Here is a 57,671-nt window from a genome sequence, read left to right as displayed (position 1 = left end):
ACGGTCCCGGTGGAGCGTAGCGATGAAATTCCTGATCATGGCGGCATGGATGGCGCTGGCTTGCGGTTCGGCGCTGGCCCGTGACGGGATGCCTGCCGTGCCGGCCCCGCCGCAATCAGCGCGTACCTTGCCGGACACCTGTCTGGGCACGTCGTGTCCGCGTGCAGTCAGTCCGGGCCGGACCGGTCAAAATTGTCTGGGAACGTCGTGCCCAAGCTCGGGCTACAACCCGCCCGCTGCGCCTGGGCGAGGTGATCCACCGCCATGGGCCGGCCCAAGCCAGCCGAAGTTGCCGCCGATGCTGCCGCGTTCTGGCCCGCCTTTGGGGCCGCTGACACCAGCGCCCGCATTGCCGCGATAGCGGCGCCGATGTGACCGCTTGTGTGTGATGGCTACGATGAATGCGCGTACTTGTTGCGAAGCAGCATAGCCTGTTATCTTCCGTCCCATAGCGCGCTTGTTGCGACTTGGAAGCGATTCACATGCCTGTACTTCAACGAATTCCCCCCACGCCTGCGCCATCGAAAGACGCGCTGGGCTGCGCCGCCAGCAAGCTGGACGTGAATCAGGAGTTCGAAGGCGGAGGCCTGACCTTTTATCGCAAAAGTACCGGCAACGAGCAGTTTGGCAATGTGTCCACGCCTGCATCGGACAGGGGTTTTTTGGTCGGCGTGGCATTGCGCGGAGGACACCGGCGCCGCATCCTGCACGGCAACCACGCGTCGACGCACGATTTTGACAACGGATCGATCTACATCCGCGATTTCACCGAAGACTACCGGGCTGATCTGCAAGGCGGTTTTGATTTTTTGCTGGTTGAGATGTCGCGCGCGTTCATCGAACGCGTGAACGATGAAAAAGGCGGCCCGCGGGTCAGCAGCCTGCTTCCAATGAACGGACAAAGCGATCCCGTGCTTGGGGCTTTGGCGCAGGTGATGACCCAGGTGCTGGACCGGCCCGCAGAAACCAGCAGTTTGTTCGTGGACCATGTCAGCCTGGCCATAGGCACGCATCTGTTGTCGGAGTACGGCGCAGGCGCCACGGCTGGCTGGGGCGATACCGGCGGCGGGCGCGTGTTGTCGCGCAAGCTGGAGGTGCGGGCCAAGGATATGCTGCTGGCCGCCATGCGCGATGACAGCTCCATTGCCGATATTGCCGAGGCCTGCAATCTGTCGCGCAGCTATTTCATCAAGGCTTTCCGGCAGACCGTGGGTACGACGCCTCATCGCTGGCTGCTGGAACAGCGGGTGCAAAAAGCCAAAGAGCATTTGCGGGTGCCGGGCAGGTCCATCACGGAGATCGCGCTGCAATGCGGGTTTGCCGATCAGGCCCATATGACGCGGGTGTTCGCCAGTGTGGTCGGCGTGTCGCCAGGCGCATGGCGCCGCGAACACGGCATTTGATCTGCGGGCAACTGGCAGGCGCCTTTGGACGCTGCGGCGGGGCGATCTTGAATAGTGCGATGATTGCACTTTCAGACAAATCAGGACGCAAGTGCGCAAGACTGGCCGGTTCGTCCGGCGCTACCTTGCCTCTATTCGCGCATGACACACGAGTGAAATGATGAATCGCCTTCTTGGCGGCGCTGCCGCATCAACCTGTCCGGCGGGCGGCCTCCCGACCCTGCATGCCCAGGCATTTCCGATGCTGGCGCCCGCCATGATCAGCCAGGCCGCTCCCTATGGCGAGGAGATTTCGGTGCCGGCTGGCCATGTGCTGCTCAATAGCGGAGATCTCGAAGCGGCGTTCTACGTGGTGCTGGATGGCTACGTCGAAGTCTTTGAGAGCGATGCTGCTGGCGCGATGCATAGTTTGCTGATGCATCGTGACAGCGAATTTACAGGCAGCCTGGATTTGTTCACCGACCGGCCCAACGCCGTTACCGTCCGGGCCGACTCCACCACACGCTTGCTGCGGGTCAGCCGCGCATCGTTGGCGCGGCTGGTGTTGGACGAACGCGCGGTGGCCGAGATATTGCTGCGCGCTTTCATCCTGCGCCGCGTCGGTTACTTGCGGCATAGGCCGTATGGCGGCGCAATCCTGCGCTCCACGAGCCCGTCAGGGCAGCCCGATTCTGTGCTGGACCTGGCTGTCATTGGCGGCGGGCCGGCGGGGCTGGCGGCGGCAAGTTATGCAGCGTCTGAAGGCTTGCACACCGTACTGGTGGGCGGCGCCTTGTCCTGCACAAAATCGCCGGTAACTGAAGCGCTGCCCGGGTTTCCGGGCACCATTACTGGCTTGTGCGGCGGCGGTTTATTGCGCCGGGCCGAAGACCAGACCCGACGGTTTGGCTCTCAGGTGCTTCCGGTACGGACGGCCAGCGCATTCGACAGCACTTGCTATCCGTACCGCGTGTGGCTGGACGATGGCAGTGTGATCGAAGCGCGCAGCTTGATTGTGGCCACGGGCATGCAAGAGGACGGCTCGGCCGTTGCGGGCGCCAACACGGCTTGGCTGGATGGCTGCCTGGATACCGATGACTGGGGCTTTATCCATACCGGCCGCGAGGCGGCAGGTTCCATGCAGGCGCGCGCCTACGAAAGTTCGCAACCGGGTGTGTTTGCCGTGGGCGCGGTGCGCGCGGGCTCGGTCAAGCATGTGTTGGCTGGCATTGCGGAAGGCTCGGCGGCCGTGCGTGTCGTACACCGCTTTCTGGACGCTTCGGCGCACTAGGCGAGTAAGCGGGGATTCAATGCAGCGGGTATGCAATGAAGCGGGCCATTGCTGGCCCGCTTCATTTTGCTTAGGCAGGACCGGGCTTAGACTCTCGCAGGTCCAGCGCCAGAAAGTGATGCACCACCGGTTTTTCCGGGCCGATGTGAAAGCGTTGGGCTTCGCCTTGCAGGTCGGCGTCGGCATGGGACACGCGCTGGTGCTGCCGCAGATGTTCCGCCCAGGACTCCACCAGGAACCACTCCTGCACCCGCTCGGGGTCACTCGAGTGTTCGGCTATACCCCAAGCGTAGGCGCCGTCGCGGCGCCGTTCCTGTGCCACGGCTTTCAGCGCTTGCAGGAAAGCCGGGCGATCCTGCACGCGAATGCGATATTCGATCTGCACCATGACTGGTCCGCGATCGTGGGCCACCGGCGCGTCCAGCAGTGGCTCGGGCCAGTGATTGGAGGGGTCCAGATCCGCCTCGCCTTGGGGCAGGCGCATCCGGTGCAGCAGGATGCCCGCAATCAATAGCCCCGCCGCGCCAGCCAGCAAGGTGGCGGGTATGCCGATCTCCTGCGCCAGCAAGCCCCAGCCCAAACTGCCTGCGGCCATCGCGCCGTTGAACACCATCAGGTAGATGGCCAGGCCGCGGCCGCGCACCCAGTTCGGCAGAATGGCCTGGGCCACACCATTGAACGTGGTCAGCGCCACGATCCAGCCCATGCCCAGCAGCAGCAACAGCAATACGGCAGCCCACTGCGGCGGCGCGAAGGACAGCGCGGCCATCACTGCCGCGGCGACTATAGCGGCGGTCATGACCAGGCCGTCGGTGCTCAGACGCTGGCGCAGCTTGGGCAGGACCACTGCGCCCAGTATCGCGCCCACGCCAACGGCGCCCAGCAAAATGCCGTAGAACCCGGCGCTGCCGCCCAGCATCTTGCGCGCCACCAGCGGCAGCAAGGCCCACACGGAACTGGCGAACAGGAAGAATACGGCCGCACGCAGCAACACCACATGCAGTTCATGGCTGGCGCGCGCAAAACGCAGACCCGCGCGGAAGGCGCCGAAGAACTGTTCGGACAGACCATCGTCCACGCGCTTGGGGCGTTTCCACCAGATCAGCGCGCCGATCACAAACACGTAGCTAAGTACGTCCGCGCCATAGGCCGCTGCCGCGCCAAAGGCGGCGAGCAGCAGGCCACCTATTGCGGGGCCGAGCGCGCGGGCAATATTGATGCCCAACGAATTCAGGCCAACTGCCGTTTTGAGTTCAGCCTTGGGAACCAGTTCCGGCACGATAGCCTGCCAGGTCGGCCCCATCAGCGCCGTGCCCACGCCACCCAGGAAGGTCAAGGCGATCAGGTATTCCACGGTCAGCGTATTGGTCTTGGCCATCATCAGCAGCGTGAAGCTGACGCAGGCCAGCAGCACCTGGATGATGATCAGGAACCGGCGCCGATCCAGGATGTCGGACAGCACGCCTGCGGGGATCGCCAGCAGGAAGACGGGCAGGGTAGCGGCCGTCTGCATCATGGCGACTGCGGCGGGGTTGGTGGACAGGTCGGTGACCAGCCAGGCGCTGGCCACGTCGCGCATGAAGCTGCCGATATTGCCCAGGATGGTCGCGCCCCATAGGACCGCGAACAGCGTATGTTTCAGCGGCGCCATGCCGCCGACGGCGGCAGGGGCCGGTTTTTGTGGTTCAGTTCCGGCCATGCGGGCGCTCCGTCAGGTCATGCCAGGCGACCAGGACCCATGCCCCGGCCAGCCCCAAGTGTTCATAGAACGCATTCATCGCCATGAAACGCGTATCGGCAGGGGCTTCCCAATAGCGATTGGCCATGAGCGCTGCGGCAGCGGTGAACGCGGCCAGCGCCAGTGCGCCCAGCCAGCGCAGGCGCCCGGCCAGGATCAGCGCGCTGGCGCCCAGTTCCAGAACAATAACGGCGGCAGCCGCCAGTGCGGCGGGGTGCAGTCCGAAGTGATCCATTTCGGCCTGCGCGCCGCCAAAATCCATCAACTTGACGAGTCCGCCCTGGATGTATGCGCCGCACAGCGCCAGCAATGCCAGCCAACGCACAGCCGGCACGGTGATAAAGCGGCGCATTGTCATACCGCCCAGCACGCGCAGCCCAGCGCGCCCCAGAACCCTTGCAGATCCGAGACAGGCAATTTGCTGGCCCAGGCGCCCGCGTGCTGGTGACCGTGAATATTGCAGTCGGCCAGGCAGGCGCAGTTGGCTGCGGCTTCGCGCAGCGTGGTTTGCAGAGGCTTGCCCTCGTTGTCGCCCCATGCGCCGTAGCCGCCAAACAGGCGAGTGGGCGACCAGTCCGGCATGGCGGGTGGCGGCGTGGCTTCGTCATGCGCAGAAAACTCGCCCGCGCCCCACACCACTTTTCCGCCTACCAGTGTCAACAAGCTGCTGGTGTCGGCAATATCGGATTCAGGGCAGGCAAAAAAGTCGCGATCAGGCACCACCAGATCGGCCAGCTGGCCAATGGCAATGCGGCCCTTCTTGCCTTGTTCGTTGGAGAACCATGTGACGTTTTCGGTCCACATACGCAGCGCGGTTTCGCGGTCCAGGCAATTGCGTTGCGGCGTCAGCCGCAGGCCGCCAACGGTTTTGCCGGTGATCAGCCACGACAGCGATACCCACGGGTTGTAGGACGCGACGCGCGTGGCATCCGTGCCGGCCGACACATTCACGCCTTTTTCCAGCATGCGCTTGACGGGCGGCGTGGCTTCGGCCGCGCCTGCGCCGTAGCGCTCTACGAAGTATTCGCCCTGGTAGGCCATGCGATGCTGTACCGCAACACCGCCGCCCAGCGCGGCAATGCGATCGATCGAGCGTTCAGAGATGGTCTCGGCGTGGTCAAAGAACCAGTTCAGGCCAGCCAGCGGCACGTCTTGGTTGACGCGTTCAAACACGTCCAGGGCGCGTGAAATGGTTTCGTCATACGTCGCGTGCAGACGCCAGGGCCAGCGGTTTTGCGCCAGGATGCGCACCACTTCTTCCAGCTCGCCTTCCATCTCTGGGCCCATTTCCGGGCGCGGCTGGCGAAAGTCTTCAAAGTCCGCCGCCGAGAACACCAGCATTTCGCCGGCGCCGTTGTGGCGGAAGTAGTCGGTGCCCTGTTTGTACTGCGACGTGGCGGTCCAATTCAGGAAATCTTCTTTTTCCTGTTTGGGTTTCTGCGTGAACAGGTTGTAGGCCAGGCGGATGGTGAGCTGGCCCGCATCGGCCAGTTGCTGAATGACTTGATAGTCTTCGGGGTAGTTCTGGAAACCGCCGCCCGCGTCGATCGCGCCTGTCACGCCCAGGCGGTTCAGGTCGCGCATAAAGTGGCGGGTGGAGTTGATCTGGTATTCGAATGGCAGTTTCGGGCCCTTGGCCAGCGTGGCGTACAGAATGGACGCATTGGGCTTGGCCAGCAGCAGGCCCGTCGGGTTGCCCGCCGCGTCGCGCACGATCTCGCCGCCCGGAGGCGCGGGGGTGTTCTTGTCATAGCCCACGGCGCGCAGCGCGGCGCCGTTGAGCAAGGCGCGGTCATACAGATGCAAGATGAACACGGGCGTGTCAGGCGCCACGGCGTTCAATTCCTCAATGGTCGGCAACCGTTTTTCTGCAAATTGGTGCTCGGTAAAACCGCCCACCACACGCACCCATTGCGGGGCAGGGGTGATGGCGACCTGGCGGCGCAGCATGGCCATGGCGTCAGACAGACTGAACACGCCATCCCAGCGCAATTCCATGTTGTAGTTCAGGCCGCCGCGGATGATGTGCAGGTGGTTGTCGATCAGGCCCGGCAGCACGCCACGCCCGTTCAGACCAATCACCTTGGTGCCGGGGCCCGCCAGCGGCAGGATGTCGCTTGCCGCGCCCACACGGGTGAAGCGGCCGTCTTTGATCGCAACGGCATCGGCGACGGGGTTGGACGGGTCCAACGTGGTGAAGCGGCCTTGATGCAGGATCAGGTCGGGGGCGCCTTGGCGCGTGGGGTCCAGAGTGTCAGCCATTGCGCTTGTCTCCACATGACTCGGCGGTTGATTGGGCGGGGTCGGCGGGGGGCTTGGGGCAGCTGGGCAATTCGCCAAACATGTGCGGCTTGACCTGCTCGTTCAGCCAGGATGTGCGCGTGGCGCTGTCAGAGGTCAGGCGCTTGATCAGCGGAGGAATCTGTTCCCCCGCCAAGATGCCCAGAAGGCCTACCAGGGCGATCACCGGTGGCGCGGGTGATCGCACGTTAAACAGCGCGTAAATGACGCCGACCAACAGGCCGACTCCAAGCGAGACCAGGTAGACCTTCATGGGTAGCCTCCGTTCAGCCTTCGTGGGCGTTGAACATGGACTTGGCGTAGATGATGCCCAAGCCATAAGCGCCGCCGAACTTCTTGGCGATGCCGGTGGTCATGTCATAGGTATCCGTGCGCGCCCAGTCGCGTTGCATTTCCAACAGGTATTGCAAGGCAGTGATCGGTTGGCCGCCTGCTTGCACGATACGCTCAATGGCGCGGTTGTGGGCCTCGGCCGACACGTCGCCGCAGGCGTCGGTAATGACATAAACCTCAAAACCCTGGTCCAGCGCCGACAGGGCCGGGCCTACGATGCAAACGCTGGTCCACAGGCCGGCCAGCACAATGCGCTTCTTGCCGATCTCGTTTACTTGCTTGATGACGGCCGCATCTTCCCAGGTGTTCATGGACGTGCGGTCCAGCAGCGCTTGGCCGGGGAACGGTGCGACAACTTCGTCGAACATCGGACCCGAGAAACTCTTTTCGGCAACGGTTGTGAGGATGGTGGACGCGCCAAAGCCGGCCGCTGCATGCGCAACCAGCGCGGCGTTGTTGCGCAGAGTGACGGCGTCGATGGAATGCGTGGCAAACGCCATCTGCGACTGGAAGTCGATCATGATGAGCGTGTGGTCTTTGGGGGAAAGCAGCTTGGCGCCGGGCGTGGCGGTGGCGGTGACGGACATAAACAACTCCTTGAATACCGGTTGGGTTGGGGCAGCCGCAATGTGCCACCGGGCGCCATCCCAGTATTGAACGTTTGTCCGCCAAATTGAAGATTGTGATCGCACGGGCCTGCAACACGTTTTTTTCAAGCTTTCATTCTGCTTACGGCCCCGCACGCACGCATACGGCAGCAAACGCGAAATCTGTAGGGTGCTTGATCGGCAAGTAGCCGTACACATGCCCCGGTTTTATGGGAATCCGAATCAGGGTTAACCCCGCATACTCGTGCGCTGATAAGCCTGTGCCGGGCGCGGGTCCGGTTTCCTTGCAAGGGTGCACGATGAAAGCATTGAGTTTGAAGGCCAAGCTACGGCTGGCGATGGTGTTGATGTGGATCGGTTTGCTGGCGCTGGGCGCATGGTCTGCGCTGAACGCGCGCGACATCATGATGAAGGAGCGCCGCGACGGCTTGGAGCGCATTGTCGAGGTTGCGCACAGCGTGGTGGGCGCATACGCCAAGAGCGTGTCCGAGGGCAAACTGACTGCCGACGAAGGCAAGCGCCAGGCGCTGGCTCAACTGAGTCAACTGCGTTACGACAAGGACAACTTTGTTTTCGTGGTGGACACGCAGCCCGTGTTGTTGATGCACCCGTTTGGTGCGTCATTGATCGGCAAGCCGGTGGGTGACCGCAAGGACACGCAGGGCCACGCGTATTACAAAACGATGGCAGAGGTGGCTCGCGCAAAGGGCGAGGGCTTTGTGGAATATGAAGCCTCCAAATCCGGCAATGCCGACGACCGCGCGCCTAAGATCAGCTTCATTTCCTATTACCAGCCCTGGGACTGGGTGATCGTGTCCGGCGTGCTGGTGGACGACATCCAGACGGCGTTCCACAACAACCTGCTGAAGGCGCTGGCGATCCTGGGCCTGATTGGCGCCATTGTCACGGGCGTGATGTTCGTGATCACGCGCAGCGTGGCGCGCAGCCTGGGCGGTGATCCTGTTTATGCGGCCGGTATCGCAGGGCGCATCGCATCCGGCGACCTGAGTCTTCCGGTTGAGCTGGACAGCGGCGATACGCGCAGCATGATCAGCGCCATGGCCAAGATGCAGGACAATCTGGCCGAAGTGATCGGCGGAATTCGCGCCGGCGCTGAAAGCTTGAATGGCGCGGCGCGCGAGATGTCGGCGGGCAATCTGGATCTGTCTTCGCGCACCGAAGAACAGGCAGCCTCGTTGGAAGAGACGGCGGCCAGCATGGAAGAACTGACCGCCACCGTGCGTCAGAACGCCGGCAGCGCCGAGCAGGCTGTGCAATTGGCCCAAGCCGCTTCGGGCATTGCCGCTCGCGGCGGCGAGGTCGTCGGCCAAGTGGTTACGACGATGGATGGCATTACCGACAGCTCGCGCCGCATCGCGGAAATTATCGGGCTGATCGATAGCATCGCGTTTCAGACCAACATCCTGGCGTTGAATGCAGCGGTGGAGGCAGCGCGCGCGGGCGATCACGGCAAGGGTTTTGCGGTGGTCGCGACCGAGGTCCGCAACCTGGCGCAGCGCAGCGCGCAGGCTGCCAAAGAAATCAAGGGCCTCATCGATGACTCGGTCGACAAGGTCAGCACCGGCGCCAGCCTGGTGAATCAGGCGGGTCAGACCATGGCCGAGATCGTACAGGCGGTGCAGCGCGTGACGCACATCGTGGGCGAGATCACTGTGGCGTCGCGTGAGCAGACTGCGGGTATCGAGCAGGTTAGCGTGGCAGTGGCGCAGATGGACCAGATGACGCAGCAAAACGCCGCGCTGGTCGAGCAGGTGGCCGCCGTGGCCGCATCCATGGAAAGCCAGGTGGGCGGTCTGTACGCTTCTGTGTCTGCATTCAAACTGGGCGGCGAGCAGGGCGGGGCTGGGCAGACCGCGCGCGTCGGCCGCGAGCCCGGCCTGCGCCAGCTTGCTCTGAGCGCCTGATCACCGTCAGCAGGTCCGCGGGGCGCCTTGAGCGCCCCGCGATATTTTTATGTTTACCAGATTCATTCGATAGGAAGTTGCATGCCAAATCGTAAGAACCGCCGCGCAACGCGCCATACCCTGGTGCGGGCATTGACCCCTGTGTTGTTGTTGGGCGCCACATGCGCCCAAGCTGAAGTCACGGGTTTTGAGGTTCAGGAACGCCAGGCGCCCGCATTGGAAGGCCGCGTGTTCGGTGATCATGGCGTGGCTGAGAAGCTGACGGGCGTGGCCACGATCAGTCTGGACCCGGCTGATCCGCGCAATGCCGTGATCGCTGACCTGGCGCTGGCCCCGCGTGATGCGCAAGGCCGTGTGACCGCACGCGCGGATGTTGTCATTCTGCGCCCGGCCAAGCCCAACGGCACCTTGATCGTCGAAGCGCCCAATCGCGGCCGCAAGCTGATCGGCACGGTCGTTGATGGCAGCGGCATCGCCAACAGCAGCCGCCTGGAAAAAGCAGAAGACGCGGGCAATGGCTTTCTGCTGTCGCAGGGATATACCCTGGCGTGGGTAGGTTGGCAGGCCGATGTTCCGAAGGGCGAGGGCATGCGGCTGGATGTGCCGGTAGTCAAAGGCGTAACGGGTCCCGTACGCGACGAATGGATTTTCAAGAAGGCCGCTGCCACGGAGCGCGTCACCCTGAGTTACCCGGCGTCCAAGCAGACCGGGGCACGGTTGTCTGTCCGGGCGCAACGCTTGGATGCGCGTCAGTACCCGGCCGGCCTGTCGTTCCGCTTCATCGACGACAACACGGTGGAGATCACACGCCCCGAGGCAATGCCGGTCGATGCGATCTACGAATTTACCTATGAAGCCCGCGACCCCGGCGTGATGGGCATCGGTTTTGCTGCCATGCGCGATGTGACGGCCTTCCTGGCGCGCGCCGACGTAGCCGCCAATCCGCTGGCGGCGCAGAACGGCGGCCAGATCAAGCAGGTGCTGGGCATGGGTGTTTCGCAATCCGGCCGTTTCCTGCGTGATTATCTGTACCAGGGCTTTAACCAGGACTTGCAGAACAAGCGCGTCTTTGACGGCATGCTGGCGCAGATTCCTGGCGCTCGCCGCACCTTTGCCAATACGCGTTTCGCGCAGCTGTCGCGCAACCCTGGCCCGCATGCGGACGACCTGTACCCGGTGGACCAATTTCCCTTCGCGTACGCTGCGAGCAAAGACCGTTTGACCGGCAAGCTGGACGGGCTGTTGCAGCAGTGCCGGGCGACCAACACCTGCCCCCGCATCATGCAGCTGGATTCAGAATATGAATTCTGGGCTTCGCACGCGAGCCAGTTGGTGACCGATGCGCAAGGCCGCGACTTGCCCCTGCCGCCAGAAGTCCGCGCCTATATGGTGGTGGGATCGCAGCATTTCCCAAGCCCGGTGTCGAAAGCCATGCCGACATGCGCGCTGCCGACCAGCCCCATTGATCCGCAACCCGTCACGCGCGCCTTGGTCGTCGCGCTGGATGCCTGGGTTGGCCAAGGCACTCCGCCGCCCGCCAGCCGGTATCCGACACGCGCACGCGGCACGCTGGTGCAGGCAAAGGGCTTGTATCCGGCCATTCCTGGCCTGCCGTATCACGCAGCGTATGTAGAATCGCGCCTGATTCTGGACGGTTCCCGCTTGCCCATCGTGGAAGGTGAATACCCGCTGTACATGCCCAAGGCGGATGCCGACGGCAATGCCATCGATGGCGTGCGTTTGCCGCAGGTAGCCGCGCCACGCGGCACCTATGTGGGTTGGAATCCCAAGAGCAATAACGCCGAAGGTTTGTGCACCCAGATGGGTAGCGCTGTGCCTTTCGCGCAAACCAAGGCCGAGCGGCTGGAACGCAAAGATCCGCGTCTTTCGATTGAAGAGCGCTATGCAAGCGATGCGGCTTATGTCGATGCGGTGCGCCAGGCCAGCGACGCGCTGGTGCAAGCGCGCCTGTTATTGCCGCAAGACGCTGTGCTGGCCGTCGAAGAGGCCCGCGCCGGCAAGCTTGCCAAGCTGACGCCTTGAACCCTTTTGGGCAGTCGCTTGCAGAACAATTTTGCAAAAGGCTGTAAATAGTCCACTGTCTGGTGACCGGCTGGACCGCAAAGCGCCCTCGGGGGCGCTTTTTCATTTTGGGAACACGGTGAACGCCGGAGCCCGAACAGGGGCGAAACAAGCACCGCTGTGGTGCGCAACTGCTGATTTTCGGGCATATCGGCGAATCCGCGGCATTGCCGCCACCCGATTTCCCCGGCAACTGTCGACAAAATCGCTGTTGTATCGCTTGGCATACAAGTTGCTTCTTTATTTCAATCGCCTCTTGCTACTATCGAGCGTCGCGCCTGCCGGGTAGGGGGCTGGCGGCGTAGTCGTTGCCAGGCGTGACCTTGCAGTGGAGAAGTTCATGAAGCATCTCATCAAGCATGTGACGCGTTACCGTTATGCCGCCCCGGTCAACTACAGCATCCAGACGCTACGGCTGACGCCACGCCGCGACGATCACCAGCACGCGTTGAAATGGCAGATTCAGACGCCCGGTGAAATCCAGGCGCAGGTCGATGCCTACGGCAACGTCACCCATACGCTGACCCTGCATCGCACTCATACCGAAATCGAAATTCATGCCATCGGACAGGTGGACATTCATCCTTTGGCACAAGGCCATGTGGGCGATGAGGACGAGCGCTTGCCGGTGTACATCTATGGCGTGCCCACCGCGCTCACGCTCTGCGATGACAGCGTGCGCGAATTCTGCCGGCGCGTTGTGCCGGCCGGCGTACATACGCCGCAAGATGTGTTGACGCTTAGCGCCGCCATACGCGAACGTGTGGCCTACGCGCCCGCGCTGAACGATATGCCGATAACTGCCGCGCAAGTGCTGGCGGCGGGGCGGGGCAGCAGTCAGGATCACACGCATCTGTTGCTGGCCTGCGTGCGCGCCTTTGGCACGCCTGCCCGTTATGTCAGCGGCTATTGGCACGAGGCGGGTGACGACGCGGCCAGCCACGGCTGGGCCGATGTCTGGCTGGCGGGCCACGGCTGGGTCAGCGTGGATGTGACCCATTTCTGCTTCGCCTCGGACGGCCATTGCCGGCTGGCGGTGGCGCGCGATTATGAATCCGCGTCGCCCGTGCGCTGGCTGCACGGAACGGCCGCGGTGCTATCCATGAATGTTGCCGTAACCCGCGTATCGGCGGCCCCTGTTGACCGGAGAACGCAGTGACGATCCACGTAGCACTCAAGCACGTTACGCAATACAAATATGACCGGCTGGTCGGATTGTCCGCGCAAGTGCTGCGCTTGCGGCCAGCGCCGCACAGCCGCACGCCTATCCTGTCGTATTCACTGACGATTGAGCCGGCGCACCATTTCATCAACTGGCAGCAAGACCCTTTCGCTAACTACCTTGCTCGCTTGAACTTTCCGGAGAAAACGCGCGAGTTCAAGATCACGGTGGACCTGGTTGCGGAGATGGCGGTCTATAACCCGTTTGACTTCTTTCTGGAGCCAGACGCAGAAGACTTCCCCTTTACCTACGATGATGGCCTGGCCCGAGAGCTTGCGCCCTACATGGTGTGCGACAAGGCCACCCCGCTATTCGCGGAATTTCTATCGCGCGTTGATGTGCGCCGGCAGCGCACGGTGGATTTTCTGGTGGGCATCAACCAGCAGGTCCATAAAGAAATCAGCTATCTGATACGCATGGAACCCGGTGTGCAGACGCCGGAGGAAACCCTGGTGCGCAACGCGGGGTCGTGCCGGGATTCCGGCTGGCTGCTGGTGCAGGCACTGCGCCATCTGGGGCTGGCGGCACGGTTTGTTTCGGGCTATTTGATCCAGCTGAAGCCGGACGTGCGAGCGCTGGATGGCCCCAGCGGTGCACAGTCGGACTTTACCGATCTGCACGCCTGGTGCGAGGTCTACCTGCCCGGCGCAGGCTGGATCGGTTTGGACCCAACGTCGGGTCTGCTGGCGGGCGAAGGCCATATTCCGCTTGCAGCGACCCCTGAACCGGGCAGCGCGGCGCCGGTCACGGGCGCGGTCGATGAGGCCGAGGTGGAATTCACGCACACGATGGAAGTCACGCGGGTATTTGAATCGCCCCGTGTGACCAAGCCCTACACCGACGAACAATGGCAGTCCATCCGCGACCTGGGCGACAAGATCGACGACCATCTCAACGGCATGGACGTGCGCCTGACGATGGGTGGCGAACCGACCTTTGTGTCGGTGTCGGACCGCGAGGGCGCGGAATGGAACACGGCGGCGCTGGGGCCAACCAAGCGCGGTTACGCCGTGGAATTGCTGAACCGCTTGCGCGCCCGTTACGGTGGCAACGGCTTTTTGCATTTTGGGCAGGGCAAGTGGTATCCGGGCGAGCAACTGCCGCGCTGGGCTTTGTCGATCTATTGGCGGGCCGACGGCGAGCCCTGCTGGAATGATCCGGCGCTGTTCGCCGATGAACGCCAGCGCAGCGCCTGCACCCGTGCCGACGCGCAGCGCTTCACGTCGCGCTTGTGCGCGCGGCTGGGCGTCGAGGAAAAATTCGTCGTGCCGGGCTACGAAGACACCTTCTATTACTTGTGGCGTGAACGCCGCCTGCCCGTCAACGTGGATCCATTTGACTCGCGTCTTGAAGACGACATGGAGCGCGCGCGCTTGCGGCGTGTGTTCGAGCAGAAGCTGGAAAGCGTCGTCGGGTACGCCTTGCCCATCCAGCCGGGTGAAGACGCCCCGTGGAAATCGGGCCCTTGGTTTCTGCGCGACGAGCGCATGTACCTGTTCCCGGGGGATTCCCCGATGGGTTACCGGCTGCCGCTGGATTCGCTGCCTTGGGTGGCCGAGGGTGATGCGCCCGTAGCTGTGGAACGAGATCCCTTCGAAGTCCGGCGCTCATTGCCGGGCCCCGCACAGTTGTTGACGCAAGCAGGGTCGTCGGGTCGGCACGAGCTAGCGGCTGCGGGCAAGGGTTCGGCAGGTATGGACGCTGCCGCTCCGGCCAAGTTTGAATCCGCTGCTGGGTTGACGCGCACAGCTATGTGCGTGGAAACCCGGGAGGGCATTCTGTATGTGTTCATGCCGCCGTTGCCGCGTCTGGAAGATTATCTGACGCTGACCGCCCAAGTTGAAGCCACGGCGCAGGACCTGGGCGTCAAGATCGTGCTGGAAGGGTATCCGCCGCCTCGCGATCCCCGTCTGAAGGTGCTGCAAGTGACGCCCGACCCAGGCGTCATCGAGGTCAACATCCATCCCGCAAGCAATTGGGCCGAACTGGTCGATCACACGGAATTCCTGTACGAAGCGGCCTTTGAAACCCGCTTGTCCACCGAGAAGTTCATGGCCGATGGCCGCCATACCGGCACGGGCGGCGGAAACCATTTTGTGCTGGGTGGGGCCACGCCCGCCGACAGTCCATTCCTGCGCCGTCCCGACGTTCTGGCCAGTCTGCTGGCCTATTGGGTCAATCATCCGTCGCTGTCATACCTGTTTTCGGGGTTGTTCATCGGGCCGACCAGTCAGGCGCCGCGTATCGACGAGGCGCGCAATGATCAGGTCTATGAGCTGGAACTGGCATTTCAAGAGATCCATCGCCGTTGCGCGGAGCAGGGCGCCAGCGTGCCGCCCTGGATGATCGACCGGGCGCTGCGCAATATTCTGGTGGATGTCTCGGGCAACACGCACCGGTCCGAATTCTGCATCGACAAGCTGTATTCGCCCGATAGCGCCACGGGCCGCCTAGGGTTGCTGGAACTGCGCGCCTTTGAAATGCCGCCGCATGCGCGCATGAGCCTGGCCCAGCAACTGCTGCTGCGCGGGTTGATCGCCCATTTCTGGAAGACGCCGTATACCGCGCGCTTGACCCGCTGGGGCACGGAACTGCATGACCGCTTTCTGCTGCCCACCTTTGTGAAGATGGATTTCGAAGACGTCCTGACCGATTTGAACGAGGCCGGCTACGGCTTCGACGCTGCCTGGTTTGCACCGCATTTCGAATTCCGCTTTCCGCTGTTTGGCGATGTGTCTGCGCGCGGCGTCCATCTGGAACTGCGTGGCGCGCTGGAACCCTGGCATGTGATGGGCGAGGAGGGCTCGTCTTCTGGCACCGTGCGCTACGTGGATTCTTCGCTGGAACGGGTGGAAATACGGGTATCGGGCTTGAACGGCAACCGCTATGTTGTGACGGTGAATGGCCGCGCCTTGCCTTTGCAGCCCACCGGGCGGGTTGGGGAATACGTGGCGGGGGTGCGTTACAAGGCGTGGTCGCCGCCGTCGGCGCTGCATCCCACCATTGCGGCCCATGTGCCGTTGACGGTGGATATCGTTGATACCTGGAACAAACGTTCACTAGGAGGTTGTCAGTACCACGTGGCGCACCCGGGCGGACTGAATCCGGAGTCGTTCCCGATAAATTCCTACGAAGCCGAAAGCCGCCGTTTGGCCCGCTTTGAAAAGATCGGACACACCCCCGGACGCATGGACGTTGCGCCCGCCGTGGTCAGCCGCGAATTTCCGTTCTCTTTGGATTTAAGGCACGATTGACCCCTCTTGGATGTTGAACCCCGGCGCACCCGCCGCCGCTAAAGCTGCTATGCCGCAATTTCTTTTTCAGACTGATCCGTCGCAGGATGTCGCATCCCTGGCGGTTCATGCGGCGTTGCCCGCACGCGCCGGGCACTATGACGAGCTGCGCGACACGGCCGGCGCGCCGGGCGCTACACGGCTGCGCGAACCATGGCCCCGTTTCTTTGAACTGCTGGGCACCAGCGGTTTTGCCGACCTGGACCGGCGGGTGGACATGGTGGCGCGCCAGATCCGTGAAAACGGCATTACCTACAACATCTACGCTGAGGCCAGCGGGTCGGCGCGGCCCTGGTCGCTGGACCTGTTGCCCTTTGTCATCAATGACACGGATTGGGCGGCAATAGAACTTGGCCTGTGCCAGCGCGCCACGCTGCTCAACCGGGTGCTGGCAGATGTTTATGGACCGCAAACCCTGTTGGCCCGAAATCTGATTCCGCCTGCGCTGGTGCTTGGCCATCCGGGATATCTGCGTCCGCTTCGCGGCTACACGCCGCCTGCGGGCACGTATCTGCACATTGTGGCTTTTGATCTGGCGCGCGCCAGCGATGGCGGCTGGTGGGTGGTGTCGCAGCGCACGCAGGCGCCGTCCGGTCTGGGGTACTTGCTGGAAAACCGGCTGACCATCTCAGGTATGTTTCCCGAGGCATTCAAGGAGCTGCGGGTCCAGCATCTGGCCAAGAGTTATCGCCGGCTGATGGACATGCTCTACAAGCTCAGCCCCGGCGGCCGTGACGCGCATACGCCGCCGCGCATTGTGCTGCTGACGCCAGGGCCGTACAACGAAACGTATTTTGAGCAGACGTATCTGGCGCGCTACCTGGGCGTGACGCTGGTGGAAGGCGGCGACCTGGTTGTGCGCGAGAACCTGCTGTATCTGAAGACTTTGCACGGTCTGGAACGGGTACATGCGGTATTGCGCCGGCTGGATGACGATTTTTGCGATCCCTTGGAGCTGCGTTCGGACTCCACGCTGGGCGTGCCAGGCCTGTTGCAGGTCATGCGCGCGGGCAATGTGCTGGTTGCCAACTCGCTGGGCGCCAGTTTTCTGGAGTCGCCCGCGATCAACGGTTTTCTCCCCGCGATCAGCCGCGAATTGCTGAACGAAGATCTGCGTTTGCCGTCGCTGCCGTCATGGTGGTGCGGCGAGGCCGCGGCGCGCGATCAAGTGCTGGCAAATCTGCCGGGAGCGGTGGTCAAGTCGACCTATCCCAGCAATATGCGCGGCGGCTTTGAGCCCGTGATCGGGGGCGCCGTGCCGGCGTCTGAACGCGACGCGCTGCAAGCCCGCATTGCAGAGCATCCCGACGCCTACACCATTCAGGAATACCTGCCGCTGTCACAAGCGCCCAGCTGGAACGCAGGCCGCATCGTGCCGCGCGCGGCGATGCTGCGCGTGTTCGTCATTGCAGACGGCGAGGGCGGGTGGAACGTGCTGCCCGGCGGGCTGACACGCATTGCCAACCGCGAGCAGCAGATCGTGTCGATGCAGCGCGGCGGCAGCAGTATGGATACCTGGGTCACGACCCGGGGCGCGGTGGACACCTTTTCCATGCTGCCGGCCCAACTGCGGCCGGAAGATATTGTGCCGGCCCATCGCCCGGTTTCCAGCCGGGCGGCAGAGAACCTGTTCTGGATGGGACGCTACACGGAACGCGCCGAAAACGATGTGCGGTTGGCGAATGTGGCGCTGAGCTGGCTGAACAGCGACGATGACAATGCTGGCGAGCTGTTTGCCGCCGTTTCCGCGTCATGCCGCCGCAGCGGGCTGGTACCAGCCGCGCCGACCCTGTCGGTGCGCATGTTTGAATCCACGCTGGTGGCCGAATTGGCCGGGGCGGACTCGCAAGGCGGCGTGTTGCGCAACCTGGGCGCGCTGGCGTTTTCGGCGGGGCAGATCCGCGACCGCTTGTCGCCAGACCACTGGCGGCTGGTCGTTACCGCGCACCAGCATTTCACCGAGATGGCGTCCGCGGCCGAAGTCCGTGGCCCTGACGCGCCGGCCTCCACCCCGGATGTGCTGCTGGCCCTGAAGAACCTGGGTACCCAATTGTCGGCCATCACCGGTTCGCAAACCGACCGCATGACGCGAGACGACGGATGGCGGCTATTGACCATCGGGCGGCAGATAGAACGTCTGTCGACGATGAGCCGCCTGCTGGGCGAATGGTTCCAGCGCAATGCCGTGATGGGCGACAGCGGTTTTACGACCCTGCTGGATTTGTTCGACAGCAAGATCACGTATCGCGCCTATTACCCGGGGCGCCAGGAAGTGCCCGCCATGTTGAATCTGCTGGTGCAAGAACCCGCCAACCCGCGTTCGATAGCATGCGTGCTTGGCGTGTTGCGCAAAGAAGTGGCCCGTTTGCCCGGCACGGTGGCGGGACCCGCCGCCGACCTGGTGGGCCTGTTGCCCGCCAGCGATGCCGTCGTGCCGTTGACGGCGTTGTGCCAGCAAACGCAGGGACTGTATGCGGGCGTGCTGGCGCTGACTGAACAGCTGGATACCGCGGCCATTGCGCTGTCCAACGAAATCAGCCGCCGCTATTTCAGCCACGCGGCGGGTTACGACCAGACGCTGACGGCATAAGCCGGTTCTATTTCCTTTCTGATCCTGATCCATGACTCTGCCCACGCCCCTTACCGCCTCACCCCAGACGACGCCTTGCTCTGGCGGGGTGACGCTGGGCGTGGACCATGAAACCGCCTATCGCTACGATGCACCGGTAGAACTTGCGCATCATCTGGGGTATCTGCGTCCCTTGAATGACGCCTGTCAGGTGGTCGAGGCCTACGAATTGACCGTGACGCCCGCACCGGCCGATCTGATTGAGACCATCGACGGGTTCGGCAACACGCGCTGCACCTTCGCGCTGTACGCGCCGCACGAATCGTTGACAGTGCGCGCAAGCAGCCGCGTGACCGTGCACCCGCGCTTCGATCAGCTGGACCCTGATACCGGTTTGCCGTGGGAGGCCGCCGTACAGCGTTTGCGTTACGACGCTGCCGCGCCGTTCGCCAGCGAGGTCGAATTCACCTTCCCGTCGACCTACGTACCGCTGCATGCCGAGCTCCGGGAATACGCCTTGCTGTCTTTCACGCCAGGTCGGCCGGTTGCGCAGGCAGCGGTGGATCTGATGCACCGGATTCATGCCGACTTCAGCTACCAGCCGGCGCACACGCAGGTGTCCACGCCGATTCTCGAAGCGTTTGAAGATCGCGCGGGCGTTTGTCAGGACTTTGCGCATGTGATGATCGGTTGTTTGCGCGCGATTGGCTTGCCGGCGCGGTACGTCAGCGGCTATCTGATGTCGCAGCCGCCCGCAGGCCGGCCACGCCTGATCGGCGCGGATGCGTCACATGCCTGGGTATCGGTTCATTGCGCGGGCATCGCCGTCAATGGCGGTTGGGTAGACCTGGACCCCACCAATGACGTGGTGCCGGGCACTGCCCACGTCATCTTGGCAGTAGGGCGCGATTACAGCGACGTCACGCCTTTGCGGGGCGTGATCCGGGGCGGCGGGCACGAGCTTGATGTGCGCGTAACGGTTGCTCCTATCAACGAATTTCCGACGGAAGGGGATGTATGAGCTATTTCTTCGACGCGATCAACCGCCAGCTGCGCGCTCCGAAACGCCAGCGTGTGCGGCATGCGCGCGCGAAGGCGTTTCAGTGCATTTGCGGGCAACCCATATTTTTTAGCAATACCGAATGCCTGAACTGCCACCGGCAGTTGGGCTTTGACCCCAAGCGCGGCCACGTCCTGGCGCTGGAAGAGGGCAGCGCGCCGGGCGCCTGGCGCGAAGCGGGCCGTGCCCGCGGCAAGACCTATAAACGTTGCGCCAACTACGACATGCCTGCGCTGTGCAACTGGCTATTGCCCGCGCACAGCCCGGACGCGCTCTGCATTGCCTGCAACCTGAACCATACGATTCCGGATCTTTCGGTGCCCGAGAACGGCCCTTTGTGGTTCAAGGTCGAGGCGGCCAAGCGGCAAATGATTGCGCAACTGATGACGCTGGGCTTGCCCCTGCGCCGGTCGGAAACGCCTGACGACGGCGGCCTGGCATTCGACCTGCTGGCGCCCGCCGCAGACGGCACGCCGCTATTGACGGGCCATGCCCAGGGGCTGATCACGATCAACATTCTTGAGGCCGATGACGCGTACCGCGTGAAGGTGCGCGAAGACATGCGCGAACCGTATCGCACGCTGCTGGGTCATTTCCGCCACGAGATCGGTCATTATTACTGGGACCAGTTGATCGCCAATACCTCTTGGCTGACGCCGTTCCGGCAGGTCTTCGGAGACGAACAGGCCGACTACGCCGAGGCGCTCCAACGCAACTACGAACAAGGCCCTCCGGCCGATTGGGCGCTGCATTTCATCAGCACCTATGCGTCCTGCCATCCTTGGGAGGATTGGGCCGAAACCTGGGCGCACTATCTGCATATGATGGACACGCTGGACACCGCGATCAGCTTTGGCGTGACGCGCATGGCCGTCGAGCAATCGTATGAACCCTTCACCACGCAGGCCCTATATGACCCGCAGGACCCCGATGGCGAGGCGTTTCTGTCGTTGATCAACGCGTGGGTTGCCCTGACGGGCGTGTTGAACGAGTTGTCCCGCAGCATGGGCCAGCGCGATTTTTACCCGTTTGTGCTGCCGGCGGAAGTGGTGGGCAAGCTGCAATTTGTGCATCGGGTGGTGAAGGGGGCGGCGTGAAGGGAGGCTAAGGAAGGGTCGAAGGTGCTGAATCAGGAGGTCACCGTAAGACTGGAAAACTGAGTACTTGGATCAGCAAAATATCGAAAGCATGATCGGAAAACGTACCGGAAAAATTACCGGCAATAAATTGGCTTGTTAGTGTATTTTGGTGCAAAAAAATAGCTAATTATCAATTGGTTATAATTAAAAACTGCCAAAATATTTACCGGCAAATTGACCGGCAAAATCATGTACGATTCTCCGCATCAATTCCTTCCTATGCAGCCTTCCGAGGCGTTGCTGGCGGAGCACCGCGCACGCGCTGCCACCGTCGTGAACCAGGCGGCCGAGCTTGCGTCGCTGGCGCATCCCTCCACGCGCGAGGCTTTGCGCGAATTGCTCCGTAGCATGAATTCCTACTACAGCAATCGGATAGAAGGGCAGAGCACTACACCGAAGAACATCGAAGCGGCGTTGCATCACGATTTCTCTGACCGGCCAGAAATTGCGCGATTGCAGCGCATAGCCGTCGCGCATATTGATGCTGAAAAAGAGGTATCAGGCCAGGTGGCGCAACGGTCCGCGCTAGAGGCGGATTTTGTGCAAATTACGCACCACGCCTTGTATAGCCGCCTTGATCCAGACGACCGCTCGTCCAAGGACGGAGTGTCCGTGGAACCCGGCAAGCTGCGCCAGATCGATGTGGCTGTGGGAAGGCATACCCCCCCCGCATGGCACTCGTTGCCGGCATTTATGGCCGCATTTACGCAGCACTATGATCGCCCCCGTTCCGCAGACTCCCAATTGATTGCCATCGCGTGTGCCCATCATCGTATGGCGTGGATGCATCCCTTTGTTGATGGCAATGGACGTGCCGCACGCCTACAAACCCACGCCGCCATGCTGCCTTTCACGAAAGGGCTTTGGTCCGTGAACCGTGGCCTGGCCCGAGAAGTGCAGGACTATTACGGATACTTGGCCGCAGCTGATGCGCCACGACAAGGCGACCTGGATGGCCGAGGCAATCTCACGCAAAAAGGGCTGATTGAATGGGTCGATTATTTTCTGCGGGTGTGTGAAGACCAAGTGGCCTACATGACGCAAATGTTGGCATTGGATTCAATGAAGAAGAAAATTCTGGCGGCTGTTCAAGTTGAGGCGGTTAAAGGAACGTTGCGGCGCGAGGCGGCGCTTCCCATATATCACCTGTTTGCTGCCGGGCCCATTTCCAGGGGCGAGTTCATTCAAATGACAGGTTTGGGGGAGCGGACTGGCCGCTCCCTGTTGGCTGCGACGCTGAAAAGCGGATTGGTTGTGTCAGACCACGCTCGTGGCCCTGTGCGGTTTGGGTTTCCGTTGGACTCACTACCCGTATTGTTGCCAGCCTTGTACGGCGTGGGCGATTGATTGCGCCAGCAAGGTACTGGACGCAGTCCTCAACCTCGGACTGAGCGGCAGACTTACCTGCCGCTGCAATCCGCCGCTACACCGTCAAACTGATCCACGTTGTCTTCAGATCAGAATACTTATCCAGCGCGTGCAAGGACTTGTCGCGGCCAAAGCCCGATTGTTTGACGCCGCCGAATGGCACCGTGATGTCGCCATCGGCATAGCAATTGACCCAGACCAGACCGGCGCGCAGGCGGCGCGACAGCCGGTGCGCGCGCGACAGGTTTGACGTCCATAGGCCCGCGCCTAGTCCGTACACCGAATCATTGGCGAGTTGGACGGCCTCGTCTTCGGTGGCGAAGCGTTGGGCGGCAAGTACCGGGCCGAAGATCTCTTCGCGCACCAGCGAATTGTCCTGGCTTGCGCATTCAAAGATGGTTGGTTCGATGTAATAACCGCCCGTGGCGTTGCGCGCCTGGCTGCCGCCCAGGCGCAGGCTTGCGCCTTCGGCCTTGCCGGCCGCGATGCGGTCCAGCACGCCGCGCATTTGCCGTTCGTCCACCATGGCGCCCATCGCTGTGTTGGGGTCCAGCGGGTCGCCGGGTTGCAGGGTGGCGGCAATGGTGGCGACCTTGTCCATGAAGGCGTCGTAGATGCCGTCTTGCACATACAGCCGCGAACCCGCGATGCAGACTTCGCCTTGGTTGGAAAAAATGGCCAGGGCGGCGGCTTGCGCGGCGCGGTCCAGGTCGGGGCAGTCGTCGAACACGATATGCGGCGACTTGCCGCCGCATTCCAGCCAAACCCGTTTCAAGTTGGATTGGCCCGAATAGGTCATGAAGCGCTTGCCGGTTGCGGTGGACCCGGTAAACGCCACGCAATCCACATCGGGATGCAGACCCAGCGCCTGGCCGGCCACGGCCCCCAGGCCTGGCACCACGCTGAAGACGCCAGCGGGAATGCCCGCTTCTTCGGCCAGAGCGGCAAGCCGGATAGAGGACAGCGATGCCTGTTCGGCGGGCTTCAGGATGACGCTGTTGCCGGCAGCAAGCGCGGGCGCGACTTTCCAGGCCGCCATCATCAGCGGATAGTTCCAGGGCACGACCGCGGCGACCACACCCAGTGCTTCGCGGGTAATGGTGGCCAGCGCATCGGGACCGGTTGGCGCGATCTCGTCGTAGATTTTGTCGATGGCTTCGGCGTACCAGGCATAGCAACGCGCGGTTTCCGGCACGTCGAAGGCAAGCGCGTCGCGTATGGGTTTGCCCATGTCCAGCGTTTCCAGCAGCGCAAGTTCTTCGCGGTGCGTGTCGATGAGGGCAGCCAGGCGCAGCAGACGTTCTTTGCGCTGGCGCGGGGACAGGCCGCTCCAGACGCCGGCTTCAAAAGCGCGGCGGGCCGCCTGCACGGCGCGGTCCACGTCGGCCGCGCCGCAGGCGGCTACATCGGCCAGCTTGCGGCCGTCGATCGGGCTGGAAGCGGCAAAGGTGGCGCCATCAGCGGCGTCGCAGTAGGCGCCGTCGATATAGGCCTGGCCGTTGAAGGACAGGGCGGAGGCACGGGCGTGCCAGTAGGCAGAATCGTGTTGGCTCATGCTTGGGCTCCTTGACCGTTGGCGCGTGCCACCATCGCGTCCAGCAGCACGTTGCAGCCGGCTTCCAGGTCAGCAGGCTTGGCGTCTTCGATTTCGTTGTGGCTGATGCCGTCTTTGCACGGCACGAAGATCATTGCAGTAGGCGTGACGCTGGCCATGTAGACGGCGTCGTGACCGGCGCCGGTCACGATGTCCATAGCGGCCAGCCCGCGCCGGGTGGCGCCTGCGCGCACCTTGGCGACCAGATCCGTATCAAACGGCGTGGGCGGAAAATACTGCACCTGCTTGACGTCCACGGTTACGCCGTGGCGCGCCGCGACCTCGGCGCAGATATCCAGAAAGCGCTGATCCATTTGCGCCAGCGTGGCCTCGTCTTCGTGGCGCAAGTCCACGGTCAGGCGCACCTGACCCGGGATGACGTTGCGTGATCCGGGGTGGGCGTGGATCTCGCCCACGGTGCCACGGCCGTGCGGCTGGTTGTCATTGGCGATGCCGATAACGGCTTGCAGCAGAAAGCTTGTAGCGTAGAGCGCGTCCTTGCGGATCGGCATGGGAGTGGGGCCAGCGTGCATTTCCATGCCGGTCACGACCACGTCGTACCAGCGCAGGCCGAGGGAGCCCGTCACCACGCCGACCACTTTTTCTTCGTGCTCCAGAATCGGGCCTTGTTCGATGTGGGCCTCGAAATAAGCGCCCACTGCGCGGCCGCCTACTGGCTCGGTGCCCGCGTAGCCAATGGCGGTCAGTTCGTCGGCCACCGACTTGCCGTCGCGGTCCCGCGCCGTCAGCGCGACTTCCAGCGGGAACTTGCCCGCGAACACGCCCGAACCCATCATCACCGGCACAAAGCGCGAGCCTTCTTCATTGGTCCAGATGGCCACTTCCAGCGGCGCTTCCGTCACGACACCGTGGTCGTTCAGGCTGCGTATGACTTCCAGACCCGCCAGCACGCCATAGCAGCCATCGAATTTTCCGCCGGTGGGCTGGGTGTCGATGTGGCTGCCGGTCATGATGGGCGGCAGGCTGTCATTGCGGCCGGCGCGGCGGGCAAAGATGTTGCCCACCTGATCGACGCGCAGGGTCATGCCCGCGTCGCGCATCCAGCCGGTGACTAGGTCGCGGCCCTGTCCGTCCAAAGCGGTCAGCGCCAGGCGGCAGTTGCCGCCCTTGGGCGTGGCCCCGATCTGCGCCAGATCCATCAGCGACTGCCACAGCCGCTGTCCGTTGATCGAAATCGTCGTCGTCATGGGTGTCTTCCTGTTTATCAATGGGCTGCGCGGGCAATGCGGGCCTGGGCGGCTTCGCGGATGCCCATCAGTGTTTCGCCGGGGGCAATGCCGTTGGCGTCGTAACGGATTTCAAGCAGCGCGGGCATGCTGTGCTCTTCTGCAAATGCCAGCGCACGTTCAAAGGCCGGGCCGAAGTCAGCGGTGTTATCGACGGCTTCACCGTAGCCGCCGTAACCGCGGATGATTTGCGTGAAATCGGGGTTTTCAAAGCCCAGCGCAATGGTTCGCGCGGGGAACTCGCGTTCCTGATGGGCGCGTATCGTGCCCCAGATGCCGTTGTTGAACACCAGCACGACCACGCCTACGCGGTACTGCAAGGCCACGCCCAGTTCCTGCATGTTCATCTGGAAGCAGCCGTCGCCCGCATAGCAGACGACGGTGCGCTGCCGGTCTTCCAGCTTGGCGGAAATGGCGGCCGGCAGGCCATAACCCATGGAGCCGACCGTAGGCGTCAGGCTGGTGCCCGGGCCGGTGTAGCGGCGATAGCGGTGCGGATACAAGGCGTAGTTGCCAGCGCCCACGGTGATGCAGGCATCGGCCGGAATGTGCGCGTCTACATAGGCAGCCGCCGCGTCCAGGCTCATCGCGCCGGGCGATGGCAAGGGCGTCAGGCTATCTGTCAGCTCTTGATGCGCGGCGCGCACGGCCTCGCCGCGCGGGGCGGCATGGCCCGGGCGCAGGGCAGACACGCTGGCCGCAAAGCTGGCGACGTCCGCCACGATGGCTTGGGTGGGAGAAAACACGCGGCCCAGTTCGGCGGCGTCTGGATAGACGTGGATCAGCTTCTGGCGCGGCAGCGGACTTTCAATGACCGTATAGCCTTCAGTGGTGGCTTCGCCCAGACGCGTGCCCACGGCCAGCACCAGATCGGCGTCTCGCAGGCGCTGGCGCAGGGCCGGTGTCATGGCCCAGCCAACGTGGCCGGCCGCGTTGGGATGGCGTTGGTCAAAGCACTCCAGCCGGCGCCACGCAGTGCCAACGGGCAGCTCGAAGCGTTCGGCGAAACCGGCGATCTGATCGATTGCTGTTTGATGCCAGCCGTTGCCGCCCAGCAGCAGGAACGGCCGTTTGGCCGCGTCCAGCAACTGCGTCATGCGCGTCAGATCGGCGGCGCCCGGGTGGCTGTGCACGCGCGGATAACGCGGCAGATCGGCCACGCGGGCGGTGCCCCACAGCGTGTCTTCGGGCAGGGCGAGCACCACCGGGCCGGGTCGGCCGCTGGTGGCAATGGCAAAGGCGCGGGAAATGTATTCGGGGATACGGTCGGTGCGGTCGATCTGGGCCACCCACTTGGCCATCTGGCCGAACATGCGGCGATAGTCGATCTCTTGGAAGGCTTCGCGTTCCATGAAGTCGTTGCCCACCTGGCCCACGAACAGGATCATCGGCGTGGAGTCCTGGTAGGCGGTGTGCACGCCGATGCTGGCGTTGGTGGCGCCAGGGCCGCGGGTGACAAAGCAGATGCCGGGCTCGCCGGTCAGCTTGCCATAGGCTTCGGCCATATAGGCGGCGCCGCTTTCCTGACGGCAAACGATAGGCTCGATGGCGTCGGTGTGCTCGTTGAGCGCATCGATGCAGGGCAGATAGCTTTCGCCGGGGATCATGAATACGCGGCGCGCGCCATGAATGCGCAGCTGCTGCATCAGAATCTGTCCGCCATTGCGTTCTGGAATTGCGGCTGTCGTCATGCGGAGTCTCCTGGTTGCGGGACGGCCTGCGCGCGGCGCTCGGCGGCCCATCGTTCGAATTGGTCATGGCGCGCCAAGAGGCGGCGCGCAGTGTTGTAAGTGGGGGGATCAATGCGCTCGGCATCGTGGCGGCCAGCGCGCTGGGCCTCGAAACGGGACACGCAGTCGCGGGCGGCGCTGACGTCGGCGGCAGACGGCGTGAATGCCGCGTGGATCAGCGGCACCTGTTCCGCCATCGTCGCGCATTTGGATTTCAGGCCCAGACGGCGCGCCCAGCGCAAATCGGTTTCAAGCGCAGGCAGATCGCGGTAGTTGAAGGGGCAGTCGATCGGCACGCAACCTGCAGCCGTGCAATCCACCAGGAACCGGGCGCGCACGGCGTGCAGCTCGATGCCGTCCTTGCCGCGCTCGGCGCCCAGGCTGGCGGTCAAGTCTTCGGCCGCCAGCAGGCAGGCCGACACGCGCGGGCTGGCGGTCAGGATGTCATAGGCGCGGACCAGTCCCAAGGCGGATTCCAGCGTAGGGACGATACCGGTGCTGCCCGCTGGCAGGCCCAATGTGTTTTCCAGCGCGGTAATGGCAAGATCCAGCGCGATGATCTGCGCCGCGCTTTCCGCGTGGGGCAGGAACACCACGTCTGGCCTGCCAGGCATGACGCCTTGCAGATCCGCCAGGCCATCGTCTTCCAGCTTGTTGATACGTACCGCCGCTACGACGCCATGGGCGCGGCATCTGTCGAACAGCGCAGCGATGCGCGGGCGCGCCAAGGGCCGGTCGGACGGCGCCGTGAACTCTTCCAGGTCGGCAACCAGGGCGTCGGCGCCGCTGGCCAGACCCGCCGCTTGCGCGGCGGCATCCAGACCCGGCACAAACATCCAGCTGCGGCGCAGGTTGGCAGGACGGGGCCGTTGGACGGCTTGATAGTTCGCTTGTGTCATTGCACGTGCCTCGGCAGGAACAGGACCAGTTCAGGAACAAAGGTCAGCAACAGCATGACCGCGGTCATCGCCAGCATCATCCACGACAGCGGACGCAAGGTCTGCATCATGTTGATGCCGCCGATCTTGCACGCCGCCATCAGATCCACCCCCACTGGCGGCGTGTTGGCGCCGATTGCCATGTTGATGGACAGCAGGATGCCGAAGTGCACCGGGTCGATGTTGTAGTGTGCCAGCACAGGCATCACAACGGGCGCCACGATGATGATGACCGGAATCGCTTCCATGAAGGTGCCCAGCAACAGCAGCACCACGGTCAGCACCAGCAGCACGGCGGTCTTGCTGTCGGTCCATTCGACCAGCAGGGTCGATAACGCCTGCGGCACTTGTTCGGCCACCAGCACCCAGGCAAACAGTCCCGACGCGCCGATGATCAGCAAAATGGATGCGCTACTTTCGCCCGTGGATTTCAGGTTGTCCCAAAGGGACTTCAGGCTCAACGAGCGGTACCAGAAAAAGCCGATCAGCAAGGCGTACAGAATGGCGCTGGACGCGGCTTCGGTGGCGGTGAAAATGCCGAAGCGGATGCCGCCGATGATCAGCACGGGCACCATCAGCGCGGGCAAGGCGTCGATGGCGGCGGCGCGCAACTCACCCCAGGAAAACGGCTGGCCGCCCGCCCAGTTGTGTTTGCGCGACTGCCAGATGGCCACGCCGATCAGCGACAAGCCCAGCAGAAGGCCCGGAATGATGCCCGCGACAAACAGCTTGCCCACCGAGGTATCGGTGATCGTGCCGTACACGATCAGCACAATGCTGGGCGGAATAATGGTGGAGGTGGCGCCCGCGCTACCAACCAGAGCGCAGGAAAATCCCTTGTCGTAGCCGCTGCGCGCCATGGCGGGCAGCAACAGACTGCCGATGGCCACCACGTCGGCCACCCCAGACCCTGACAATGCGCCGAACATCAGGCAGGCCAGCACCGCAACCACGGCCAGCCCGCCTTTGATGTCGCCGACAATGGCGGCGCACAAGCGCACAATGCGCTGCGTCAGGCCCGCGCCGTTCATCAGATGAGCGGCCAGAATAAACAGCGGAATCGCCAACAGGGTAAAACTGTCCAGTCCCACCACATACTGCTGCGCGGCAACCATCATGGGCGCCGAATCGTAAACCGCCAGATAGGCCAGGCAAGACAGCACCAGCCCGAACGCAATGGGCATGTCGATCAATACGGTGATCGTAAACACACCCATCAAAAAGAGAGCACCCGAAGACATCTTGTTAATCCTATTCGGTTGCCGTGGCGGCAGGGGCGGGAGAGAACAACTGCGCCAGATGCACCACCACGGTGACCGCGCAGGCAAAAGGCAGGGCCAGGTAAACCGTGCCTGCCGATACGTCCAGCGCGGGCAGCGTCTGGTCCATGGTCAGGTCCGCCAACTGCCAGCCGGCGTAGCCCAGCGCAACCAGTCCCACAATGATCAGCACTTGGTTGATGCGCTCAAACGCGTTCAGCACGCGTTGATTGCGGACCAGAAAGGGCAGCAGGCCGGCCATCAGGTGCGAGCGGTCGTAGCTGCACACGACGCCGCCGATAAAGGCGGACCAGACCAGCACCAGCCGCGGCAGTTCTTCAGCCCAGTGGGGCGTGGTGTGGGTGACGAAGCGGGCGAACACCACATAAGTGATCAGGATCGCCAGCAAGGCCACCGCCAGGGCGGCAAAGGCCTTGCTGATGCCCGACAGAATGGCGGACAGTCGATTAAGCATTACTGGGCCTCGCGGTACTTCTGAACCAATGCCATCAGTTCGGGGCCGTAGGTGACCGAATACGTCTTCCAGACGGGCTGGACAGCGGCGGCGAAGGCGGTCTTGTCGACGTCGTTGACCTGCATGCCCTTTTCCTTCAACTGGGCCACGAATTGCTGATCGCCGTCTGTGATCATCTTGCGCTGGGCGTCGCGCCACTTGTCAGCCGCCGCCTGCACGACCTTCTTGTCGTCAGCCGAAATGCGGTTCCAGACGGGCTTGGAGATGATCAGATTGGCCGGACCCCAGACGTGGCCGGTCAAGGACAGGTATTTCTGGACTTCAAAAAACGACGAGGTATAGATGATGGACAGCGGGTTCTCTTGCGCGTCGAACACCTTTTGCTGCAAGGCCGAATAGAGTTCGCCGAAGGCCAGCGGCGCGGGATTCGCGCCCAGCGCCGTGAAGGTGTCCAGACGCATCTTGTCTGGCGTGACGCGGGTTTTCAGGCCATTCAGGTCTGCCGGTTTGGCAACGGCGCCACGGTTATTCGTGACGTGACGAAAGCCGTTTTCCCACCACGAAATAATGGTCAGGTTTTTCTTGTCTGCCAGCTTGGCCAGCGCTTCACCCAATTCGCCGTCATAGGCCTTGTAGGCTTGCTGCGATGTTGACCAGGTGTAGGGCAGTTCGACGATGCCAAACTTGGGTTCGATCGGCTGCAAGGAACCCGAGCCGATAATGGCGGCGCCCTGGCTGCCGATTTGCAGACCTTCCAGCATGGTCTTTTCATTGCCCAATTGGCCGCTGGGGAACAGCACAAAGTTGACGCGGCCAGCGGTCTTTTCCTTGACCTCAGCGGCAAAACCTTCGGCAGCCTTGTTCCAGCTGTGGCTGGGAGCCAGCACATGGCCCAGCTTGATGTCCACGGCATGGGCGGACAACGGGGCCAGACCGGCCATGGCCATCAGGGCGCCGCCCAGCAGGACGCGGATGTTTCGGGGTGCGTAAGTCATCAAGAACTCCAGAAGCAGATAGGGATGGATGGATCAGGTCAGGTGGAACAGCGGCGAGGTGCGGCCCCGCTCAGTAGGATTGCCCCCGCATGGATGCGGGGTGGCCGGGCAGGGCAATACGTGTCCCGGTGTCGGACAGGCCGTTGTCTCCCACGGCCAGGACTTGCATTTGCGCGTCAAGAAAATTGCCCACGTATAGAAAGCGGCTGTCTGGGCTGAAGGCCACGCCTTCGGGCAGCGCGCCGACGTCGATCGCCCCGGCGCGGGTCACCCGCTGCCCATCGATGCGTAGCAGCACGATCTGGCCGCGCGGGTGATGGAACCATTCCGTAGACGGGTTGTTTGAGCCTTGAACAATGGCCACGGCGGCATACCGGCCATCGGGGCTGATGGCGATGCCTTCGGGGCCGTCTTCGACCATCACGCGGTCGATCACACGCGGCGGTGTGCTGGTCAGATCGACCACGCTGATGGAATCGGCATGGCCATCGGATGCCGTTGGGCTGCCCATGTCCACCACCAGCGCGAGTGAGCCATCTGGCGACACCACCAGATTGAAAGGCACCAGACCCGTGGTCAGGTCTTCAGCAGGGTTGTGCGTGACGCGTGGCGACGCGCCGGTTTCATCGATATGCAGCACGCCCAGCCGGTGCGTGTCGGTCTTGACGACAAAGGCGCGGCGGCCGTCCGTGGAAAACGACACGGCGACAACGGGCGTGCCTACATCTACCTCGCCGCACACCTCAACCCGGCCGTCAGCAATCTTCAACACCGACACTGACCGTCCTGCCTTGTTGGCAACGAGCGCCATGGTGCCCGCGCGGCTGATGGACAGGCCGGACGGCTGCAAACCCACTTGCAGCGTTTGCAGCACGGCAGGCGGTGTTGCGGCCAGATCAATCACGGTCACATCACGCCCCGGCGCGGGTTGCCAGCCTGCACCGTCCGCTCGCTCCGGCCACGCCATGGAGTCCGCGATCAGCGCCAGGCGCTGGTCCGGGGTGACGGCCAGATTGACGGGCGGGCCGAACAGAGAGTTGGCCAGCGGCAGTGTGGCCACCAGCACGGGCGCGGCCGGATTCGCGCCGGCATCAAAAATACTGAGTGTGTCGCGGCCCGGGGCCAGAAAGCGGATCTGGCCATCGTCCCAAGTGACTTTCTCGTCGTTGCCGACCAGCAGGTAGTGGGGGCAGTGTGGCGTATTCATGCGGCCAACTCCTGCTCTTGCGGTACGGCCAGAGTCGCGCCGATCAACTGGCGCGTGTACGGATGGGTAGGCGAAAAATACACTTGATCGGCCGAGCCGCGTTCGACGACGCGCCCGCCTTGCAGCACCACGATCTGGTCCGCAATGTGCTGCACTACGGCCAGGTTGTGGCTGATAAACAGATAACCCAAGCCGCGTTCGCGTTGCAGTTCCATCAACAGGTTCAGGATCTGAGCTTGAACCGAGACGTCCAGCGCGGAGGTCGGCTCATCGCAGATCAACAACTGCGGTTCCAGCATCAGGGCGCGAGCGATCGCCACACGCTGCCTCTGTCCACCCGACAGTTCACGCGGAAAGCGCGCCGCAAAGGCGGGAACCAATCCAACGGCGTCCATCATCCGGCGCACGGAAGCGGCCCGCGACTGGGCATCGCCGATGCCGTGAACGCGCAGCGGCGCCGTCAATATCTCGTTGATGGTGCGGCGCGGGTTCAAGGACGAATAGGGGTCTTGGAACACCATCTGAATGCGACGGGCGCGGGCCCGTGCCGGCATGGCGGTCAAAGGGCGGCCGTCCAGCAGCGCTTCGCCTTGGGTCGGTGCCAGCAGACCCAGCATCAGCTTGGCGATGGTGGACTTTCCGCTACCGGATTCGCCCACTAGCCCGATCGTCTGGCCGGCGGGCACATGCAGGTCGATGTCGTGCAGGATGCGCGGCGCGGGGCGGCGCGAGAACAGGCTGGCGCGGCCGTATTGGAATGACAGGGAGTTGAGGCTGATGCTGGCGGGGGTGGCGGGTTGAGCGTTCATGCCGGGGCTCCTGAGCGCATGGCGCCCGGTTTTACACAGAGGCAGCGGTGTTCGCCCTGCACCCGGGCGGCAAAGGGCTGCGCGCAGCGCGGTTCTGCCACCGGGCAACGTTCACGAAAGGCGCAGCCGATGATGGCGGTGTCCAGCGACGGTACGGCGCCCGCGATGGTGGGCAGGTCACTGCGGGGAGCGGTGCGCCCAGGTTGCGGAATGCAGTTCAGCAGCATGGCCGTGTAGGGGTGGCTGGGATGCGCCAATACGTCCCGCACGCTGCCGCCTTCGACGATGTCGCCGGCATACATCACGATGACGTGGTCGGCAATGCGCGCCACCAGTCCCATGTCGTGCGAGATGAACACCATCCCCAAACCAAATTCGGCCTGTATGTCGCGCAGCAGATCCAGAAGTTCGGCCTGCACCGTAACGTCCAGTGCAGTGGTGGGTTCATCGGCAATCAGCAGTTCCGGGCCGCACATCAGCGCCATGGCGATCATGACGCGTTGACGCAATCCGCCAGACAGTTCAAACGGATACTGGCGCATGCGCTCTTCTGGATTGCTGATGCCGACGCGGCGCAGCAGGTATTCAGCGCGCTCGGCGGCCTGGCGGCGGCTGACGCGCTTGTGCCGGCGCAGCACGTCGATCAACTGCGTGCCAATCTGAAACACCGGGTTCAAGGACGTCATCGGGTCCTGAAAGATCATGGCGATGCGCGCACCGCGCAACTGCGCCAGCTGGCGCGGCGTCAGCGTGGCCAGATCCTGTCCCGCGAATTCCAGCTTGGCCACGCGCCGCACGGCGGCCGCAGGCAGCAGATCCAGCAGCGCCAACGCGGTCAGCGATTTTCCGCAACCGGATTCGCCCACGATGCACAGCGTCTTGCCGCGTTCCAGCGTGAAGTCCACGGCGCGCACGACGTGTTTGGCGTGCGTGGCAGTGTGGATGTCGATATGCAGGTCTTGCACGCGCAGCAGGGGATGGCTGGTTGTCGTCATGGTTCAACCCCTTTTCAACTGAATGGCGCGCAGCGTTTCACCGGCGCGGTTCACGCACAGCACCAGCACGAACAGCACGATGCTGGGAATGACCACCAACGATGGCTGGAACAGCATGTTTTCCTTGCCCTCGGCAATCATCAGGCCCAGCGACGGCATGGGAGCAGGCACGCCCAGGCCCAGGAACGACAACGAGGCTTCCAGCGTGATCGCCATGGCGGCGTCCACCGTGCCGATGATGAGCAGGTTGCCGACCAGATTGGGCAGGATGTCGCGCCAGATGATTTGCAGATGGGTGCAGCCCTGCAAGCGTGAAGCCGTCACGAATTCCGCATTGCGCAGGCCTGCGGCCATGGTGCGTGCAACCAACGCATAGCGTTCCCATAGCAGCAGCCCAAGCACCAGCACCACGACCGTCAGCGATGCGCCCACGACCGACACCACGGCCAGCGCCACCAGAATGATGGGCAGCGCCAGCCGAGCGGTAATCAGGAAAGATACGGCCCGGTCCACCGCGCCGCCGAAATAGCCGGCGACGACGCCCAGCGTGGTCCCGATCAGCCCGCCCATCAAGGCAACGGACAAGCCGATCAAGGCTGACACGCGCACACCGTATAGCGCCCGGGCCAGCACATCGCGGCCCAACTGGTCGGTGCCCAAAATATGGTTCCAGTCGCCGCCTTCGCCCCAGACGGGTTCTTGCAGCCGCGCCAGCAAATCCTGCGAATACGGGTCGTGCGCAATCAGATAGGGCCCAAGCAGGCCAGCCAGCACCAGCAGCGCAAGCAGGATCAGGCCAGTGTTGCGGCCAGCGCGGGCCAAGCGGCCGCTGCGTGCCGCAGCGGGCAGGGGGGCAGAAATGATGGTGCTCATGTGGCAGCTCGCACGCGTGGGTCCAGCCAACCGTTGATCAGGTCCGCCAGCAGGGTCAGCGCGATATAGATCAGCGCAAAGATCAGGATCAATGCCTGCATGGTGGGAAAGTCGCCGCGCAGGATCGACGTCCAGGCCAGCAGGCCCGCGCCATTGATGGCAAAGACGGTTTCGATCACCACCGAGCCAGCCAGCAGCGTCCCCATCTGGGCCGCCGCCAGCGACACCAGCGGCCGCAAGGCATTGCGCAGCGCGTACTTCAGCACCACGCTGGCGCCGCCCAGCCCCATGGCGCGGGCCGTGCGGATGTAGTCGGTGGTCAGTACCGTTTCCATTTCGGATTTCATCAGCCGCAGCATGGCGGGCATGGCAAACAGCCCCAGCGCAACAACCGGCATCACGTAGTGCTTCCACGTGTCAAAGCCGGATGCCGGCAGCCATTGGTTGCGCACGCTAAAGACGATGATCAACAGAAACGCCAGGCAGAAGGGCGGCATGGCTTGCGCGCAGGCCGACAGCATCATGGTTGCGCGGTCGGCCAGTGAGCCTTTTTTCAATCCGGCCAGCACGCCCAGGGGTATCGCCAGCAACAGCGCAAACAGCATCGCCGCCAGCCCCAGCTTGGCGGTGGCGGGAAAGTGCTGCCCCAGCAGTTCGGCGACGGGGCGGCTGAAATACAGGCTGTCGCCAAAGTCGCCGCGCACAACGCCGGTCAGCCAGCGGCCGTACTGCACCAGAATCGGATCACCAAAGCCGTGCTGTTGCGACAGCCGGGCCGCGTCGGCCGCGCTGCCTTCGCCGGCAAGGCGGGCCGCCGGGTTGCCCGAGGCAAACACCAGCGAAAAACTGATGAGCGACACGAACACTACCAGCAGCGCGGATACCACTAAGCGGCGAAACAAAAATGCAATCATGGGTCAACCTTTGTCGGTAAGCACCGGCGCGCGTCACCCCGCTGGACGCCGAAGCGCCAGCCAGGCTAGGGACTTGCGCCGGCACGGCCGGCAAGCCGGATCAGTTCCAGGTGGCCTTGTAGAAGCGCGGGAATTCGTCGCCATCCACCGAGAAATTCAAGTCTTTGGCTTGCACGGCGTTAAGCGAGTGGTTCCACAACGGCACCCAGTACGCCTGCTCGGCGACGATCTTCTGCGCGGCGGCATAGTTCTTGGCGCGCAGCTCGCGATCGACGGACGTGTCGGCGGCTTCCAGGTACTTGATGACTTCGGGATTGCGCGCCTGATCATCGGGGCCGCCACGGAAGAAGTTGCTGGTCGACAGCGCGGCATCCGCAATGCCGTAAGAACCCCAGTTAGACGACAGCAGCGCAATCTTGCCTTCGCGCCAGTTGGTCATGGCGGTGCCGTACTGCTGCTCCACCAGATTCAGCTTGATGCCGGCCTGCGCCATCTGCGCGGCGGCCGCATCCAGAATGCTGCGCGGCGGCGCGGAGATCACCAGATCCAGCGTGATGCCGTTGGGATAACCGGCCTCGGCCAGCAGTTGTTTGGCGCGGGCGGGGTCGAATTTATAGGTCTGGACATCGGCCGCGCAGCCGAACTGGGCCGGGTTGCAAGCGGCGTTAATGACCTTGGACGCGCCGCCCACCAGCGCTTTGCGGATCGCTTCGCGGTCGATGGCGTAGTTGATGGCCTGGCGCACTTCCTGCTTGGCCAAGGGCGACTTGCCGTCATCGGCGCGCGGGTTCAGCGAGATATAGCTGATGCGCATGATGCTGCTGCTTTTGACGGTGACAGACGGCGTCTTTTCCATGCGCTTGGCCACGTCCGGCGGTACGCGCCAGATCCAGTCCAGTCCGCCCGACAGCAGCTCGGCGTACTGCGTGTTGGCGTCCGGCAGCACGCGCACCACCAGTTTCTTCACGGCAGGCTTGTTGCCGAAGTAGTCGTCAAAACGTTCGTACACATAACGGCTGCCCGGCTGGCTTTCCGCCAGACGATATGGGCCGGTGCCGATGGGCTTGGCGCCCATGTCCGACTGATTGGCTTCGTAGTACTTGCGCGGATAGATCGGCAGATTCTCCGACAGCATTTCCAGCGCCAGCGGATAGGGCGTCTTCATCGTGATGCGCACGGTGTCGTCACCCACTTTTTCCGCCTTGGCGATCCAGGCCACCTGATTCTGGAAGCGCGCCTTAAAGCCTTCGGAAGACACCAGATTGAGCGTGTACAGCACGTCGTCAATGGTCAGCACCGAACCGTCGTGAAACTTCACGTCGCGGCGGATGGGCAGTTCGATAGTGGTGTCGTCCACGAACTTATAGCCCGTGGCAATGGCCGGGCCGAACTCGCCCGTGTCCTGATTCTTTTGCAGCAACCCCGAGAAGACCATGCGCGCCAGCGCCAGGCCAGGACGGTCCGATTCCTTGTATGCGTCCAACGTGGCGGGCGCCGCGTCAAAGGCAATGTTGAGGGAGTTGTCAGCCTTATTGGCCTGGGCGGCGTGGGCGCCTAGCGCCAATAGCGCCGCGCTCACTAGCTTCACGGTACGGGTCAGCTGCATGTTTTCACCTTGATATGTTTTAAGTATTTGACGTACGAACTACAGGGTCTTGCGGGTCTTGTTGCCCTTCGTTGGGTGCTGCATTGATGCGATGCGGTGCGTTGCGGCAGGCAAGCCGCTCCCCTTGCCGCAGGCGGCGCAATGTGCGCCGGCGGTGCATGCACAGTCGGTAAGGGCGAGGGCCTGGAGTGCTTGGCCGGGGGGTTAGGCGTTAATCAAATCATCGGATCCCGACGTTGCCGAAGTCTTCCCGCAGACGCGCCAGAATGCCGACCAGATGGTCATGCATGGCGTGACGCGCGCGGATGGGATCGCGGTCGACAATGGCCGCAAGAATGCGTTCGTGTTCTTTCTGCGCTTCGCTCCACACCTTGGTCGTCACAAAGTGCTGTTCCAGGCGATGGAACACCGGGCTCAGCGTGCTCAGATGCCAGATATGCGAGATTGCCGCCGCCAACGCGGCATTACCGCAGGCCGCGCCAATCGCGCTGTGGAAGGCGCGGTCATGCACGCTGGGCGATTCGGTCAGCGACATGCCTTCGTGCGCCGCGCGAATCACCGCTATCTGCGCGGGTGACGCCTTTTGCGCCGCCAACGCAGCGCATTCAGGTTCGATCAGCAAGCGCGTTTCCAGCAGATCGAACGGGCCGATGTCGGTCGCTTCAACGCTGCTGTCCACGGCGGGCGCGGGTGCTGCGTCCTGATACTGGCCGTCTTCCCGTGGCTGGCAGACAAACACGCCGGTACCGACGCGCACATCCACATACCCCTCGATTTCCAGCGCGATCAGGGCTTCGCGCACCGATGCGCGGCTGACCTGCAACTGTTCCGCCAGTTCACGCTCGGCGGGCAATCTGCCGCCCGCCGGAAAGTCGCCAGCCTTGATGCGCGCGGCGATCTGGTCGGCAATCATGCGATAGAGGCGGGTGGAGGCTACGGCCTGTAGGGAAGTCATCGTTGCGGCGGGGTGAGTGTTCGGGGGGTAGAGCGTAATAGGTCTGGCGATGCCGTGTCTTGCGATTCGTCTGAATGAGCTTATGTTGCTATGGTGCCTGATGGTCCAGTGGTCAGGCCACTGGACGAAATGTACCGGAGTGCATGGGGATTGGGAATTAGGAGAAGGGGCTTTTTGGCGGTTTTCAGGGAAAACCACTAGCAGGGCAAATGCTGTTCAGGTTGCGGTTCAGCGTGGCGCCGTAATCCATGGCCGGTGTGTACAGCGCCAAGCGTGTCGCGTGATGCAATGTGTAGAATTGTGAAATATTTATACAAAAAGGTCAGGCATGGCGCTGTTCGGAAAGAAATTTAGCGTTGGTTCGTTGAAAGATGCCGTTGGGGCAGCTAAAGAAAAACTGGAAGAGGGCGCCAGTTCACTAAAGGATGTCGCAAGCTCCCTGGGTGGAAAAGCAGTCGATGCGTCGGCCAATGCCGTGACTGCGGTCCGCAATGTCGACTATGCCGAAGCCCAGCGTAAATCGAAGGCTGCTGCGATTGATTTGGCGAACGGCGCCAAGGACATGACAGCCAAGGTGGTGGACACCGTCCGCGAGTTTGATTTTGACGACGCTAAGACTTCCGCCGTGAACTTCTCGAAAGAGTCTGCCGGCAAACTGCACCAGTATTTTCGCAGTACCTTCGAAGTAGATAAGTCCACCTTTGACATGGTGCAGGACATACGTGGCCGCTTGCCCGCGCCTGCCAAGTCCATGGACGACATTTACGACCAGTGCCGCAACGAAGCCGTACGCCGTGCAATCGCCGCGTTCATGCTGGGTGGCATTCTGGATCAGCAAGCCCAAGCCAAATACGACAAGCTCACGGACGACTACGACTTCTACCGTAAAGACCGCTATGAGCACATGGGCAACTACGGCGGCATGAAGCCGGCCAGAGACACGCCAGACGGCACCGTGTTCGCCAATGGCTACAACCCTGATGAGCCTCTGGTTTACGAGCGCAGCAAGGGCACCACAGTCACCGTTGACCACATCACATCGCGCAAGGAGATCTTTGCCGACACACTGCTGAAAATTGGTCTGACCGACGAACAGTTCGGCGCGGTGGTGAATGATCCTGGCAACCTGAAATACATGCACCGCAGCATCAACAGCCAAAAGAACGACCAAGACGTCTACAGTTGGCTCGCTGAAAACAGCCGCCCGCACCCGACCGACGACGGCAAGCTTATCGCCACCATCGCAGGCACTAAGGCAGAACACATCATCGACAAGAAGGCTGTTGATGATGCCTATGCGGAAAGCAAAAAAGTCATTCGCGCTGGCCATATCCAAGCCGTGAAGGAAATATCCACGACCGTGGCATTGACCGGGGCAACCATGGCCGCCCAGCAAGTCGTAGGTTTAATTGTTGTTGAGACGATTGACGTATTCATGGATGAGCTCAAGCGCGTCAAACTCATATCCAGCGATGGCCTGGTCAACGAGCTTAAGGAAAGCAAAGAGCGGATCTCGGCAGCCTTGAGTGAACGCTTTGAAGAACGCCAGATCTGGGCGCGAGCCAAATCGCTGGGGATCGAAGCGGGTGTGGCAGGCGCGCTGAGTGTGATTCCTCAGATCTTGATCTCACTGATCTTGAAGATGCCTGCATTCGTATACGCCATTATTCGAGAGAGCACGTTGAGCGTCGTGCGCAGTGTGCGTGTGCTGGTGAGCAATGACCCCGACAAACTCGCGTCACTGCAGGTGATTATGTTGGGTACGGCTTCGGCAATTGCCGGGGTTTATGTGCAACGGGTTATTAGCCAAGGGATTGCTTCCGTTCCATTGCTTAACAAGTTCAATGCGCAGGTGTCGGGTATTTTGTCCGGAATGATGATCACGGCGATTCCGTTGGCGGCAATCTATACCTTTGACCAGAATAGGAAGGCATTGGTGTTGAAGCTGAAGGGGTAAGGGACTTCCGCGCAAAGTTGTAGTCTTTGCATAGTTTCGGGGCGGTTAGATGTGTCTTCCACGATTTAGCCGCCCCTTTGGCATCGAATGGCAAGCGCCAGGCGAGATTGCCCTCATATGATGCGAACCAGCTGCGCCACACCCGCGCTGCAGTCTGCGGCCACGCAAGGAAATGATGCGAGGCCGGTGGATACGGGTTTTCATCGAATTTGAAGGGTCAAATGCTTCACCTATGCGTTGTCGCTACCTATGCTGCCTCCCACGGGAGTACGAACGAACGGGCCGAATACCGGCGTCACGATGCAATTCTGATTTCAGCAGCGTGTCCGGCTATTGGCTACTGAGGGGGAGCATATGAAAATCACTCGTCGTTCTGTATTAATCGGTGGAACTGGCCTGTTTGCCAGCATGGCAATGGCTCGCCCGGCGCTCGCCGAGCCAGGTGCGTTGTCGGGCTTGGCAGCAAGCTCCGGGGATGTTGATCTGGCGATCAATGCCTACATATTCGGATACCCGTTGGTGACGATGGAAATGACCCGTCGCATTATCACCAACGTTGCCGAGCCGGGCGAAATTCGTGCTCCTATGGGACACATCATCAAAGCCCGCAGCTATCCCGACGCATCATTCAGAGATGTCACGGCGCCGAACGCCGATACGCTCTATACAAATGCCTTCTTTGACGTTGGGGATGAGCCTTGGATACTCAGCATCCCCGACATGAATGGCCGTTATTCCCTGATGCCGATGCTTGATGGCTGGACGACGGTGTTCGAAGTTCCGGGCAAGCGCACGACCGGCACCGGGGCGCAGACCTATGCAATTACCGGCCCGGGCTGGAAAGGCACTCTGCCAGAGGGCGTGACGCAGTACAAATCACCCACCAGTATCGTCTGGCTGCTTGGCCGGATTTATTGCTCGGGTACGCCGGAAGACTACGCTGCGGTTCACAAATTGCAGGACGAATTCAAGCTCGTCCCTTTAAGTGCTTATGGCAAGCCGTACACGCCGCCGCCAGGCAAGGTCGATCCGTCCTTTGATATGGTCACAGCAGTGCGTGATCAGGTTAATCAAATGGATGCCGTGTCTTACTTCACGCTGCTTTGTGAACTGATGAAGACGAACTCGCCGTCGAGCGCGGATGCGGCGCACGTCGCGAGATTCGAGCGCATTGGCATCGTTCCTGGCAAAGATTTTGACCCACGCAAACTTAAAGCGGATGTTGCCAGTCGCATTCCGAAGACTGCGGTCGACAGGATTATGCAGCACTATACGACCCTCAAGGTTGAGGGCGGGTGGTCGTTCACGACCAAAACGGGAATCTACGGCACTGACTACTTGATGCGGGCCCTTATAACCGCTATCGGGCTCGGCGCCAACCGTCCGCAGGATGCAATCTATCCGATCTCGAAAGTGGATGCAGAGGCGCGCCCCTACAACGGGTCGAACAAGTACGTCATGCGCTTCCCGAAAGGGCATTTGCCTCCGGTAGAGGGGTTCTGGTCGTTGACGATGTATGACGATGGATACTTCTTCGTAAACAATCCGCTGAACCGATATTCGATCAGTCCACGCCAAAATTTGCAGATTAATTCAGACGGATCTACCGATCTCTATATACAGAAAGATTCGCCTGGCAAGGATAAAGAATCGAATTGGCTACCCGCCCCGCCGGGAGAGTTTATTTTGATGCTGAGAACGTATTGGCCGAGCGAGGCAGACCCGTCCATCATCAAGGGCACATGGGCTATTCCAGCTGTCCGCAAGGTCAGTTAAGTGTCATCCAACAAAATTTAAGGGCATCGACCTGCGCGCTGTCTGCTCGCGAGGCAATTTCATCCAAAGGGCTGTTCATTACATGACGGCATTCGAGGCCACCGAATAGGGCTGCGGCGATACACTTTTTGACACTTAATCCGTCCCCGCTATTACTAACTATTTCTGTAGAATGCGCGGAAACTGACAACCAGCTGTTGAATTGGGTTGCGTTTGTCAGGCGGGTGCTGGGTGGAAAGGGCGCGGGCTGCCCGCCGCGCTGGCCAATTCCCTCAATTTGAATAGCGAGAGTCCAGTGTCCTTATCGCGTCTAGGTGTTATTGCCGCAGCGTCCTTATTGATGTCTGGTTGCGTGTCGATGAACCAAGCAGCCAAATTGTCTCCGGAGCTTCAATCGGCCCTGGATACTCCCTTGTATTGCACGGGCGAGTCCGAGTGCAAACTGATGTGGGAACGCGCCATTTTCTATATCTCGACCACGTCGAGATGGCAGTTGCGGGTGCAGACCAATAATTTGATTGAGACCGAGGGCGTGCCTGCCAATTATTACGCCTTGGCGTACAGCGTGGCCCGGGAGCCGATGGGTGAAGGACGTTACCGCCTTGCGTCCCAGACCTGGTGCGGCTTGAAGGGGTTCCAGTGCCGCCCGCACGCTGACGAAGGCCTTGCGCGTTTGAAGTACTACATCCGCACCGGTCAGAAATCCTAACGCCGGACGGCTCGGCGCCGCTGATGCTCAGGGCGCCAGCCGCTTCTTCTTCTTCTTCTTCTTCTCCCCCGCAATATGGCTACGCGCTGCCTTCGTGCGTAGAATTCCGGCATGCTACGCATCGACAATCTCAGCAAGCGCTATGGCGACCATGATGTATTCCAGGGACTGACTCATACGTTCTCCCCGGAATGCGTGGCGCTATGTGAAGAAGACAGTACCGGCAAATCCAGTTTGCTGGGCATTATCGCGGGCGCGATCGCACCCGATAGCGGAGACGTGTGGATTGACGGGCATTCCCTGATCCACGCGCCGCGGCAAGCCAAATCCCGCTTGGCCTATGTGCCTGCCAATTGCTTGCAGTTCCCGACGCTGACGGGGCGCGCGCTACTCGAACAAGTGGCATTGGAAAAAAACACGGCCGTAGATGATGCGGTGCTGGATCTGGCATACCGTCTGGGGCTGGAACCACATTTGGACAAGCGCTTTGAGCAGATGTCGACGGGTTCGCGACGCAAAGTCTTTCTGACCGCCGCGGCTTTGGGTGACCCGGCTGTTGTTATTGCGGATGGCCCAAGCGATGGGCTGGACGCGCAGGCTCGCGGCGTGCTGGCCGACGTGTTCCGGGGCTGGTCGCAGGACCGCGTCGTCTTGTTCGCCAGCCATGATCCCGAGCTGGTGCAGGCGTGCGGGGCACGATCCGTCAACGTGGGCGCGTTGCGCTGATTGCGCTGCGCTTATTTTTTTTCGGCAGTCTGGCTCCGCTGATTACTGGCGGCATACGGGCTCAGGTCCAGGCCAGCCTCTTGAAAGCGGCGTACCGTGTCGCTCAGAGCCTGTTTGCTCTGATTCGATTCGTGGGTTGCCTGAATGGACTGCGTGCAACGCGCTATGTCGCCGGGACAGCCGTGGCCGGCTGTTAGCAGGCTGGCGGCGAGCGACACGTTGATTGCCAATTGAGACACCCGAGCCTCAGTGGGCTGGCCTTGATAGAAGCTGGCAAACTGCGCCTTCAGTTTTGCAACAGCCTGTTTGCCAACCACGGTCGAGTCTTCGCAGGCGGAAAACGTGGGTGTTCCGGCGATCAGATCCATCCTGCCGCACACCAAGGCCAGCGACTTGCTTGCGGCAAAATCCTTGGGAAGCTCAGCGCGCACGGGTACAGACCCGGTGACGGTGAACGTGGCAATGCGCTTCTTGCCCGAGCTGTTTTGAATCGACGCGATCCCGCCTGACACCAGCATCGGCCGCTGTAATGTGGCGGGAAACGCGGCAGTCGGGCCGTTGGCGTATGTTGCGGCAACCCCTTGTGCGGGTGCCAGGGACAGGCCCAGCATTGCGCCGATGACGGTGTCGCCGCCTTCACTGAATGCGCTCAGTTCGTCGTTCAGGATGGCGGTCAATACCGCGGTTTCCGTGGCGCTTGGGGTGTAGGCGGCATGGGCAAGCGCGGGAAACAGAGCGCAAAGGAGCGCGCATATTGTCTTCATAGGTACGTCTTGACGGTGATTCAGCCCGCAAGGTTAACCTGCCTGGTGCGGCCCCTGGCGCGCTGCGGCCTGCGTACTCTTGGCAACCCGCGCAGACATCAACTAATCCCAATGCGTTTGGCTCCTTTTCTGAACAGCGCTTCTGCGTCCGGTGTCAGGCGGAAGGCCGCCAGGAGATCGGCGACGCGATAGGACGGGTGGGTCTTGTGGATTGCGGCGACAAAGGCAAGCGCCTCGTCGATTCTGCCCACAAGAGCAAGGCAGTGGGCGGCAATGGCCAGGATATGGACATGGGCATTGGGCCGCGCGGCCGCCTTGACCGCCCAATCAGCGGCTTCTTCGTGCTGGCCCAGACGCACCAGAGCGATGGCGCGGACCGCCAGCATGCCGAACAGCAGAGGATCGAAAGGGCTCAGATGGCGCGAGTAGTCTGACGATCCGATCGCCGCCTCTGCATCGCCCGATTGGCAGTTCACAAATCCAAGCGTGTAATGGCCTAGGGCAAAGTTCGGGCTCAGGTCCACAGCGCTTTGCAATTCGATCATGGACTGGTCCGGCTGGCCGCGCAGCCATAGCGCCCGGCCCATGGCCCAATGCGCGGCCGGGTCGCGGTTGTCGGCGATAAGACCTTGCCCTGCGGTTTCAAAAGCAAGGTCGATGGCCGGTTTTTGTTCGCTCCAGCACTGAAACGCGTTCTGCCAATGGGTAAAGGACAGGCCGGCATAGGCCCGCGAAAAGGTCGGGTCCAGCCGCACCGCCATTTCGAAGAAGTGGCGCGCCTGTTCATTGTCGGCGCGGTTAAAGCGGTACATGTGCCAAAGGCCGCGGTGATGGGCCTCCCAGGCATCCAAGGAGCTGGGCGGCTTCAGGATGGCCCGGTTGCGTTCGGCGGTTTCGATCTCGATCTCGATGGACGCGACGATGCGGTTGCCGATTTCGTCCAGAGCAAGAAAAGCGTCGTCCAGTGTGTGATCGAAGACATCTGCCCACACGATGCGGGCGGTTCTTGATTCGACGAGTTCAACGTCTACCGCTATGCGTTTAGCCTGACGGCGCAGCGATCCGCTGACCACATAGTCCACATTCAGCGTCCGGCCAGCTTCTTCCGGACCCACGCTGCGTTGGTCTAGCGCAAAGACGGTGCCCTGGGCAATCACAAACAGACTTCGCAACTTGGCCAGCCGGGTGATGATGTCGTAGGCCAGACCGTCCGCCAGCCCGCCTCGGACCCCAGCGTGGGCCGACCTGTCCACAAACGGCATGACCGCGATCGAGGCCCGGCAAACGTTGGTTCCTGCACCGTGGGACTGGCCGGGCAGCGAGGCCCGGGCGCCGGAAGTTTCAGCATTTCCTGGCGGGAGGGTCGCCTGCTGTGCCCGGATGTCCCGCCACTTGTCGCGCAGAGGCCGCCAGTCCAGCCCGTCGGCCTCGAAGGCGCGAACGGCCGCGGCCAGATGCTCTTCGCCTTCACGCCATTGGGCACGGGTTCCCAGTGCATGCAGCACCAGTTCGTGCGCGTGCCGGTCAAAAGGGGCAAGCTGCAACCACTTGTCCAAGCACGCGAAACGCTCCTGAGAGCCGGTTGGCAGCGTTGCCGCCAAATGCTCCAGCACGGCGGCGTGGCAGGCCCTTAAGCGCCGCCGCTGCGCAGTCAGCCAGTTGTTGAAGAGGGCGCTGCGATCAATCTCCAGTCCTTCCAGGAAGTCGCCGATAAACAGCGCCGACAGTGCGCGCAGGCGGTCTGTGTCCAGGGTGTCGATACCCTGCTGCATGGCCTGACCAATGTCGGTCACATCGACATAACAATCCCCCAGATCCAGCCTGACCGTGTCCTGCGCCGTCTCGATTCTGCGGCGGCCGGCATCATCCAGCAGCGTTCTTGCTTTGCTAAGGCACCAGCGGAGTTCTCCGCGAGGATCGTTCGGCACGTCCCACAGCAGCTCGCATAGATGCGCTCGGTTAAGCGCGTGCGGCGCCAGTGCCAGATAGGCAATCAGCGCGCGCAATTTGCGGGATGAAGGCTGGGGCACGACCGAACCGGCCCGGCTGATGGTCAACGGGCCAAGCATGCGCACCTGGACCGCGAGCTCGCCGCCGTGCAAGCCCGGGCGGGCAGATTCCACCGAAGATTCCACGCGCGCTACCACGCTTGCCTCCACGCCCGGTTCGTATCGTTGACGTTGAGGAGCAGGGCGCGTGAATCTCTTCGCGGGGCCAGATGCGATTCCTCGGCGCGCCGGTGAACCACCTCGACGCATTCACACCGTTTTAATGGAGACAGACCATGTCCATATCGACCGTTGCAACCAGTCCTGCGCAGGCAAGCGGCCAGCCAGACCTGGCCGCATTGAAGACACGCCAGCAAGGCACCTGGGCTTCCGGGGACTATGCCGTTGTTGGAACCACGCTGCAAATTGTTGGAGAACAGCTGTGCGAATCGCTTGATGTCCGTGCTGGCCAAAAGGTGCTTGATGTTGCCGCCGGCAACGGCAATGTGTCGCTGGCGGCGGCGCGCCGCTGCTGCGACGTTGTGGCGACCGACTACGTGCCCGCGCTGCTGGGACGGGCTCGGGAACGCGCAGCGGCGGAACGGTTGACGATAGAGTTTCAAGAGGCCGATGCCGAAGCGCTGCCATTCAAGGATGCGAGCTTTGATGCTGTCGTCTCGACGTTCGGCGTGATGTTCACGCCCGACCAGGACAAGGCGGCCGCTGAATTGATCCGCGTGTGCCGCCCAGGCGGCAAGATTGGACTGGCCAATTGGACGCCGGATAGTTTCATCGGCCATATTTTCAAGACGATAGGCAAACACCTGCCGCCGCCCGCTGGCGTCAAGTCGCCCGCTTTGTGGGGCACCCCCGCGCGTATCGAAGAAATGTTCGGGCCGCATGCGTCTTCGATCAAGACCGAAATCCGGCATTTCGTGTTCCGCTACCGTTCGCCCGAGCACTGGCTGCAAGTGTTCAAAACGTACTACGGCCCGCTGCTTAAGGCGTTTGGCGCGCTGGACCCGGCGGCGCAAGCCGTCCTGACCAGCGATATCTTGGCGCAGATTGACCGCTTTAATCGTTCCGGGGATGCCGGAGTGGTCGTGCCCAGTGAGTATCTTGAGATCGTCGTTACCCGCCGGTGACGGAGCGGTAGTCCAAGCCCCCCGGGAGTCTGGGCCGCCTGCGCAAACAGCGGACAGAAAGTGATCCATGGCGCAACACCTTCACGACCATCCGCTGACTGTGCGGGATGATCGATGTTAAGCAACCATACGTGGAGGTGGCGATGGAATACCGGCCATTGCCATAGCGGGATTCCACCCATCCGTGAAATCATACGCCCGCAGCGGCCCGCGGGCCCTGGGGACAGATCGCAATCTTGGGGATAAAAGGCAGCTGGAACGGGCCGCCATCGCCTTGCTGCCTATAATTGCGGCGATCCTTGCTTTGGCGGCAGCCTTGCCGTGCCTCATGTCCTCCTTGCCTTTACGTGTGCTGTCCGTCATTCCGCCGATGACGCAGCTGAATACTCCTTATCCGTCCACCGCCTACTTGACCGGCTTTTTGCGGTCTTGCGGGGTGACGTCGTTTCAGGAAGATCTGGCACTTGCGCTCGTGCTGCGGCTGCTGTCGGCTGATGGTTTGCGTGCCGTGGGGGAAAAGGTCGACGCGCTGCCGTTAAAGAAACATACGCCTGCCATCCAGGCTTTCGTGGCGATGCAGCCGCGCTATCTGGCCACCATTGAACCGGCAATCGCTTTCCTGCAAGGCCGTGACCCCACGCTGGCGCACCGTATTGTCAGCCGCAATTTCCTGCCCGAAGGGCCGCGCTTCAGTACGCTGGACGTGTACATGGACGAAGAGGGCGGTGATCCGCTGGGTTGGGCGTTTGGCGCGTTGGGGTTGCACGATCGCGCCAAGCATTTGGCGACCCTGTATCTGAATGATCTGGCCGACGTGCTGCGAGACGGCGTAGATTCGCGGTTCGAGTTCGTGCGTTATGCCGAATCGCTGGCTGGCAGCCAGCCTACGTTCGACCCCCTGGCCCAAGCGTTGGCGGCGCCTTTGAACCTGGTGGACGACACGCTGCGCGGCTTGACCCTGGAAGCGCTGGAGCGTCACACGCCCACGATGGTGTTGATTTCGGTGCCGTTTCCGGGCGCCGTTTATGCCGCCTTCCGTATTGCCCAGGCCATCAAAGCGCAAGATCCCAGCATCATCACGGTACTGGGCGGCGGTTTCGTCAACACCGAACTGCGTGAACTGAAAGACCCGCGCGTGTTCGATTATTTTGACTTTGTGACGCTGGATGCGGGCGAGCGGCCCTTGCTGGCGCTGCTGGACCATGTGCAAGGCAAGCGGTCACGCCAGCGTCTGGTGCGCACGTTCCTGCGTGATGCGGACACCGGCGCAGTGCGCTACGTGAACATGGTTGAACCCGACGTGGCATTTGCGGACGTGGGCACGCCGACTTGGGACGGCCTGCCGCTGGACCGCTACCTGTCGCTGCTGGACATGCTGAACCCGATGCACCGTCTATGGAGCGACGGACGCTGGAACAAGCTGACCGTGGCGCATGGCTGCTATTGGAAGAAATGCAGTTTCTGTGACGTCAGCCTGGACTATATCGGCCGCTACGAGGGCGCGTCCGCCACGGTGCTGGCAGACCGGATCGAAACCATTGTGCGCGAGACTGGGCAGACGGGATTTCACTTTGTGGACGAAGCCGCGCCGCCCAAGTCGCTCAAAGCGCTGGCAACCGAGCTGATCGACCGCAATGCGGGCATTTCCTGGTGGGGAAATATCCGCTTCGAAAAGACCTTCACGCCAGAATTGTGCGAACTGCTGGCCGATAGCGGCTGTATCGCGGTGTCTGGCGGGCTGGAAGTCGCGTCGGACCGGCTGCTGAATCTGATGAAAAAGGGCGTGTCGATCGACCAGGTGGCAAGGGTGACGCGCGCCTTCACTGATGCTGGCGTGCTGGTGCATGCGTACCTGATGTACGGCTTTCCCACGCAAACGGTGCAGGACACCGTGGACGCATTGGAGTACGTGCGGCAACTGTTTGAGAACGACTGCATTCAAAGCGGATTTTTCCACCGCTTTGCCTGTACGGTGCATTCACCGGTAGGAAAGAACCCGGAGGAATACGGCGTGACGCTACAGCCTCTGCCTGACGTCACGTTTGCCAAGAACGACATTGGTTTCCATGACCCGACGGGCGTCGATCATGACGCCTTGGGCAAGGGGCTGAAGAAAGCCATCTACAACTACATGCACGGCATCGGCCTGGAAGAAGACGTGCGCAGCTGGTTTCCGTTCAAGGTGCCGCGCACGACCGTGGCGCGCAACCGCATCAGCCGTGCGCTGACGCAACGCGGGTAGCGCGGGGCAGGGCCGCCGATGACTCGGCGCAACCGGCTATGCAAGATCGGCGGCAAATCTCAACAGATAGCCGTCTGGATCTTGCACCAGGAATTCCTTGCATAAGGACCAGCCCGATCCCACTCGGTAGCGCTTTTCCTCGATGGGACGAAAAAGCGGCCAATTCGCGTTGGCCAAGGCCGTGGTTATAGATTCCACGCTGGGCACCTGCATCTGGAAATTGATGCCTCTTCCAAAGGGCCGTTCAAGCGGGCCGGTTTCCCAGCTATCGTTGATTTCGCACAGCATGATCTGCAACGGGCCGCGCTCAAGATAGGCGAAACCAGCCTCGCGCCGCGCATAGGCGATCTCGAACCCAAGTAGTTCGCACCAGAAGGCAAGACTGGCGTCCAGATTGGTGACATCCAGCTCGGGCACCATTGCGGCAAAGCCACCGGTGGGAGTTCTGCCTTCGGAGAGCGCGCTATTTCGTTCTTGTTGGTTGAGTTCTGACGTCTGCGTTGGTTGCGGATATTTCATGCCGTCTTTTCCCATTTTTGCGGTCGGCAAGATACTACAGGACGCAGCGGCATGCCTGTCCTTAGCCCCCGCGCTTGACCTGATTTGGCAGTACGTCGTGCATGCGTTTGAAGGCGCTGGAGAAATGGCTCATGTTGGTGTAGCCCAGCTTCACGCCTGCCTGCGACACGCTCAGGCCGTCGGTGGCAATCAGGTCCCAAGCGGCGCGCATGCGTTCTTGTTGATATAGCGCGTGTACGGGCAGGCCGAAGTGCTGCTTGAACGCCTGCTTCAATTTGAAGGTGTTCATGCCGCATTGGCGAGCCAGATCGGCGATGGAAGGCGGTTGCGCCAGATCGGCCAGGAGCAGATCGCGGGCATGACTCAGGCGTTCCTGGTCGCCACGGCGCACAGTAGATGGCGGGGTCAGCGCGCCTTCGGACCGGGCGGGGCCGCGCGTGCGCAACACCTGAATCAAAAACTCCAAGCTCTTGGCTTCACGCAGCAGGGGCGAACTGGCGACGCCCAGCAACGCGTGGTCCAGTTCTTGTGCCGCATGCAGCAGGCGCACGTCGCCCGGCTTGATCCACAGCCCTATGCCGCGTTCCAGGTCGCAGGCCATGGCGTCGCCGTCGTCGCCGGCGATCTGGCGGAGCAGGGCGGGGGACACCAGCAGGCCAACATGCGGCATCTCGCCTTGCATGTGGGTATGCCAAGGCTCCGCGGCTAAAGTGCCGCACAGCAAATGGCGTTCTTGCAAGGGGAGCTTGTGGCCGTCCACGGCGACATCCATGCCGCCCTTGGGCCAGATTGACAGCAGCAGCCGCCGGTCCGAATCGCAGATCATGCAATGAACGGGCTGGTCGTAGCGGCTGTGGCTGGCAAAGGCGGTGAGACCGTGGCGGGTCTGGTAGACCGCGCTGGGTTGAGGCACGGTGGGCCAGAGCTCGGGCCGGGCATGGGGATCGTCGGGCACGTGCCCGGCAAGGTCGACTAACGGCAGGCCCATGGCAAATGCTCCCGATCCGGGCAGGAATACTGCCGATGCGGGCAGTAATTGTTAATGAGAATCGATATTGTATAGGGGATTTCTTCCGACTCCTTGTGCGATCTCATGCCTCTTCCTACCCGTACCTCTCTGGCCTTAAGCCTGTCCCTGGCGCTGGCCGCGCCGATGTCCTTGCGTGCCGCCGAACCACCTGCCAGCGGCCAGGCGGCGCCGGATGCCGACGCCGTCAAGCTGGCGCCCGTGGTCGTAACCGCCACCAAACAGGGCACGGCTGAACAGGTGACGCCCGCAAGCGTCACCGTCATCGACGGGTTGGCCGTTGAACGCGACGGGCTGGACGGCCTGTTCGACGTGGCGTTCCGGTCGCCCAATGTGTACTTCACCAGCTTCACGCAGAACACGCCCAGCATCACGATTCGCGGACTGGGATTCTCCGATGACGAATCCGACAGCACCAGCACGAGCGCGCTGATCGACGGCGTGCCCATGACGATCACCACATTGGGGCAGTTGTTCGATCTCGAACAGATTGAAGTGCTGCGCGGTCCGCAAAGCACGCTGTACGGCCAGAACAGCATGGGCGGACTGGTCGCGTTGCGCACCCGTGACCCGGGTTTTGAGTTCGGCGGCAATGCACAGCTGGAATACGCTACCGGCAACCGCCGCCGTGAAACGGCGGCGATGGATATTCCTTTGTCTGACCGCACTGCGATCCGTATCGCGGGCGGCGCGGAAAACGCAGACGGCTATATCAAGAACGACGCGCTGGACCGTGACAACACGGGAGGCTGGCGCAGCCGCTTTGGCCGGATCAAGTTCCTGCATGTGGACGACGCGGGCGGACAATGGCGGCTGGGCGTGCACGGCGTGAACACCAAGGGCGGTAACGACTTCTTCACGACCCGCAATCTGGCCGATGACCATCGTTCTGCCAATGGCGATGCCGGGCAGAATGACTTGTCCTACACGCTGGTGACGGGTTCGTATGACCGGGCGTTCGCCAACGGCAACCGTCTGGCGGTCAACTTGGGGGCAAGCCGCGTCGATTGGGATTACTGGCTGCCGGAATCCGTGTTTAACGGACCCAGCGGCTTTAACGCATCCACCGAGCAGTACAGCGGCGAAGCCCGTCTGTCGCACACACCCGCTGGGGACGTTGGGCTGGACTGGATGGGGGGTATCTACGCATCAAAGATCCGGCGCGATTCGCCCTATACATTCGAGATGCCCGGTGTCTTTAGCAGCGTGACGTCGGCCCGTATCAAGGGATCGACTGCGGCGATATTCGGTGAAATGGGCTGGCGCTTCAACCCCAGGTGGCGAGTGGCGGGAGCCTTGCGCGTAGAGCGCGACGAACGCCGCATGGATTGGAGCAGCACGCAAAGCAGCGGGCCGTATCGCTCAGTCGAGACACTGAACACCAAGACGCACGACACCGTGCTGCTGCCACGCCTGACGGTCGAATACCGCCCCGATGAACAGCAGTTTGCGTGGGCAACGGTGGCCCGAGGCTACAAGGCGTCGGGCTTTAACCAGTTTGCGACAGACCGCGCATCGGCGGCGGACGCTTATCAACCTGAATACGGCAACTACGCCGAGCTGGGCTACCGCTTGCAGGGTCAGGACGAATCCTGGAGCGTCGGCGCGGTCGGGTTCTATACCAAATTGCGCGATCAGCAAGTGGTGACGATCGGCAGTGGCGGACAGAGCCTTACGACCAATGCGGGCCGTTCCCACAATCTGGGGATGGAACTGACGGGCACGTGGCGCCCAGTTCGCTCGGTGGACCTGACGGCCTTTGTCGGTCTGGTCAAAGCCGTGTACGACGACTACAGCACGGGCGGCGTGGATTATGCCGGCCAGCAGTTCCCCAACACGCCGCGCCAAAGCTACGGTGTGACGGCGGCATGGCGCTTTGCGCCGGGTTGGGAAGCGGGGCTGGCCGTGCGCCATCAGGCATCGTCCAACCTGTATCCCACAACGACGATCAAGAACGACGCCTACACCTTGCTGGATGCGCAACTGACGTATCGCGTCGACCGCCACTGGACGGTGGGCGTCTACGGCAAGAACCTGACGGACCGCGTCTACTACACCCGTGCACTGAATGATCTGGTCGTGGCCGGTACCGGCCGCGTGGTGGGGCTGCGTGTGGGCCTGGACTTCTGACATGGCGGCGCAAGCAATGCACGACCGCCGCAGTCAGTTTGTGGCCTTGGGGCTGATGTACTTTGCGCAGGGCCTGCCGGGCGGCCTGGCCTTCAACGCGCTGGGTGTGCTGATCCGCGACGGCGGGCACAGCGTGTCGGAAGTGGGGCTGACGGGTCTGGCGTTTTTGCCGTGGGCATTGAAGTTCCTATGGGCCGGGCCTATCGAGAACTGGTGCGCGCGGCGCAGTTATGCCTACGTGATCGGGGCCACGCAGTGGCTCGCCATCGCCCTGTGCATCGTGCTGTCTTACTTTCCGCCATCAACGGAACTGTATTGGTGCGTGGCAGGGGCGGTGGCGCTGAACCTGGTGTGCGCCACGCAAGATATCGTCACCAACGCCTACGCCGTGGCGCGTATGCGGGGCCGCACGGCGGGCGCGGCCAACGCGATCCAGGTAATGGCATTCATCGGTGGCATGCTGGCGGGCGGCGGCGGCTTGTTGGTGGTGCATCAGCATTGGGGCTGGACAGTCGCCGTGCAATTGATGGCCGCTCTGATGCTGCTGTTGTATCTGCCCTTATTGCTGGGAAAACGGTGGCGCCGCGTGCCGTCGCAGACGGCGGACGGGCAAGCGGTGGCGGCCCCGGCCGGACGCATCCGGCTTCGTGATCTGCGCGAGCACCGGGACCTGGGCTGGGCGATTTTGATCGCGATCTTGTTCAAATGTTCGGGCACGGCCGTGTCTACCTTGTTGTCGCCGTGGTTGATCGACCATGGCCTGTCGGTGGCGCAGGCGGGCGCCTTGCAGGTCAGTAATCTGGTGTCCAACGCGGTGGGCGGCGTCCTGATTGGTATTCCGCTGATACGGCAGTTCGGTGACCGCCGGGCGGTGCTGGTGTCGATGTGCGGCGCGACATTGCTGATGGGAACCGCGTGGTGGCTGCAATTGGCGCAAGTCAGCGACAACCGCGTGATCTTTGCTGCGTTTGCATTGCAATCGCTAGCTGAAGGCGCCATGTTCGTGACCGTCTGGACGCTATTCATGAACTGGGCGTCACCGCGCCGGCCGGGTACCGACTACACCGTGATGCAGTGCTGCGAAAGCCTGTCCAACGCCATCGCAGCCGCTGCGATCGGCGGCCTGGGACAAGCATTGGGCTATAGCCGTGCATTCGGACTGGCGTGGGCGGGTGCCGGGGTAGCGCTGGTGGTGATTGCTCTGAGCTTGCGCAGGTTGAACGGAGCGGCCCGATGAACCGGACGCAATCACAGCGCGTAGGGCAGATGGCGGGCGACGATAAGGCAGATCCGCCAATGGACGCGGGCCGCCATCGCTTTGTCGGGTTGATCCGGCATTCGCCGGGCCTGCTGGGGTTGGCCGTGGCGACCGCCATCTTGTCGGCGGCGTTGAGCGTGGCGCCGTTCTGGCTCGTCTACCGCATTGCGCAGGAGCTATACGCGCCGCAGCCAGATATGGATCAGGTTTGGCGTCTGGCGGGCTGGACGCTTGCCGCGCTGGCGTTGCGCTGGGCCGCCATGGCGGTCAGCCATACGCTGGCGCACCACGGCGCATTCAGCATCCAGCACCGGTTGCGGCTCGCGGTGGCGCGCAAGCTGGGCCGTGTGCCGCTGTCTTTCTTTTCAGCGCGAGGCCGGGGCGGCCTGCGCCGGGCGCTGACGGACGACGTCAACGGTCTGGAAGGCTTTCTGGCGCACATGCTGCCTGACGCTGTCGCGGCGGTCGTGGTGCCGCTGGCAGCGCTGGCCGTGCTGTTTGCCGTGGACTGGCGCATGGCGCTTGCGGCCGTGGCTCCCTTGCCGGCTGCGCTTGCCGCCCAAGCCTTGTTGATGCGCGAAGCCACGCAGCGGGCTGGCGAATGGAATGCGCTCCAGCTCAAGATTGCGGATCAGGTCGGGGAGTATGTGCGGGGCGTCCAGGTGGTGAAGTCATTTGGCCTGGATTCGCGGTCATTCAGCAGCCTGGCCGAGGTGATCCGGGGCGCTGCGGCATGGGTGGCGGATTACGCCCGGGTCTCGGCGCGCGGTTGGCTGGTTTACACCAGTCTGCTGTCATCCAATCTGTTGCTGGTAGCGCCGCTGGGCGTCTGGCTGCTGACGCAGGGTTCGTTGGATATTCCGACCTTCTTCCTGTTTCTGCTCTTGGCCCCGGCGGTGCTGCAACCTTTGCTGCGCCTGACCTTTGCGTTAGGGGAACAGTCGCAGCGTGCGCAGGCATTGGCCAATATCAATGCCGTGCTGGCCGAGCCGGCGTTACAGGACAAGCCGGACTGCGCGGCGCCAGAGGGGCCCATGGATATCGAATTCCTGGATGCCGGCCATCGCTACGGCGACAGGCTGGCGCTGGATGGCGTGACGTTCTGCGCGGGCGCGGGCCGCTTGACGGCGTTGGTGGGCGCCAGTGGTTCAGGCAAGAGCACGCTGTTGCGGCTGCTGCCGCGCCTGTACGACGTCAGCGCGGGCCGGGTGCGCGTGGGCGGGCGTGACGTGCGGGACTGGCCCTTGGACGCGCTGCTGGCGCAGATCAGCGTTGTGTTCCAGGATGTGTTTCTGTTTCACGGCACCGTTGCCGACAATCTGCGGCTGGCGCGCAGCGATGCGACTGCTGCCCAGCTGGAAAGCGCCGCGCGGGCGGCCAGCGCCCATGACTTCATCATGGCGCTGCCTTTGGGTTACGAGACGGTGATAGGCGAACGCGGTGCGCGTTTATCGGGTGGGGAACGCCAGCGCCTGTCGATTGCGCGAGCCTTGCTGAAAGACGCGCCCATCCTATTGCTGGACGAGGCCACCGCCAGCGTCGATGCCGAGAACGAGGCGCTGGTTCAAGACGCATTGTCCAGCTTGTGCCGCGGCCGCACGGTATTGATGATTGCGCACCGGCTGCATACGGTGATGCAGGCGGACCGGATCGTTGTCATGGAACAGGGCCGGGTTGCGGGTCAGGGCAGTCACGCAGAGCTGTTGTCGGGCTGCGCGGCGTATCAGGCGTTGTGGCGCGACCACGAAGCTGCTCGCGATTGGCGGCTGGACGCCAAGGGAGAACAAGCATGATCCGGGAACTGGCAGAAGCCGGCTTCAGACTGTCGGGCAAGCGCGATGCGCGTTTATGGCGGGGCATCGCGTGGGCGGTGACTGAAGGCGCTTTGACTGCGGCATTTTATGGCGCGCTGTATCTATTGCTGCAAAGCGGATTTGACGGCAAGGCTACCCCTGGCTTCATCGTGGGCTCAGGGGTGGGGCTGGCTGCCCTGGTGGCGCTGCGCATCATGGCCGGCCAGCGGGCAATGCCGCTGATCTTTGCCGGAGCTTACGCCATGATGGGCGAGGCAAGGCTACGGTTGGCGGATCATCTGCGGTGTTTGCCCATGGGCTGGTTTGACAGACAGCGAACCGGCGACCTGAGCGCGCGGCTGACGTCGGATCTGGATATGGTCGAGACGATCTGGTCGCACTTTCTAGGCGTGTTTGTGTCCGGCGTGGCGATGCCGCTCTTTCTACTGCTGTTCCTGGCCTGGCTGGATTGGCCGATGGCCTTGCTGGTGGCAGCCGTGTTGCCGCTGGCGGCGTTGGCGATGGCGTGGACGCAGCGCGTGGCGCAACGGCCCGGCCGCCGCATGTTTGTAGCGAACGAAGCGGCGCAATCCGCTTTGGCGGAGTATGTGGCGGGCGTTCCGGTCTGGCGCGGGTTTGGCCGCCACGGTCAGGCGTGGCAGCGCTTGCGCGGCATCCTGGACGAGCAATTGGCAGCGGTCACCGAAGTGGAATCCAAGCCCGCGCCTTGGCTGGCGCTGTTTGGGTTTGTGCTGGAGGCGGGTTTTGTGTCTTTGGTGCTGGTGGGGGCGGCCCGGCTGGCGGATGCTTCGTATACGCCGCAACAGCTCTTGCTATTTCTGGTAGTAGCGCTGCCGCTATACCGGCAGCTATTTGAGTTGGGCTTGTCCACCTTGCTGCTGCGTTTTGCGCAGCGCGCCATGAGCCGCATTGAGTCGCTCTTGCGTGAACGGTTGCTGCCCGAACCGGATCATCCCGCCCGCCCGCAAGGCAAGGACTTCGAACTTAGCGATGTGCGCTTTGCGTACGACGCAGGTGCGCCAGTGCTGGATGGCGTGTCGTGCCGCATCCCCGCCAATACGCTGACTGCCATTGTGGGGCGCAGCGGCGCGGGCAAGACAACGCTGGTGCATCTGCTGGCGCGTCTTTGGGATGTCACGGGCGGCTCGATCCGGCTGGGGGGTGTGGACGTGCGGCAGCTGGGCACGCAAGCCCTGCACGAACAGGTGGCCATTGTGTTTCAGGATGTGGTGCTGTTTTCCGGCACCGTGCGGGAAAATCTGCTGATCGGCAAGCCAGATGCAACCCCGGCCCAGGTCGAGGCGGCCGCGCGGCGTGCTTACGCCCATGACTTCATCATGGCGCTACCGCAGGGTTACGACACGGTGTTGTCCGAAAATGCGGAATCCTTGTCGGGGGGCGAACGGCAGCGGCTGTCGATTGCGCGTGCGCTGCTGAAAGACGCGCCGATTCTGTTGCTGGACGAAGCCACCGCCAGTGTGGACCCGTCTTCCGAGGCGCAGATCCAACGCGCCATTGGCGAGCTGGTGCGCGGGCGCACCGTCATCGTCATTGCCCACCGTTTGAATGCCGTCCGGCACGCGGATCAGATACTGGTGCTGGATGCGGGCCGTCTGAAAGAGTCGGGCACGCACGCAGGGCTGCTGGAGCAGGGCGGCGTCTATGCCGCGATGTGGGCGCGGCAGCAGCAGGCCAGGGGCTGGCGGTT

43 protein-coding genes (1 of these 43 only partly in view) are annotated in these 57,671 nt (G+C 62.5%); 20 read left to right on the top strand and 23 right to left on the bottom strand.

The window, feature by feature from the left end; translation table 11 throughout:
* The first annotated feature begins 482 nt into the window (after window positions 1–482).
* Entirely contained in the window at window positions 483–1,403 is a 921-nt protein-coding gene (locus tag RAS12_RS07855; RefSeq protein ID WP_306946974.1) for a helix-turn-helix domain-containing protein, read from the top strand.
* 157 nt (window positions 1,404–1,560) lie between these two features.
* On the top strand, window positions 1,561–2,673 hold the full coding sequence (locus RAS12_RS07850; RefSeq protein ID WP_306946972.1) for a cyclic nucleotide-binding domain-containing protein: 1,113 nt from the start codon (window positions 1,561–1,563) through the stop codon (window positions 2,671–2,673).
* Window positions 2,674–2,743: 70 nt separating this feature from the next.
* On the opposite strand, the gene RAS12_RS07845 is transcribed toward RAS12_RS07850, so the two are convergent.
* From RAS12_RS07845 to RAS12_RS07825, 5 genes are read right to left on the bottom strand one after another with little or no spacing between them, the layout of a single operon-like run.
* Window positions 2,744–4,372 carry an MFS transporter gene (locus RAS12_RS07845; RefSeq protein ID WP_306946970.1) on the bottom strand — a complete coding sequence of 543 codons (1,629 nt, stop codon included), beginning with the start codon at window positions 4,370–4,372 and terminating at the stop codon, window positions 2,744–2,746.
* Window positions 4,359–4,763: a DoxX family protein gene (locus tag RAS12_RS07840; RefSeq protein WP_371321254.1), complete on the bottom strand. Its 405-nt coding sequence runs from the start codon at window positions 4,761–4,763 to the stop codon at window positions 4,359–4,361. The genes RAS12_RS07845 and RAS12_RS07840 overlap by 14 nt, the downstream gene beginning before the upstream one ends.
* Before the next feature lie 2 nt (window positions 4,764–4,765).
* Window positions 4,766–6,673: an amidohydrolase gene (locus tag RAS12_RS07835; protein WP_306946965.1), complete on the bottom strand. Its 1,908-nt coding sequence runs from the start codon at window positions 6,671–6,673 to the stop codon at window positions 4,766–4,768.
* On the bottom strand, window positions 6,666–6,965 hold the full coding sequence (locus tag RAS12_RS07830; protein ID WP_306946962.1) for a XapX domain-containing protein: 300 nt from the start codon (window positions 6,963–6,965) through the stop codon (window positions 6,666–6,668). Before RAS12_RS07830 ends, RAS12_RS07835 begins: the two co-directional genes overlap by 8 nt.
* Window positions 6,966–6,978: 13 nt before the next feature.
* Entirely contained in the window at window positions 6,979–7,632 is a 654-nt protein-coding gene (locus tag RAS12_RS07825; RefSeq protein ID WP_306946961.1) for a hydrolase, read from the bottom strand.
* Between the two features lie 320 nt (window positions 7,633–7,952).
* On the opposite strand from RAS12_RS07825, the gene RAS12_RS07820 reads away from it, so the two are divergent.
* From RAS12_RS07820 to RAS12_RS07785, 8 genes are all read left to right on the top strand, one after another.
* Window positions 7,953–9,578, top strand: a complete 1,626-nt coding sequence (locus RAS12_RS07820; protein WP_306946959.1) for a methyl-accepting chemotaxis protein — start codon at window positions 7,953–7,955, stop codon at window positions 9,576–9,578.
* Between the two features lie 81 nt (window positions 9,579–9,659).
* Window positions 9,660–11,621, top strand: a complete 1,962-nt coding sequence (locus tag RAS12_RS07815; RefSeq protein WP_306946957.1) for an alpha/beta hydrolase domain-containing protein — start codon at window positions 9,660–9,662, stop codon at window positions 11,619–11,621.
* A gap of 379 nt (window positions 11,622–12,000) precedes the next feature.
* On the top strand, window positions 12,001–12,819 hold the full coding sequence (locus RAS12_RS07810) for a transglutaminase family protein (protein ID WP_306946955.1): 819 nt from the start codon (window positions 12,001–12,003) through the stop codon (window positions 12,817–12,819).
* The gene (locus tag RAS12_RS07805) at window positions 12,816–16,136 is read left to right on the top strand and encodes a transglutaminase family protein (protein ID WP_306946953.1); all 3,321 of its coding nucleotides are present in this window, start codon (window positions 12,816–12,818) and stop codon (window positions 16,134–16,136) included. Before RAS12_RS07810 ends, RAS12_RS07805 begins: the two co-directional genes overlap by 4 nt.
* A 49-nt stretch (window positions 16,137–16,185) precedes the next feature.
* Complete coding sequence (locus tag RAS12_RS07800; protein WP_306946951.1) at window positions 16,186–18,765, top strand: circularly permuted type 2 ATP-grasp protein; 2,580 nt, start codon at window positions 16,186–16,188, stop codon at window positions 18,763–18,765.
* 31 nt (window positions 18,766–18,796) lie between these two features.
* The gene (locus tag RAS12_RS07795; RefSeq protein ID WP_306946949.1) at window positions 18,797–19,765 is read left to right on the top strand and encodes a transglutaminase family protein; all 969 of its coding nucleotides are present in this window, start codon (window positions 18,797–18,799) and stop codon (window positions 19,763–19,765) included.
* The gene (locus RAS12_RS07790) at window positions 19,762–20,901 is read left to right on the top strand and encodes a zinc-binding metallopeptidase family protein (RefSeq protein WP_306946947.1); all 1,140 of its coding nucleotides are present in this window, start codon (window positions 19,762–19,764) and stop codon (window positions 20,899–20,901) included. Before RAS12_RS07795 ends, RAS12_RS07790 begins: the two co-directional genes overlap by 4 nt.
* Before the next feature lie 231 nt (window positions 20,902–21,132).
* Complete coding sequence (locus tag RAS12_RS07785; protein ID WP_306946945.1) at window positions 21,133–22,290, top strand: Fic family protein; 1,158 nt, start codon at window positions 21,133–21,135, stop codon at window positions 22,288–22,290.
* A 76-nt stretch (window positions 22,291–22,366) separates the two neighbouring features.
* Here RAS12_RS07785 and RAS12_RS07780 read toward each other — a convergent pair whose 3' ends face one another.
* From RAS12_RS07780 to RAS12_RS07715, 14 genes are all read right to left on the bottom strand, one after another.
* Complete coding sequence (locus RAS12_RS07780; protein WP_306946942.1) at window positions 22,367–23,866, bottom strand: aldehyde dehydrogenase; 1,500 nt, start codon at window positions 23,864–23,866, stop codon at window positions 22,367–22,369.
* The gene (locus RAS12_RS07775; RefSeq protein WP_306946940.1) at window positions 23,863–25,113 is read right to left on the bottom strand and encodes a Zn-dependent hydrolase; all 1,251 of its coding nucleotides are present in this window, start codon (window positions 25,111–25,113) and stop codon (window positions 23,863–23,865) included. Before RAS12_RS07775 ends, RAS12_RS07780 begins: the two co-directional genes overlap by 4 nt.
* A 17-nt stretch (window positions 25,114–25,130) precedes the next feature.
* On the bottom strand, window positions 25,131–26,843 hold the full coding sequence (locus RAS12_RS07770) for a thiamine pyrophosphate-binding protein (protein WP_306946938.1): 1,713 nt from the start codon (window positions 26,841–26,843) through the stop codon (window positions 25,131–25,133).
* Window positions 26,840–27,718, bottom strand: coding sequence for an HpcH/HpaI aldolase/citrate lyase family protein (locus RAS12_RS07765; protein WP_371321295.1), 879 nt, complete (start codon window positions 27,716–27,718; stop codon window positions 26,840–26,842). Before RAS12_RS07765 ends, RAS12_RS07770 begins: the two co-directional genes overlap by 4 nt.
* 59 nt (window positions 27,719–27,777) lie before the next feature.
* Window positions 27,778–29,061: a TRAP transporter large permease gene (locus RAS12_RS07760; protein WP_306946933.1), complete on the bottom strand. Its 1,284-nt coding sequence runs from the start codon at window positions 29,059–29,061 to the stop codon at window positions 27,778–27,780.
* Window positions 29,062–29,071: 10 nt separating this feature from the next.
* Window positions 29,072–29,554 carry a TRAP transporter small permease gene (locus RAS12_RS07755; RefSeq protein WP_306946932.1) on the bottom strand — a complete coding sequence of 161 codons (483 nt, stop codon included), beginning with the start codon at window positions 29,552–29,554 and terminating at the stop codon, window positions 29,072–29,074.
* Window positions 29,554–30,549, bottom strand: a complete 996-nt coding sequence (locus RAS12_RS07750; RefSeq protein ID WP_306946930.1) for a TRAP transporter substrate-binding protein — start codon at window positions 30,547–30,549, stop codon at window positions 29,554–29,556. Before RAS12_RS07750 ends, RAS12_RS07755 begins: the two co-directional genes overlap by 1 nt.
* Before the next feature lie 70 nt (window positions 30,550–30,619).
* Entirely contained in the window at window positions 30,620–31,756 is a 1,137-nt protein-coding gene (locus tag RAS12_RS07745) for a lactonase family protein (RefSeq protein WP_306946928.1), read from the bottom strand.
* Complete coding sequence (locus tag RAS12_RS07740) at window positions 31,753–32,565, bottom strand: ATP-binding cassette domain-containing protein (protein ID WP_306946926.1); 813 nt, start codon at window positions 32,563–32,565, stop codon at window positions 31,753–31,755. The genes RAS12_RS07745 and RAS12_RS07740 overlap by 4 nt, the downstream gene beginning before the upstream one ends.
* Window positions 32,562–33,560 carry an ABC transporter ATP-binding protein gene (locus RAS12_RS07735; RefSeq protein WP_306946924.1) on the bottom strand — a complete coding sequence of 333 codons (999 nt, stop codon included), beginning with the start codon at window positions 33,558–33,560 and terminating at the stop codon, window positions 32,562–32,564. Before RAS12_RS07735 ends, RAS12_RS07740 begins: the two co-directional genes overlap by 4 nt.
* Window positions 33,561–33,563: 3 nt before the next feature.
* Entirely contained in the window at window positions 33,564–34,433 is an 870-nt protein-coding gene (locus RAS12_RS07730; protein ID WP_306946922.1) for an ABC transporter permease, read from the bottom strand.
* Complete coding sequence (locus RAS12_RS07725; protein ID WP_306946920.1) at window positions 34,430–35,347, bottom strand: ABC transporter permease; 918 nt, start codon at window positions 35,345–35,347, stop codon at window positions 34,430–34,432. The genes RAS12_RS07730 and RAS12_RS07725 overlap by 4 nt, the downstream gene beginning before the upstream one ends.
* 100 nt (window positions 35,348–35,447) lie before the next feature.
* A complete protein-coding gene (locus RAS12_RS07720) occupies window positions 35,448–36,953 on the bottom strand; it encodes an ABC transporter substrate-binding protein (protein ID WP_306946918.1) in 1,506 nt (501 codons plus the stop codon).
* Window positions 36,954–37,173: 220 nt separating this feature from the next.
* Window positions 37,174–37,908, bottom strand: coding sequence for a FadR/GntR family transcriptional regulator (locus RAS12_RS07715; RefSeq protein ID WP_306946916.1), 735 nt, complete (start codon window positions 37,906–37,908; stop codon window positions 37,174–37,176).
* A gap of 328 nt (window positions 37,909–38,236) precedes the next feature.
* On the opposite strand from RAS12_RS07715, the gene RAS12_RS07710 reads away from it, so the two are divergent.
* The 4 genes from RAS12_RS07710 to RAS12_RS07695 all read left to right on the top strand — a co-directional run bounded on the left by RAS12_RS07710 (window position 38,237) and on the right by RAS12_RS07695 (window position 43,076).
* Complete coding sequence (locus RAS12_RS07710) at window positions 38,237–39,865, top strand: hypothetical protein (protein WP_306946914.1); 1,629 nt, start codon at window positions 38,237–38,239, stop codon at window positions 39,863–39,865.
* Between the two features lie 354 nt (window positions 39,866–40,219).
* Entirely contained in the window at window positions 40,220–41,641 is a 1,422-nt protein-coding gene (locus RAS12_RS07705) for a DUF1254 domain-containing protein (RefSeq protein ID WP_306946912.1), read from the top strand.
* 358 nt (window positions 41,642–41,999) lie between these two features.
* Window positions 42,000–42,350 (top strand): hypothetical protein, encoded by a 351-nt coding sequence (locus tag RAS12_RS07700; protein ID WP_306946908.1) that lies wholly within the window; start codon window positions 42,000–42,002, stop codon window positions 42,348–42,350.
* 111 nt (window positions 42,351–42,461) lie between these two features.
* Window positions 42,462–43,076 (top strand): ABC transporter ATP-binding protein, encoded by a 615-nt coding sequence (locus tag RAS12_RS07695; RefSeq protein WP_306946906.1) that lies wholly within the window; start codon window positions 42,462–42,464, stop codon window positions 43,074–43,076.
* An 11-nt stretch (window positions 43,077–43,087) separates the two neighbouring features.
* Here the strand turns inward: RAS12_RS07695 and RAS12_RS07690 are convergent, their stop codons facing one another.
* Together RAS12_RS07690 and RAS12_RS07685 are read right to left on the bottom strand one after the other, a co-directional pair.
* Window positions 43,088–43,840, bottom strand: a complete 753-nt coding sequence (locus tag RAS12_RS07690) for a hypothetical protein (protein WP_306946904.1) — start codon at window positions 43,838–43,840, stop codon at window positions 43,088–43,090.
* A gap of 98 nt (window positions 43,841–43,938) precedes the next feature.
* The gene (locus tag RAS12_RS07685) at window positions 43,939–45,999 is read right to left on the bottom strand and encodes a transcriptional regulator (RefSeq protein ID WP_371321253.1); all 2,061 of its coding nucleotides are present in this window, start codon (window positions 45,997–45,999) and stop codon (window positions 43,939–43,941) included.
* Window positions 46,000–46,124: 125 nt separating this feature from the next.
* Here RAS12_RS07685 and RAS12_RS07680 point away from each other — a divergent pair, with 125 nt between their 5' ends.
* Both RAS12_RS07680 and RAS12_RS07675 read left to right on the top strand, forming a co-directional pair.
* Window positions 46,125–46,973, top strand: coding sequence for a class I SAM-dependent methyltransferase (locus tag RAS12_RS07680; RefSeq protein WP_306946899.1), 849 nt, complete (start codon window positions 46,125–46,127; stop codon window positions 46,971–46,973).
* Window positions 46,974–47,301: 328 nt separating this feature from the next.
* Window positions 47,302–49,215 (top strand): B12-binding domain-containing radical SAM protein, encoded by a 1,914-nt coding sequence (locus RAS12_RS07675; protein WP_306946896.1) that lies wholly within the window; start codon window positions 47,302–47,304, stop codon window positions 49,213–49,215.
* A 36-nt stretch (window positions 49,216–49,251) separates the two neighbouring features.
* On the opposite strand, the gene RAS12_RS07670 is transcribed toward RAS12_RS07675, so the two are convergent.
* Both RAS12_RS07670 and RAS12_RS07665 read right to left on the bottom strand, forming a co-directional pair.
* A complete protein-coding gene (locus RAS12_RS07670) occupies window positions 49,252–49,749 on the bottom strand; it encodes a bleomycin resistance protein (RefSeq protein WP_306946894.1) in 498 nt (165 codons plus the stop codon).
* 46 nt (window positions 49,750–49,795) lie between these two features.
* Complete coding sequence (locus RAS12_RS07665; protein WP_306946891.1) at window positions 49,796–50,722, bottom strand: helix-turn-helix transcriptional regulator; 927 nt, start codon at window positions 50,720–50,722, stop codon at window positions 49,796–49,798.
* 105 nt (window positions 50,723–50,827) lie between these two features.
* Between RAS12_RS07665 and RAS12_RS07660 the strand changes: the two genes are divergently transcribed.
* The 4 genes in view from RAS12_RS07660 to RAS12_RS07645 are tightly spaced (at most 1 nt apart) and all read left to right on the top strand, a layout consistent with a single transcriptional unit that may run on beyond the window.
* A complete protein-coding gene (locus RAS12_RS07660; RefSeq protein WP_306946889.1) occupies window positions 50,828–52,891 on the top strand; it encodes a TonB-dependent receptor in 2,064 nt (687 codons plus the stop codon).
* A gap of 1 nt (window position 52,892) precedes the next feature.
* The gene (locus RAS12_RS07655; protein WP_306946887.1) at window positions 52,893–54,128 is read left to right on the top strand and encodes an MFS transporter; all 1,236 of its coding nucleotides are present in this window, start codon (window positions 52,893–52,895) and stop codon (window positions 54,126–54,128) included.
* Window positions 54,125–55,942, top strand: coding sequence for an ABC transporter ATP-binding protein (locus RAS12_RS07650; protein WP_306946885.1), 1,818 nt, complete (start codon window positions 54,125–54,127; stop codon window positions 55,940–55,942). Before RAS12_RS07655 ends, RAS12_RS07650 begins: the two co-directional genes overlap by 4 nt.
* Window positions 55,939–57,671, top strand: the 5' portion of a protein-coding gene (locus RAS12_RS07645) for an ABC transporter ATP-binding protein (protein ID WP_306946882.1). It continues 10 nt past the right edge of the window; the window shows 1,733 of its 1,743 coding nt (coding positions 1–1,733); it begins with the start codon at window positions 55,939–55,941; its stop codon lies beyond the right edge, outside the window. Before RAS12_RS07650 ends, RAS12_RS07645 begins: the two co-directional genes overlap by 4 nt.

This window comes from Achromobacter seleniivolatilans, assembly GCF_030864005.1.
Lineage (GTDB): Bacteria > Pseudomonadota > Gammaproteobacteria > Burkholderiales > Burkholderiaceae_B > Achromobacter > Achromobacter seleniivolatilans.
This window is presented reverse-complemented; position numbering and strand designations above follow the sequence as displayed.

What these genes read in the sequence shown, in the direction of transcription:
- RAS12_RS07690 (WP_306946904.1), bottom strand. Translation starts at nt 43,840, where the DNA reads ATGAAGACAATATGCGCGCTCCTTTGCGCTCTGTTTCCCGCGCTTGCC.
- RAS12_RS07830 (WP_306946962.1), bottom strand. Translation starts at nt 6,965, where the DNA reads ATGAAGGTCTACCTGGTCTCGCTTGGAGTCGGCCTGTTGGTCGGCGTC.
- RAS12_RS07780 (WP_306946942.1), bottom strand. Translation starts at nt 23,866, where the DNA reads ATGAGCCAACACGATTCTGCCTACTGGCACGCCCGTGCCTCCGCCCTG.
- RAS12_RS07720 (WP_306946918.1), bottom strand. Translation starts at nt 36,953, where the DNA reads ATGCAGCTGACCCGTACCGTGAAGCTAGTGAGCGCGGCGCTATTGGCG.
- RAS12_RS07680 (WP_306946899.1), top strand. Translation starts at nt 46,125, where the DNA reads ATGTCCATATCGACCGTTGCAACCAGTCCTGCGCAGGCAAGCGGCCAG.
- RAS12_RS07855 (WP_306946974.1), top strand. Translation starts at nt 483, where the DNA reads ATGCCTGTACTTCAACGAATTCCCCCCACGCCTGCGCCATCGAAAGAC.
- RAS12_RS07775 (WP_306946940.1), bottom strand. Translation starts at nt 25,113, where the DNA reads ATGACGACGACGATTTCGATCAACGGACAGCGGCTGTGGCAGTCGCTG.
- RAS12_RS07660 (WP_306946889.1), top strand. Translation starts at nt 50,828, where the DNA reads ATGCCTCTTCCTACCCGTACCTCTCTGGCCTTAAGCCTGTCCCTGGCG.
- RAS12_RS07815 (WP_306946957.1), top strand. Translation starts at nt 9,660, where the DNA reads ATGCCAAATCGTAAGAACCGCCGCGCAACGCGCCATACCCTGGTGCGG.
- RAS12_RS07735 (WP_306946924.1), bottom strand. Translation starts at nt 33,560, where the DNA reads ATGACGACAACCAGCCATCCCCTGCTGCGCGTGCAAGACCTGCATATC.
- RAS12_RS07675 (WP_306946896.1), top strand. Translation starts at nt 47,302, where the DNA reads ATGTCCTCCTTGCCTTTACGTGTGCTGTCCGTCATTCCGCCGATGACG.
- RAS12_RS07655 (WP_306946887.1), top strand. Translation starts at nt 52,893, where the DNA reads ATGGCGGCGCAAGCAATGCACGACCGCCGCAGTCAGTTTGTGGCCTTG.
- RAS12_RS07700 (WP_306946908.1), top strand. Translation starts at nt 42,000, where the DNA reads ATGAACCAAGCAGCCAAATTGTCTCCGGAGCTTCAATCGGCCCTGGAT.
- RAS12_RS07810 (WP_306946955.1), top strand. Translation starts at nt 12,001, where the DNA reads ATGAAGCATCTCATCAAGCATGTGACGCGTTACCGTTATGCCGCCCCG.
- RAS12_RS07755 (WP_306946932.1), bottom strand. Translation starts at nt 29,554, where the DNA reads ATGCTTAATCGACTGTCCGCCATTCTGTCGGGCATCAGCAAGGCCTTT.
- RAS12_RS07785 (WP_306946945.1), top strand. Translation starts at nt 21,133, where the DNA reads ATGTACGATTCTCCGCATCAATTCCTTCCTATGCAGCCTTCCGAGGCG.
- RAS12_RS07765 (WP_371321295.1), bottom strand. Translation starts at nt 27,718, where the DNA reads ATGTTTGTGCCGGGTCTGGATGCCGCCGCGCAAGCGGCGGGTCTGGCC.
- RAS12_RS07820 (WP_306946959.1), top strand. Translation starts at nt 7,953, where the DNA reads ATGAAAGCATTGAGTTTGAAGGCCAAGCTACGGCTGGCGATGGTGTTG.
- RAS12_RS07795 (WP_306946949.1), top strand. Translation starts at nt 18,797, where the DNA reads ATGACTCTGCCCACGCCCCTTACCGCCTCACCCCAGACGACGCCTTGC.
- RAS12_RS07800 (WP_306946951.1), top strand. Translation starts at nt 16,186, where the DNA reads ATGCCGCAATTTCTTTTTCAGACTGATCCGTCGCAGGATGTCGCATCC.
- RAS12_RS07665 (WP_306946891.1), bottom strand. Translation starts at nt 50,722, where the DNA reads ATGGGCCTGCCGTTAGTCGACCTTGCCGGGCACGTGCCCGACGATCCC.
- RAS12_RS07760 (WP_306946933.1), bottom strand. Translation starts at nt 29,061, where the DNA reads ATGTCTTCGGGTGCTCTCTTTTTGATGGGTGTGTTTACGATCACCGTA.
- RAS12_RS07710 (WP_306946914.1), top strand. Translation starts at nt 38,237, where the DNA reads ATGGCGCTGTTCGGAAAGAAATTTAGCGTTGGTTCGTTGAAAGATGCC.
- RAS12_RS07825 (WP_306946961.1), bottom strand. Translation starts at nt 7,632, where the DNA reads ATGTCCGTCACCGCCACCGCCACGCCCGGCGCCAAGCTGCTTTCCCCC.
- RAS12_RS07730 (WP_306946922.1), bottom strand. Translation starts at nt 34,433, where the DNA reads ATGAGCACCATCATTTCTGCCCCCCTGCCCGCTGCGGCACGCAGCGGC.
- RAS12_RS07835 (WP_306946965.1), bottom strand. Translation starts at nt 6,673, where the DNA reads ATGGCTGACACTCTGGACCCCACGCGCCAAGGCGCCCCCGACCTGATC.
- RAS12_RS07695 (WP_306946906.1), top strand. Translation starts at nt 42,462, where the DNA reads ATGCTACGCATCGACAATCTCAGCAAGCGCTATGGCGACCATGATGTA.
- RAS12_RS07715 (WP_306946916.1), bottom strand. Translation starts at nt 37,908, where the DNA reads ATGACTTCCCTACAGGCCGTAGCCTCCACCCGCCTCTATCGCATGATT.
- RAS12_RS07745 (WP_306946928.1), bottom strand. Translation starts at nt 31,756, where the DNA reads ATGAATACGCCACACTGCCCCCACTACCTGCTGGTCGGCAACGACGAG.
- RAS12_RS07750 (WP_306946930.1), bottom strand. Translation starts at nt 30,549, where the DNA reads ATGACTTACGCACCCCGAAACATCCGCGTCCTGCTGGGCGGCGCCCTG.
- RAS12_RS07840 (WP_371321254.1), bottom strand. Translation starts at nt 4,763, where the DNA reads ATGCGCCGCTTTATCACCGTGCCGGCTGTGCGTTGGCTGGCATTGCTG.
- RAS12_RS07670 (WP_306946894.1), bottom strand. Translation starts at nt 49,749, where the DNA reads ATGGGAAAAGACGGCATGAAATATCCGCAACCAACGCAGACGTCAGAA.
- RAS12_RS07770 (WP_306946938.1), bottom strand. Translation starts at nt 26,843, where the DNA reads ATGACGACAGCCGCAATTCCAGAACGCAATGGCGGACAGATTCTGATG.
- RAS12_RS07790 (WP_306946947.1), top strand. Translation starts at nt 19,762, where the DNA reads ATGAGCTATTTCTTCGACGCGATCAACCGCCAGCTGCGCGCTCCGAAA.
- RAS12_RS07705 (WP_306946912.1), top strand. Translation starts at nt 40,220, where the DNA reads ATGAAAATCACTCGTCGTTCTGTATTAATCGGTGGAACTGGCCTGTTT.
- RAS12_RS07650 (WP_306946885.1), top strand. Translation starts at nt 54,125, where the DNA reads ATGAACCGGACGCAATCACAGCGCGTAGGGCAGATGGCGGGCGACGAT.
- RAS12_RS07850 (WP_306946972.1), top strand. Translation starts at nt 1,561, where the DNA reads ATGATGAATCGCCTTCTTGGCGGCGCTGCCGCATCAACCTGTCCGGCG.
- RAS12_RS07740 (WP_306946926.1), bottom strand. Translation starts at nt 32,565, where the DNA reads ATGAACGCTCAACCCGCCACCCCCGCCAGCATCAGCCTCAACTCCCTG.
- RAS12_RS07725 (WP_306946920.1), bottom strand. Translation starts at nt 35,347, where the DNA reads ATGATTGCATTTTTGTTTCGCCGCTTAGTGGTATCCGCGCTGCTGGTA.
- RAS12_RS07845 (WP_306946970.1), bottom strand. Translation starts at nt 4,372, where the DNA reads ATGGCCGGAACTGAACCACAAAAACCGGCCCCTGCCGCCGTCGGCGGC.